The 54,657-nt window shown below is 72.6% G+C and carries 54 protein-coding genes (1 of these 54 only partly in view); 14 read left to right on the forward strand and 40 right to left on the reverse strand.

Translation table 11 applies throughout. The features are described from left to right. The 16 genes from ACZ3ZE_RS10465 to ACZ3ZE_RS10540 all read right to left on the reverse strand — a co-directional run. Positions 1 to 691, reverse strand: the 5' portion of a protein-coding gene (locus ACZ3ZE_RS10465; RefSeq protein WP_363290866.1) for a glutamate ABC transporter substrate-binding protein. The gene continues 230 nt to the left of window position 1, outside the view; 691 of the gene's 921 nt are visible here — the first part of the coding sequence; the start codon lies at positions 689 to 691; its stop codon lies off the left edge, out of view. Positions 692 to 705: 14 nt separating this feature from the next. Then, positions 706 to 1,455 carry an amino acid ABC transporter ATP-binding protein gene (locus ACZ3ZE_RS10470; RefSeq protein ID WP_361174807.1) on the reverse strand — a complete coding sequence of 250 codons (750 nt, stop codon included), beginning with the start codon at positions 1,453 to 1,455 and terminating at the stop codon, positions 706 to 708. A gap of 143 nt (positions 1,456 to 1,598) precedes the next feature. After that, positions 1,599 to 2,036 (reverse strand): DUF6278 family protein, encoded by a 438-nt coding sequence (locus ACZ3ZE_RS10475; protein ID WP_361174810.1) that lies wholly within the window; start codon positions 2,034 to 2,036, stop codon positions 1,599 to 1,601. Positions 2,037 to 2,143: 107 nt separating this feature from the next. Then, positions 2,144 to 2,923, reverse strand: coding sequence for an exodeoxyribonuclease III (locus tag ACZ3ZE_RS10480; protein WP_361174813.1), 780 nt, complete (start codon positions 2,921 to 2,923; stop codon positions 2,144 to 2,146). A gap of 45 nt (positions 2,924 to 2,968) precedes the next feature. Continuing rightward, a complete protein-coding gene (locus ACZ3ZE_RS10485) occupies positions 2,969 to 3,601 on the reverse strand; it encodes an MBL fold metallo-hydrolase (RefSeq protein ID WP_361622841.1) in 633 nt (210 codons plus the stop codon). 19 nt (positions 3,602 to 3,620) lie between these two features. Next, positions 3,621 to 4,883, reverse strand: coding sequence for a bifunctional 3-oxoadipate enol-lactonase/4-carboxymuconolactone decarboxylase PcaDC (pcaDC, locus tag ACZ3ZE_RS10490; RefSeq protein WP_467258387.1), 1,263 nt, complete (start codon positions 4,881 to 4,883; stop codon positions 3,621 to 3,623). A gap of 87 nt (positions 4,884 to 4,970) precedes the next feature. Next, entirely contained in the window at positions 4,971 to 5,504 is a 534-nt protein-coding gene (locus tag ACZ3ZE_RS10495; RefSeq protein WP_467258391.1) for a GNAT family N-acetyltransferase, read from the reverse strand. Positions 5,505 to 5,548: 44 nt separating this feature from the next. Further along, positions 5,549 to 6,976, reverse strand: a complete 1,428-nt coding sequence (locus ACZ3ZE_RS10500; protein ID WP_361174825.1) for an amidase — start codon at positions 6,974 to 6,976, stop codon at positions 5,549 to 5,551. Positions 6,977 to 7,110: 134 nt separating this feature from the next. Beyond that, positions 7,111 to 8,400, reverse strand: a complete 1,290-nt coding sequence (glsA, locus tag ACZ3ZE_RS10505) for a glutaminase A (RefSeq protein ID WP_467258394.1) — start codon at positions 8,398 to 8,400, stop codon at positions 7,111 to 7,113. Positions 8,401 to 8,455: 55 nt separating this feature from the next. After that, positions 8,456 to 8,851, reverse strand: a complete 396-nt coding sequence (locus ACZ3ZE_RS10510; protein ID WP_467258397.1) for a nuclear transport factor 2 family protein — start codon at positions 8,849 to 8,851, stop codon at positions 8,456 to 8,458. 116 nt (positions 8,852 to 8,967) lie between these two features. Next, the gene (locus ACZ3ZE_RS10515) at positions 8,968 to 9,534 is read right to left on the reverse strand and encodes a hypothetical protein (RefSeq protein ID WP_361174834.1); all 567 of its coding nucleotides are present in this window, start codon (positions 9,532 to 9,534) and stop codon (positions 8,968 to 8,970) included. Next, on the reverse strand, positions 9,531 to 10,709 hold the full coding sequence (locus ACZ3ZE_RS10520; RefSeq protein ID WP_361174837.1) for an ROK family glucokinase: 1,179 nt from the start codon (positions 10,707 to 10,709) through the stop codon (positions 9,531 to 9,533). The genes ACZ3ZE_RS10515 and ACZ3ZE_RS10520 overlap by 4 nt, the downstream gene beginning before the upstream one ends. A 36-nt stretch (positions 10,710 to 10,745) precedes the next feature. Next, positions 10,746 to 11,573, reverse strand: a complete 828-nt coding sequence (locus tag ACZ3ZE_RS10525; protein WP_361174840.1) for an ATP-binding cassette domain-containing protein — start codon at positions 11,571 to 11,573, stop codon at positions 10,746 to 10,748. After that, positions 11,570 to 12,634 (reverse strand): ABC transporter permease, encoded by a 1,065-nt coding sequence (locus ACZ3ZE_RS10530; protein ID WP_361174843.1) that lies wholly within the window; start codon positions 12,632 to 12,634, stop codon positions 11,570 to 11,572. Before ACZ3ZE_RS10530 ends, ACZ3ZE_RS10525 begins: the two co-directional genes overlap by 4 nt. Further along, positions 12,631 to 13,650 (reverse strand): sugar ABC transporter substrate-binding protein, encoded by a 1,020-nt coding sequence (locus tag ACZ3ZE_RS10535; RefSeq protein ID WP_467258400.1) that lies wholly within the window; start codon positions 13,648 to 13,650, stop codon positions 12,631 to 12,633. The genes ACZ3ZE_RS10530 and ACZ3ZE_RS10535 overlap by 4 nt, the downstream gene beginning before the upstream one ends. Before the next feature lie 77 nt (positions 13,651 to 13,727). Continuing rightward, complete coding sequence (locus ACZ3ZE_RS10540) at positions 13,728 to 14,447, reverse strand: GntR family transcriptional regulator (protein ID WP_361174846.1); 720 nt, start codon at positions 14,445 to 14,447, stop codon at positions 13,728 to 13,730. A 239-nt stretch (positions 14,448 to 14,686) separates the two neighbouring features. On the opposite strand from ACZ3ZE_RS10540, the gene ACZ3ZE_RS10545 reads away from it, so the two are divergent. Beyond that, the gene (locus ACZ3ZE_RS10545; protein ID WP_361174849.1) at positions 14,687 to 15,685 is read left to right on the forward strand and encodes a Gfo/Idh/MocA family protein; all 999 of its coding nucleotides are present in this window, start codon (positions 14,687 to 14,689) and stop codon (positions 15,683 to 15,685) included. A gap of 172 nt (positions 15,686 to 15,857) precedes the next feature. Here the strand turns inward: ACZ3ZE_RS10545 and ACZ3ZE_RS10550 are convergent, their stop codons facing one another. From ACZ3ZE_RS10550 to ACZ3ZE_RS10565, 4 genes are read right to left on the reverse strand one after another with little or no spacing between them, the layout of a single operon-like run. Beyond that, positions 15,858 to 16,325, reverse strand: coding sequence for a PaaI family thioesterase (locus ACZ3ZE_RS10550; RefSeq protein WP_442305159.1), 468 nt, complete (start codon positions 16,323 to 16,325; stop codon positions 15,858 to 15,860). Further along, positions 16,319 to 17,497, reverse strand: a complete 1,179-nt coding sequence (locus ACZ3ZE_RS10555) for a cytochrome P450 family protein (protein WP_467258403.1) — start codon at positions 17,495 to 17,497, stop codon at positions 16,319 to 16,321. Before ACZ3ZE_RS10555 ends, ACZ3ZE_RS10550 begins: the two co-directional genes overlap by 7 nt. A gap of 9 nt (positions 17,498 to 17,506) precedes the next feature. Next, positions 17,507 to 18,190: a response regulator transcription factor gene (locus tag ACZ3ZE_RS10560; RefSeq protein ID WP_361174858.1), complete on the reverse strand. Its 684-nt coding sequence runs from the start codon at positions 18,188 to 18,190 to the stop codon at positions 17,507 to 17,509. Next, positions 18,187 to 19,416 (reverse strand): sensor histidine kinase, encoded by a 1,230-nt coding sequence (locus tag ACZ3ZE_RS10565; protein WP_361174861.1) that lies wholly within the window; start codon positions 19,414 to 19,416, stop codon positions 18,187 to 18,189. The genes ACZ3ZE_RS10560 and ACZ3ZE_RS10565 overlap by 4 nt, the downstream gene beginning before the upstream one ends. Before the next feature lie 157 nt (positions 19,417 to 19,573). Between ACZ3ZE_RS10565 and ACZ3ZE_RS10570 the strand changes: the two genes are divergently transcribed. Then, positions 19,574 to 19,795, forward strand: coding sequence for a hypothetical protein (locus ACZ3ZE_RS10570; RefSeq protein ID WP_467258406.1), 222 nt, complete (start codon positions 19,574 to 19,576; stop codon positions 19,793 to 19,795). 15 nt (positions 19,796 to 19,810) lie between these two features. Here ACZ3ZE_RS10570 and ACZ3ZE_RS10575 read toward each other — a convergent pair whose 3' ends face one another. After that, positions 19,811 to 20,749, reverse strand: coding sequence for a DMT family transporter (locus ACZ3ZE_RS10575; RefSeq protein WP_467258409.1), 939 nt, complete (start codon positions 20,747 to 20,749; stop codon positions 19,811 to 19,813). A gap of 119 nt (positions 20,750 to 20,868) precedes the next feature. Next, complete coding sequence (locus ACZ3ZE_RS10580) at positions 20,869 to 21,477, reverse strand: dihydrofolate reductase family protein (protein ID WP_363290874.1); 609 nt, start codon at positions 21,475 to 21,477, stop codon at positions 20,869 to 20,871. 169 nt (positions 21,478 to 21,646) lie between these two features. On the opposite strand from ACZ3ZE_RS10580, the gene ACZ3ZE_RS10585 reads away from it, so the two are divergent. Further along, entirely contained in the window at positions 21,647 to 22,387 is a 741-nt protein-coding gene (locus tag ACZ3ZE_RS10585; RefSeq protein WP_442305154.1) for an SDR family NAD(P)-dependent oxidoreductase, read from the forward strand. A gap of 277 nt (positions 22,388 to 22,664) precedes the next feature. Here ACZ3ZE_RS10585 and alc read toward each other — a convergent pair whose 3' ends face one another. Together alc and allB are read right to left on the reverse strand one after the other, a co-directional pair. Then, positions 22,665 to 23,780: an allantoicase gene (alc, locus tag ACZ3ZE_RS10590; protein WP_361174876.1), complete on the reverse strand. Its 1,116-nt coding sequence runs from the start codon at positions 23,778 to 23,780 to the stop codon at positions 22,665 to 22,667. A gap of 1 nt (position 23,781) precedes the next feature. Beyond that, complete coding sequence (gene allB, locus ACZ3ZE_RS10595) at positions 23,782 to 25,125, reverse strand: allantoinase AllB (protein ID WP_363290875.1); 1,344 nt, start codon at positions 25,123 to 25,125, stop codon at positions 23,782 to 23,784. 314 nt (positions 25,126 to 25,439) lie between these two features. Between allB and ACZ3ZE_RS10600 the strand changes: the two genes are divergently transcribed. Continuing rightward, positions 25,440 to 26,249 carry an IclR family transcriptional regulator gene (locus ACZ3ZE_RS10600; protein WP_361174882.1) on the forward strand — a complete coding sequence of 270 codons (810 nt, stop codon included), beginning with the start codon at positions 25,440 to 25,442 and terminating at the stop codon, positions 26,247 to 26,249. 71 nt (positions 26,250 to 26,320) lie between these two features. Here ACZ3ZE_RS10600 and ACZ3ZE_RS10605 read toward each other — a convergent pair whose 3' ends face one another. Beyond that, complete coding sequence (locus tag ACZ3ZE_RS10605; RefSeq protein WP_467258411.1) at positions 26,321 to 27,049, reverse strand: ABC transporter ATP-binding protein; 729 nt, start codon at positions 27,047 to 27,049, stop codon at positions 26,321 to 26,323. Beyond that, on the reverse strand, positions 27,046 to 28,128 hold the full coding sequence (locus tag ACZ3ZE_RS10610; RefSeq protein ID WP_361622868.1) for an ABC transporter permease: 1,083 nt from the start codon (positions 28,126 to 28,128) through the stop codon (positions 27,046 to 27,048). The genes ACZ3ZE_RS10605 and ACZ3ZE_RS10610 overlap by 4 nt, the downstream gene beginning before the upstream one ends. 124 nt (positions 28,129 to 28,252) lie before the next feature. Here ACZ3ZE_RS10610 and ACZ3ZE_RS10615 point away from each other — a divergent pair, with 124 nt between their 5' ends. Further along, positions 28,253 to 29,434 (forward strand): sensor histidine kinase, encoded by a 1,182-nt coding sequence (locus ACZ3ZE_RS10615; RefSeq protein WP_467258414.1) that lies wholly within the window; start codon positions 28,253 to 28,255, stop codon positions 29,432 to 29,434. Beyond that, positions 29,431 to 30,057 carry a response regulator transcription factor gene (locus ACZ3ZE_RS10620; RefSeq protein WP_361174894.1) on the forward strand — a complete coding sequence of 209 codons (627 nt, stop codon included), beginning with the start codon at positions 29,431 to 29,433 and terminating at the stop codon, positions 30,055 to 30,057. Before ACZ3ZE_RS10615 ends, ACZ3ZE_RS10620 begins: the two co-directional genes overlap by 4 nt. A gap of 35 nt (positions 30,058 to 30,092) precedes the next feature. Here the strand turns inward: ACZ3ZE_RS10620 and ACZ3ZE_RS10625 are convergent, their stop codons facing one another. Continuing rightward, positions 30,093 to 30,437 (reverse strand): DUF5955 family protein, encoded by a 345-nt coding sequence (locus ACZ3ZE_RS10625; RefSeq protein WP_467258416.1) that lies wholly within the window; start codon positions 30,435 to 30,437, stop codon positions 30,093 to 30,095. A 179-nt stretch (positions 30,438 to 30,616) separates the two neighbouring features. Here ACZ3ZE_RS10625 and ACZ3ZE_RS10630 point away from each other — a divergent pair, with 179 nt between their 5' ends. The 3 genes from ACZ3ZE_RS10630 to ACZ3ZE_RS10640 all read left to right on the forward strand — a co-directional run bounded on the left by ACZ3ZE_RS10630 (position 30,617) and on the right by ACZ3ZE_RS10640 (position 34,511). Then, on the forward strand, positions 30,617 to 31,228 hold the full coding sequence (locus ACZ3ZE_RS10630; protein ID WP_361174900.1) for a nucleotidyltransferase family protein: 612 nt from the start codon (positions 30,617 to 30,619) through the stop codon (positions 31,226 to 31,228). A gap of 225 nt (positions 31,229 to 31,453) precedes the next feature. Then, positions 31,454 to 33,076 (forward strand): malate synthase A, encoded by a 1,623-nt coding sequence (gene aceB, locus ACZ3ZE_RS10635; RefSeq protein WP_467258419.1) that lies wholly within the window; start codon positions 31,454 to 31,456, stop codon positions 33,074 to 33,076. A 286-nt stretch (positions 33,077 to 33,362) separates the two neighbouring features. Beyond that, positions 33,363 to 34,511 (forward strand): GDSL-type esterase/lipase family protein, encoded by a 1,149-nt coding sequence (locus ACZ3ZE_RS10640; protein ID WP_361622877.1) that lies wholly within the window; start codon positions 33,363 to 33,365, stop codon positions 34,509 to 34,511. A gap of 15 nt (positions 34,512 to 34,526) precedes the next feature. On the opposite strand, the gene ACZ3ZE_RS10645 is transcribed toward ACZ3ZE_RS10640, so the two are convergent. Together ACZ3ZE_RS10645 and ACZ3ZE_RS10650 are read right to left on the reverse strand one after the other, a co-directional pair. Continuing rightward, the gene (locus ACZ3ZE_RS10645) at positions 34,527 to 36,326 is read right to left on the reverse strand and encodes a hypothetical protein (RefSeq protein WP_361174909.1); all 1,800 of its coding nucleotides are present in this window, start codon (positions 36,324 to 36,326) and stop codon (positions 34,527 to 34,529) included. Positions 36,327 to 36,380: 54 nt separating this feature from the next. Beyond that, positions 36,381 to 37,373 (reverse strand): fibronectin type III domain-containing protein, encoded by a 993-nt coding sequence (locus tag ACZ3ZE_RS10650; RefSeq protein ID WP_361174912.1) that lies wholly within the window; start codon positions 37,371 to 37,373, stop codon positions 36,381 to 36,383. Between the two features lie 155 nt (positions 37,374 to 37,528). Between ACZ3ZE_RS10650 and ACZ3ZE_RS10655 the strand changes: the two genes are divergently transcribed. After that, positions 37,529 to 38,107 (forward strand): hypothetical protein, encoded by a 579-nt coding sequence (locus tag ACZ3ZE_RS10655; protein ID WP_361174915.1) that lies wholly within the window; start codon positions 37,529 to 37,531, stop codon positions 38,105 to 38,107. Between the two features lie 64 nt (positions 38,108 to 38,171). On the opposite strand, the gene ACZ3ZE_RS10660 is transcribed toward ACZ3ZE_RS10655, so the two are convergent. The 9 genes from ACZ3ZE_RS10660 to ACZ3ZE_RS10700 form a co-directional block, all read right to left on the reverse strand. Continuing rightward, on the reverse strand, positions 38,172 to 38,834 hold the full coding sequence (locus ACZ3ZE_RS10660; protein WP_361174918.1) for an aspartate/glutamate racemase family protein: 663 nt from the start codon (positions 38,832 to 38,834) through the stop codon (positions 38,172 to 38,174). A 62-nt stretch (positions 38,835 to 38,896) separates the two neighbouring features. Beyond that, positions 38,897 to 40,246, reverse strand: a complete 1,350-nt coding sequence (locus ACZ3ZE_RS10665) for a nucleobase:cation symporter-2 family protein (protein ID WP_467258421.1) — start codon at positions 40,244 to 40,246, stop codon at positions 38,897 to 38,899. 391 nt (positions 40,247 to 40,637) lie between these two features. After that, positions 40,638 to 42,026 carry an 8-oxoguanine deaminase gene (locus ACZ3ZE_RS10670; RefSeq protein WP_467258424.1) on the reverse strand — a complete coding sequence of 463 codons (1,389 nt, stop codon included), beginning with the start codon at positions 42,024 to 42,026 and terminating at the stop codon, positions 40,638 to 40,640. Positions 42,027 to 42,074: 48 nt separating this feature from the next. After that, on the reverse strand, positions 42,075 to 43,481 hold the full coding sequence (locus ACZ3ZE_RS10675; RefSeq protein WP_361174927.1) for a nucleobase:cation symporter-2 family protein: 1,407 nt from the start codon (positions 43,479 to 43,481) through the stop codon (positions 42,075 to 42,077). 69 nt (positions 43,482 to 43,550) lie between these two features. Then, positions 43,551 to 44,498, reverse strand: coding sequence for a factor-independent urate hydroxylase (pucL, locus tag ACZ3ZE_RS10680; RefSeq protein WP_361174930.1), 948 nt, complete (start codon positions 44,496 to 44,498; stop codon positions 43,551 to 43,553). Between the two features lie 5 nt (positions 44,499 to 44,503). Further along, positions 44,504 to 44,923 carry a hydroxyisourate hydrolase gene (gene uraH, locus ACZ3ZE_RS10685; protein WP_361174933.1) on the reverse strand — a complete coding sequence of 140 codons (420 nt, stop codon included), beginning with the start codon at positions 44,921 to 44,923 and terminating at the stop codon, positions 44,504 to 44,506. After that, complete coding sequence (uraD, locus tag ACZ3ZE_RS10690) at positions 44,923 to 45,438, reverse strand: 2-oxo-4-hydroxy-4-carboxy-5-ureidoimidazoline decarboxylase (RefSeq protein ID WP_361174936.1); 516 nt, start codon at positions 45,436 to 45,438, stop codon at positions 44,923 to 44,925. Before uraD ends, uraH begins: the two co-directional genes overlap by 1 nt. Before the next feature lie 155 nt (positions 45,439 to 45,593). Further along, the gene (locus ACZ3ZE_RS10695; RefSeq protein WP_361175023.1) at positions 45,594 to 45,932 is read right to left on the reverse strand and encodes a helix-turn-helix domain-containing protein; all 339 of its coding nucleotides are present in this window, start codon (positions 45,930 to 45,932) and stop codon (positions 45,594 to 45,596) included. A gap of 44 nt (positions 45,933 to 45,976) precedes the next feature. Beyond that, a complete protein-coding gene (locus tag ACZ3ZE_RS10700) occupies positions 45,977 to 46,255 on the reverse strand; it encodes a thiamine-binding protein (RefSeq protein WP_361623093.1) in 279 nt (92 codons plus the stop codon). 140 nt (positions 46,256 to 46,395) lie between these two features. Between ACZ3ZE_RS10700 and ACZ3ZE_RS10705 the strand changes: the two genes are divergently transcribed. The 3 genes from ACZ3ZE_RS10705 (at position 46,396) to ACZ3ZE_RS10715 (ending at position 49,837) form a co-directional block, all read left to right on the forward strand. Next, complete coding sequence (locus ACZ3ZE_RS10705; RefSeq protein WP_442305148.1) at positions 46,396 to 47,229, forward strand: TIM barrel protein; 834 nt, start codon at positions 46,396 to 46,398, stop codon at positions 47,227 to 47,229. A gap of 44 nt (positions 47,230 to 47,273) precedes the next feature. Further along, positions 47,274 to 48,188, forward strand: a complete 915-nt coding sequence (locus ACZ3ZE_RS10710; protein WP_363290883.1) for a 2-hydroxy-3-oxopropionate reductase — start codon at positions 47,274 to 47,276, stop codon at positions 48,186 to 48,188. Positions 48,189 to 48,379: 191 nt separating this feature from the next. Continuing rightward, positions 48,380 to 49,837, forward strand: coding sequence for a catalase (locus tag ACZ3ZE_RS10715; RefSeq protein ID WP_361174944.1), 1,458 nt, complete (start codon positions 48,380 to 48,382; stop codon positions 49,835 to 49,837). 386 nt (positions 49,838 to 50,223) lie between these two features. On the opposite strand, the gene ACZ3ZE_RS10720 is transcribed toward ACZ3ZE_RS10715, so the two are convergent. Beyond that, a complete protein-coding gene (locus ACZ3ZE_RS10720) occupies positions 50,224 to 51,450 on the reverse strand; it encodes an MFS transporter (RefSeq protein WP_361622895.1) in 1,227 nt (408 codons plus the stop codon). A gap of 76 nt (positions 51,451 to 51,526) precedes the next feature. Between ACZ3ZE_RS10720 and ACZ3ZE_RS10725 the strand changes: the two genes are divergently transcribed. Continuing rightward, positions 51,527 to 52,504, forward strand: coding sequence for an ArsR/SmtB family transcription factor (locus ACZ3ZE_RS10725; RefSeq protein WP_361174950.1), 978 nt, complete (start codon positions 51,527 to 51,529; stop codon positions 52,502 to 52,504). A gap of 107 nt (positions 52,505 to 52,611) precedes the next feature. Here ACZ3ZE_RS10725 and gcl read toward each other — a convergent pair whose 3' ends face one another. Further along, complete coding sequence (gene gcl, locus ACZ3ZE_RS10730; protein WP_361174953.1) at positions 52,612 to 54,399, reverse strand: glyoxylate carboligase; 1,788 nt, start codon at positions 54,397 to 54,399, stop codon at positions 52,612 to 52,614. Positions 54,400 to 54,657 lie beyond the last annotated feature (258 nt).

Below are 54,657 nucleotides of genomic sequence, written 5' to 3' on the forward strand. Positions count from 1 at the left end.
ACCCCATGAGGATGGTGTCGTCCGTGGTGACCGCGTCGACCTGGTAGGTGAGCAGGTTGTCGACGCAGACCGAGTAGGTGTCGTACGCGACGAGTTCGGCCTTCGGGTACTCCTTCTGGATGCGCTGGTACGGGGTCGATCCGGCGGCCGAGCAGACCCGTTTGCCGTCGAGGTCCTGCGGCCCATGGATGTCGTTCTCGTCGGTGCGCACGAGGAGCGACTGGCCGGCCAGGTAGTAGGGGCCGGCGAACCCGACCAGCTTCTTGCGGTTGTCGTTGATGGTGTAGGTGCCGACGTAGTAGTCGATCTGGCCGTTCTGCAGGGCGGTCTCGCGGTTGGCCGAGGCGATCGTGCGGAACTGGATGCCGGCCGGGTCGAAGCCGAGCGAGGCGGACATCATGCGGGCGATCTCGATGTCGAAGCCCGAGTAGGTGCCGGTGGCGGGGTCCTTCTCGCCCATGTAGGGCTGGTCCTCCTTGGCGCCGACCACCAGGTGGCCGCGTTTCCTCGCCCGGTTCCAGGTCGGCGAGTCCGGCAGGGTGAAGCCCGACTGGACCTGGTAGACGGGGAGTTCGCCGGGCTTGGGCCCCTTGACCGGGGGGCTGCCCTCCTTGCCGCAGCCCGCGGTGCCGCCGAGCGCGGCGGCGAGCAGCAGGGCGAGCGCGGCGAGGGTTCGTTTCGTACGCTGCATGGCTCCCGGTCCGGTCAGTGCTTGAGGATCTTGGACAGGAAGTCCTTGGCGCGCTCGCTGCGCGGGGCGGTGAAGAAGTCCTCGGGGGCGCGGTCCTCGACGATCCTGCCGTCGGCCATGAAGACCACGCGGTTGGCGGCGGAGCGCGCGAAGCCCATCTCGTGGGTGACGACCACCATCGTCATGCCCTCCTGCGCCAGCTGCTGCATGACCTCCAGGACCTCGTTGATCATCTCCGGGTCGAGGGCGGAGGTCGGCTCGTCGAAGAGCAGCGCCTTGGGGTCCATGGCGAGGGCGCGGGCGATGGCCACGCGCTGCTGCTGGCCGCCGGAGAGCTGGGCGGGGAACTTGTCGGCGTGCGCGGCGAGTCCGACCCGTTCGAGGAGTTCGCGCGAGCGCCGGTCCGCCTCGTCCCGCTTGCGTCTGCGGACCTTGATCTGCGCGAGGGAGACGTTGGCGAGGACGGTCTTGTGGGCGAAGAGGTTGAAGGACTGGAAGACCATGCCGACCTCGGCGCGCAGCCGGGCGAGCGCCCGGCCCTCGTCGGGCAGCGGCTGTCCCTCGATGAGGATCTCGCCCGACTCCACGGCCTCCAGGCGGTTCATGGCACGGCAGAGCGTCGACTTGCCGGAGCCGGAGGGGCCGATGACGACGACCACTTCGCCGCGGCCGACGGTGAGATCGATGTCCTGGAGGACGTGCAGGCTGCCGTAGTGCTTGTTGACGCCACGCAGTTCGATCAACGGTTCATCGCCGACGGCCATACGCTGCCCTGCCCCTGTGTCTCTCGGCTGGTGTCGAGGTCAGCGCAAACTATCCAGCTCGGAAAGGGACTTCACCGCCGACACGCATGAAAGCGGGAGAAGCGCGATAAGCCGTATTTACTGCGGAAGGACCGGCGGCCCGGTCAGTACTCCGCCGATTCCGCGTAGACCTGGGAGAGCTCGGGGGTCCCGGTGGCGGCCCAGTCGAGCCCGGCCTCGACCACGTTGACCTCGCGGCCGGAGGGCAGCAGCACGACCGGCTGCCCGTCGGGGCGGAGCCGCCAGCCGGCTGCGGCGACCGTGCGCACGATGACCGTGCCCAGATAGAGCCCCGCGTCGTTGCCGAGCCAGGGCAGCTCCTCGGGGTCGTCCCGCCAGCGCGGCGGGAGCTGGTCGAGCGCCGCGAGGGAGCGGGGCGTGTCGTCGAGGACCACCCCGGCCTCCTGGGCACGGGCGCGCAGCAGCTCGCACTCGGCGAGCAGTTCGGCGGCCCCCTCCGGGTCACGGTCGAAGGCCGAGACCAGAGGGGAACGCCCCGCATCATGCTTCTTGCGCCAGTTGTCCAGGAAAGGAATGTTCATCCGAACAGCGTCGCACCGCACCCTCCCGGGGCACCACCCGGCGCGCGGAGATCACCGGGAGCGGAAGACCCGGCCGGTACGCGCCGGCCGGGGAGGGGCGGCGTCGGTCACACGTCGAGGTCGACGACGACCGGGGCGTGGTCGGAGGCGCCCTTGCCCTTGCGCTCCTCGCGGTCGACGTAGCTGTCCTTGACGGCGTCCGCGAAGGGCTTGTTGCCGTAGACCAGGTCGATGCGCATGCCCTTGTTCTTCGGGAAGCGCAGCTGGCGGTAGTCCCAGTACGTGTACGGGTGGGCGTACTTCAGCGGGCGGGGCACCACGTCGCCGAGCCCGGTCTCGCGCAGTCCGGCGAGCGCGGCCCGCTCCGGCGCGGTGACATGGGTCGCGCCCTCGAACACGGCGATGTCCCAGACGTCCTCGTCGGTCGGGGCGATGTTGTAGTCACCGAGCACCGCGAAGGGGCGCTCGCCCGCCGCGTCCTCGGCGACGGCGGCCTTCAGCGCCTCCAGCCAGCGCAGCTTGTACGCGTAGTGCTCGTGGTCCACCTCCCGCCCGTTCGGCACGTAGACCGACCAGACGCGGACGCCGCCGCAGGTCGCGGAGATGGCCCGGGGCTCCTGCACGCCCTCGTAGTCGGGGCCGCCGGGCAGCCCGGTGACGACGTCCTCCAGGCCCACCCGGGAGACCAGGGCGACCCCGTTCCACCGGCCGGTGGCGTTGACCACCGACTCGTACCCCAGCGCGCGGAGCTCCTCGGTGGGGAACTGCTCGGCGGTGCACTTGGTCTCCTGGATGCACAGCACGTCGGTGCCGGTGCTCTCCAGCCAGGCCAGGAGCCGGGGCAGTCGGGCCGTGATCGAATTGACGTTCCAGGTGGCGATGCGCATGAGCGCAAGCCTAGCCGCGCCCTGTGACAGTCACCGGGACCCGGCTCACAGCTCGGCGGAGGCCCCCGGCGCGAGCCGCCCGTGGTCGGTGCCGCCGAGGGCGCCGATCTGGCGGTCGTAGATCGGGCGGGCGAGATCGGTGAGCAGGGCGTCGTGGACGTCGTACGCGCGCCGCGGCTTGACCTCGCGTACGTAGTCGATGACCTCGGAGATCTTGCTCCACGGGGCCATCACGGGGAGCAGCAGGGTCTCCACCGGGTGGTCGGGGACGGTGAGGGCGTCGCCGGGGTGGAAGACGGACCCGTCGATCAGATAGCCGACGTTGGTGATCCGGGGGATGTCGGGGTGGATCACGGCGTGCAGCTCGCCGTGGACCTGGACGTCGAAGCCGGCCGCGGTGAAGGTGTCGCCGTGCCCGACGGTGCGGACCCGGCCGGGGAACGCCGCCGCCAGCTGCTCGGCGACGCTCCGCAGCGTCCACAGCTCGGCGGCCGGGTTCGCCTCCAGGGCGGCCCGCAGCCGCCCCTCGTCGTAGTGGTCGGGGTGCTCGTGGGTGACGAGCAGGACGTCCGCGCCGATCGCGGCGTCCTGCTCGGTGAACGCGCCGGGATCGATGACGAGCGAGCGCCCGTCCTTCTCCAGCCGGACACAGGCATGCGTGTTCTTCGTCAGCTTCACGGCCCCCAGCCTAGGGCGGTCACACGTGCGGTGTGGTGTCCTCCTTGACGACGCGACCGACGACCCGCAGCGCGCTCTCGGCCGCGGGCAGTCCGCAGTAGACGGCGGTCTGCAGCAGGACCTCGCGGATCTCGTCCGGGGTGAGCCCGTTGCGCAGGGCGGCCCGGGTGTGGTCGGCGAGGGCCTCGTGGTGGCCGCCGGCGATCAGCGCGGCGAGGGTCACGGCGCTGCGGGTGCGCCGGTCGAGGCCGTCGCGGCTCCACACCTCGCCCCAGGCGAAGCGGGTGAACAGACCCTGGAAGTCGGTGCCGAACTCGTCGGCCAGGGCCTCGTCGACATGGGCGTCGCCGAGGATCTCCCGCCGCAGCTTGAGCCCGTTCTCGTACGGGTCGGGGCGCGGCGCCTCCTCGTCCTCGGCGGGTGCGGCCGGGGCCGGCTCCCCGGCGGCCACGGCGGGGGCGGGGACCGGCGGCATCGGCGGGGCGGTGAGGGAGCCCGTGTCGGTGGCGAGGCCGGCGAAGTGCCCGACGAGCAGTTCGGTGACGGCGGCGGGCTGCTCGACGGGCGCGAGGTGGGAGGCGCCCGGGACGACGGCCAGGGGCGCGTCGGCGATCCCGGCGACGAGCGTACGGGCCTCGGCCGGGCCGGTGACCTGGTCGTCGGCGCCGACCAGCACCAGGGCGGGGACCCCGATCCGGCCCAGGGCCTCGCGGACGTCGAAGACGGCGAGCGCCTCGCAGGCGGCGATGTAGCAGCTCGGGTCGGTGGTGCGGACCATCTGCACGGCCCAGTCGACGATGGCGGGCTGGGCGGCGGCGAAGGCGGGGGTGAACCACTGTTCGGGCGAGATGCGGGCGATCGGCTCCAGACCGTTGGTGCGCACGATCACCCCGCGCTGGCGGAACTCGTCGGGGGTGCCGAAGCGGGGCGAGGTCGCGACCAGGGCGAGCGAGGCCACCCGGTGCGGCGCCCGCAGCGCCAGATCGAGCCCGATGGCACCGCCGAGCGCACAGCCCGCGTACCCGAACCGCTGGATCCCCAGCTCGTCGAGGGTCGCGAGCACCCGGTCCCCGAGCTCGGCCACCGACCCGGCGGGCCGCACGGGCGCGCCGCCGTGCCCCGGCAGGTCGAAGCGGACGACCCGCCATTCACGGGTGAGCTCCGGTATCTGCCGGTCCCACATGTGCCAGGTGGTGCCCAGGGACGGGCCCAGGACCAGGACAGGGGCGTCTTCGGGGCCGTCGGATCGGTATTGCAGGGTGTTCGTCGCTGTCTCACTCACCCGCAAGACCCTCTCATCTCCCGCCGGACCTCGCGTCGCCGGGTCGGATCCCGCACGGTTTCTCCATGAGGGAGCGCCGGCGCGCGCTCAGCGCACGCCGAGCCACTGCTCCGTCCCGTACGCCTCGAAGCGTTCCACCTCGGTGAAGCCCAGCTTCTCCGCGAGGCGTAGGGCGCGGGTGTTGGCGGCCTGGGTGGTGAGGAGGACGGGCTCGTCGGGGTGGGTGGTGGTGAACCAGTCGAGGGCGGCCGCGCAGGCCTCGACGGCGTAGCCCCTGCCCCAGGCGTGCGGCAGGAAGAGGTAGCCGAGTTCGGTGGCGCCGGGGGCCGGGCGGTCCGTGGTGCGCGGGTCGAGGGTGACCAGGCCGATCATCGTGCCGTCGAGGTCGACGACGAAGCAGCCGGGGCGCTGCCCGGGGACCTCGGGCATCGCGCGTTCGAGCTCCTCGCGCGGGCGGGCGCCGCCGGTGTGGGTGCCGACGTCCGGCGAGGAGAACAGGTCGACGAACGCCGCCCGGTCCCGGGCCTCGGACGCGCGGAGCGCGAGCCGGGCGGTGCGGATCGGGGCGGGCGGCGGCCAGGCGGCGGGGCCGGGTGCGGTCGTTCCGGTCGGTGCGGTCATGGCGGGAAGCTACCGCAACTGCCCGGAACGGCCCCGGGGTTGCGTCAGAGGGTGGGGATGCCGGTCCACGGACGGACGGCCTCGATCGCGGCGGCGGTACGGAACACCGTCGTGTCGTCGTAGGTGCGGCCGACGACCTGCACGCCGGTCGGCACCCCGTTGGAGGCGAAGCCGGACGGCACGCTCAGCACCGGGCAGCGGCTCGCGATGTTGAAGACCGTGGTCAGGGCCGCGTCCATGTAGTGGTCGAGGGTCACGCCGTCGACGACGACCTTGGTCGAGGTGTAGTCGTCGTCGGCGTCGAAGGCCGGGATGGCGAGGGTCGGGCAGAGCAGGACGTCGTGGCGGTCGAGCAGCGCGCCGAGCACGGCCTGCACCTCGCCCTCGACGACCAGGCCCTCAAGGAAGCTGCCGGGCTCGGCGACGTACGCGGCGGAGTCCTCGGCGAAGGCGAGCGCGTACGAGGTGAGCAGCTCGGCGTGTTCGGCGGCGACGGAGGCCACGTACGGGCCGAAGACGGAACCGAAGTGGATCATCGACGCCTTGCGGACCTGGGCCCGGGTGATGGGGACCTCGACCTCCTCGACGATCGCCCCGGCGGCGCGCAGCGCGTCGGCGACGGCCCGGGTGTTGGCCTCGACCTCGGGGTCGACCGGCCAGTCGCCGAGGCCGACGGAGAGCGCGACCCGCAGCCCCGCGACGCCCTCGAACCGCTCGGGCAGCACCAGCTTGGGCCGCAGCGACACCGCGTCGAGCGGGTGCGGTCCTGCGATGACGTTCTGCAGCAGGGCGCAGTCGGCGACGGTGCGGGCCATCGGGCCGTCGTGGCAGTAGGTGTCGAGGTTGAACGGCGCCATGGCCGGCACCCGGCCGTACGGGGGCTTGAAGCCGACGGTGCCGGTGGCCGAAGCGGGGATGCGGATGGAGCCGCCGATGTCGGAGCCGGTGGCGAGGGTGGTCTCGCCCGCCGCGAGGGCCGCGCCCGCGCCGCCGGAGGAGCCGCCCGGCGAGTAGGCCGGGTTCCACGGGTTGCGGGTGACGCCCCACAGCCGCGACTGGGTGAAGGCGGCGCTGCTGAACTCCGGCGTGGTGGTGCGGGCGTGCACGATGCCGCCGGCGGCGAGGATCCGCTCGACGACGGGGTGGGTCTCGTCCGCGATCTCGTCCTTGAAGGCGAGGGAGCCGTCGGTGGCCAGGCGGCCGGCGATCGGCTGTTCCTCCTTGGTGGCGACGGCGAGCCCTTCCAGGGGGCGCGGCGCCTCGCCCTTGCCCGCGTAGCGCGCCTCGGCGGCCCGGGCGGCCTCCATCGCCGCGTCGAAGGTGCGCTCGGCCAGGGCGTTGACGGTCGGCTCCGTGGCCTCGGCGCGGGCGATGACGGCGCCCATCAGCTCGACGGGCGACAGGGTGCGGTCGCGGAACCGGCGCAGGGCCTCGGTGGCGGGGAGGTAGGCGAGCTCGGTGGTGTCGGTCATGTGTCTGTTCCTTGTGACGTACTGCCCGATGGGTACGGCCTGTTGACGCATGCGTGCTCCGGATGGGCGTCATGAAAGCCGCCGCGCTCCTGAAACGTCAATGCTGTTGTCGTAAGGCCGGGCCACCTTTCCGCTCAGGTTCCGTCGCCTCCCGCCCAGGTCAGAGCGGCCTCCCGGGTGCCGAACACCTCCCAGGACGGCGGGCGCTGCCCCTCCCCCGCCTTCTCGAAGGTCAGCTGGGCGGCGACGGCGACGCGGTGGCCCCGGTCGACGAGGTCGGCCAGGACGGCGGACAGGGCGGTCGCCGCGCCGGGGAGGACGCGGGAGACGCCCGTCAGGTCGAGGACCAGTCGGCCGGGCGTGGGCGGGGTGAGGTCGCGGAGGGCGTACAGGAGGGCTTCGGTCTCGGTGAACTCCAGGGTTCCCTGGGCGGTCACGACGCCGATGCTCCGGCCGTCGCGTTCGACGCGTTCGGCGCCGGTCACCGTCGCCGCGTGGAGCCCCGAGTTGTGCATGATGTGCAGCCCGAAGCGCTCCGACATCTCCCCGAGGGCCGCCACGGCCCGGACCGGGTTGCCGGAGGCGTCGAGCGGGGGGCTGTGGACGGCGACGCCGAAGCGGCCCGGGCTGGCGGCGATGAGGCCGCCCGAGACGCCGCTCTTGGCGGGCAGGCCGACGTCCAGGAGCCACTGTCCCGCGCCGTCGTACATGCCGCAGGTGGCCATGACGGCGAGGGTGCGGACCGCGTCCGGTTCGGCGACGACGCGGACGCCGGTGACGGGGTTGCGGCCGCCGTTGGCGAGGGTCGCGGCCATGACGGCGAGGTCGCTCGCGGTGACCCGGACCGCGCACTGCCGGAAGTACGTGTCGGCCGTCTCCGCCGGGTCGGCGCGCAGCGATCCGGCGGAGCGCATCAGGTAGGCGAGGGCGCGGTTGCGGTCCCCCGTGGCGGCCTCGCTGGCGTAGACGTCCTCGTCGACGTCGAGGGGGCGGCCGGCGAACGCGGAGAGGCAGGCGAGGATGCGGGCGAAGCGTTCGGCCGGCCCGTCGGCCCGTACGAGTGCGGTGGTGGCGATGGCGCCGGCGTTGATCATCGGGTTGGCCGGGCGGCCGGTGCCGGGCTCCAGGCTGATGGCGTTGAACGCGTTGCCGCTGGGCTCGACGCCGACGTGGCGCAGGGTCTCGCGCGGGCCGAGGTCGCCCAGCGCGAGGGCGTAGACGAAGGGCTTGGACACCGACTGGACGGTGAACTCGCTGTCCGCCTTCCCGGCCCGGTACACGTGTCCGCCCATGCTGACCAGGGCGAGGCCGAAGTCGTCGGGATCGGCCCCGGCCAGTTCGGGGATGTAGTCGGCGACCCGTCCGTCCCGCAGGCCGTTGAGCCTGCGGTGGATCTCGTTCAGGGATTCGGTCACCGGATCCATGGCACCGGACCTTCGTCGCGCGGGAGTGCTGGCGGGACAGATCCTTCCCCGCGGCTCAGGAAACCTCTGCCGCCTCGCGGGCGATCCGCTCGAACTGGGCCCCCATGGCCTCGGCGAGCGCCTGGGCCGCGGAGAGCGGGCGGACCATGACGGTGAAGTCGTCGATCCTGCCGTCCTCGTCGAAGTGGAGGAAGTCGCAGCCCTGGATCCGCCGGCCGCCGACGGTGGCGGTGAAGACGAGGGCGTGGTCACGGCCGCCGGGGTCGGCGATCTCGCGCACGTACGTGAAGTCCTCGAAGACGCGCAGCACGGCGCGCAGGATCGCGGCGGCGATCGCCTTGCCGGCGTACGGCTTGAAGGCGACCGGGCTGGTGAAGACGACGTCCTCGGCGAGCAGCGCCTCGATGGCGGCCGTGTCGCGGGCTTCGACCGCCGTGCGGAACGGGTGCATGGGAAGCGTACCCCTTGATACTCAACGAGTTGATTAGGTACGTCGGACAGTACTGTCTCGCCGGACGGCCGACAAGGCGCGGGGCCCGCGCGTCAGGGCGAGGTCGCCGAGACGCGTCAGGGCGAGGTAGCCGAGACCACGTACACGCGCGGGAAGGCCGGGTCCGTGAGGTTGACGGTGATGTCGCTCGTGGGGCGGGGCTTCTCGCGGGTGACGGTCGTGCCGCTCCAGGTGTGGGCCGGGGCGAAGTCCCAGCCGACGATGCCGGCGTCGTGGTCGCCGACGGAGGCGCCCGGGGTGAGCGCGGAGCGGCTGGTGCCGCTGTCGTGGAGGTAGCTGTCGAGGCCGTTCGCGGTGGTCGTGAACTGGACGTAGAGACGGCTGGTCTTCCAGTTGCTGGTCTCGTAGTAGCTGACGTCCCAGGCGCCCGAGGGGACGGGGATCTCGAAGACCCGGCGCTTCATCTGGGACGGCCAGTTGTCCTGGAGGCCGGCGGCGGAGGACTCGCGCTCCTTGTCGCGGCCGCTGTCGCGGCTCTGGCCGGCCGAGATGACCAGGTAGCCGGCCGGGATGCCGACGAGGAGCACGATGGTGATGGCGGTGAGCCAGCGGCGGCGCAGCATGTGCCGCCGGTCCTCGGGGAGCTTTCCGTCCTGGGGGGCCTTCGGGTGGGGCACGGTCATGAACGCGGGTCCTGGGGGTTGCGGGGGTCCCGGTCCGTCGCGGGGACACCGCGCAGGACCTGGGCGTAGCGGCCGTAGCGCTCGTAGCGCTCGACACGGCGGCGGTTGGCGCGGCGGAAGCGGCGGGCGACCAGCCGGGCGAGGTCGGCGGCACCGACCATGCCGGCCTCGGGGCCGAGCTGGGCGCGGGCGATCCGGGCCTCGGGGCGGTAGCCGCGGCCGGTGAGGTGGCGGCGGAAGGCGTCCCTGGCGGGGCCGATGAGCAGGTCGTCGGCGGCCGAGACGCCGCCGCCGATGACGAAGCAGGAGGGGTCGAGGGCGGCGGCCAGGTTGGCGATGCCGACACCGAGCCACTGGCCGATGTCCTGGAGCAGCTCGACGCACATGGCGTCGCCCTCGCGGGCCAGCTCGGTGATGAGGGGGCCGGTGATGTCGGGGACGTTGCCCTTGACCCGCTCGATGATGTTGTACGCGACCGGGGAGTCGGCGGCGGCCAGCTCACGCGCCTCGCGGACCAGCGCGTTGCCCGAGCTGTACTGCTCCCAGCAGCCGCGGTTGCCGCAGGGGCAGCGGTGGCCGCCCGGGACGACCTGCATGTGCCCGAACTCGCCGGCCACCCCGTACTTGCCCCGCTTGACCTGGCCGTCCTCCAGGATGGCGCCGCCGATGCCGGTGCCGAGCGTGATCATGACCAGGTGGTCCTCGCCGCGGCCGGCGCCGAAGCGCCATTCGGCCCAGGCGGCGGTGTTGGCGTCGTTGTCCACCATGACGGGGACGGCGAGCCGGTCCTGGAGGGCGTCGCGCAGCGGCTCGTTGCGCCAGGCGAGGTGGGGGGCGAAGAGCACCCTGGCCCGGTCGGCGTCCACCCAGCCGGCCGCGCCGATGCCGACGGCGTGCACGTCGTGCCGGTCGGAGAGGTCGAGGACGAGCTCGGTGATGGTGTCCTCGACGACCTTGGCGCTCTTCGACTTGTCGGGCGTCTCGGTCTTGATCTTCTCCAGGATGTTGCCGTCCGCGTCGACGACGCCGGCCATCACCTTCGTACCGCCGATGTCGATGCCGACGGTCGGCACCCGGGGCGCCGTCAGGTGCGAGCGCCGCTCCCGGGTGCCGACGGTCCGCAGGACCGTGCCGCGAGCCGAGCCGCGGTGCGTGAGGTCACGGTAGGTACTCATCGGCTCGATTCTGCCAGCTGTGGTGTGTGGGGCGCGTTACGAAGCGGAGGACGGTCCGGAGGGGCGTTCCAGCTCGTGGCGCAGGTCCTCCAGCTCGCTGCCGCCGGCCATCTGGCGGGTCAACTCGTCCAGGGTGACGGAGTCCTTGGTGTGGCTGCCCGCCATGAGACCGCGCTTCAGCAGCACGAAACGATCACCCACGAGATACGCGTGATGCGGGTTGTGGGTGATGAGGACCACGCCGAGGCCCTGGTCACGTGCGGCGGCCACATACTTCAGGACCACCCCGGACTGCTTGACGCCCAGCGCGGCCGTCGGCTCGTCGAGGACCAGGACCTTGGCGCCGAAGTGGACCGCGCGGGCGATCGCCACGCACTGCCGCTCGCCGCCCGACAGGGTGCCGATCGGCTGGTCGACGTCGCGCAGGTCGATGCCCATGCGCAGCAGCTCGGTACGGGTGGTGGCGCGCATCAGCTCGACGTCGAGGCGCTTGAAGGGGCCCTTGCCCTTCGTGGGCTCGGAGCCGAGGAAGAAGTTGCGCCAGACCGGCATCAGCGGGACGACGGCGAGGTCCTGGTAGACGGTGGCGATGCCCCGGTCCAGGGCGTCGCGCGGGTTGGCCAGCTCGACGTCCTCGCCCTCGATGCGGAAGGTGCCGCCGTCGTGCCGGTGCAGACCGGCGACGATCTTGATGAGGGTGGACTTGCCCGCGCCGTTGTCGCCGAGGACACAGGAGATCTCGCCCGCGCGGACCTCCAGGGACACCCCTTCGAGGGCGCGGATGTTGCCGTAGTACTTGCTGACGTCGTCGAGCTCCACGAGGGGAGCGGGCGAGGTGCCCGTGGAGGTGGGTTCCGTGGTCACTTCGTGGCCTCCACGCGCTTGCGGATCCAGGCGTTCAGGAGCGTCGCGAGCAGCAGCATGGCGCCCAGGAAGAACTTGAACCAGTCGGGGTTCCACTCCGCGTACACGATGCCCTTGCTCGTCATGCCGAAGATGAGGGCACCGACCGCCGAACCGATCGCGGAGCCGTAGCCGCCGGTGATCAGACAGCCGCCGATGACGGCCGCGATGATGTAGATCAGCTCGTTGCCGACGCCCTCGCCCGACTGGACGACGTCGAAGGAGAAGAGCAGGTGCTGGCCGGAGATCCAGGCGCAGAAGGCCACGCCCATGTAGAGGCCGATCTTGGTCTTGTAGACCGGGACGCCGACCGCGCGGGCCGCGTCGGCCCCGCCGCCGACCGCGAAGATCCAGTTGCCGAAGCGGGTGCGCAGCAGGATCCAGGTGGCGACGGCCACCAGGCCGATCCACCACAGGATGGTGACCTTCAGCTCGACGCCGCCGACGGTCCACGTCGAGGCGAAGAGCTTCTTGGCGGAGGGGAAGCCCTCCATGTCGGCGATCGACTTGGTGGAGACCGTGCCGCTGATCAGCTTGGTGAAGCCGAGGTTCAGACCGGTCAGCATGAGGAAGGTGCCGAGCGTGATGATGAAGCTGGGCAGCTTCGTGCGGGTCAGCATGAAGCCGTTGAACACGCCGATGGCGAGGGTGACGAGCAGCGAGACACCGACGCCGACCCACACGTTCGCGGTCATCTGGTAGCTGAACATCGAGGAGATCAGCGCCGAGCTGGTGACGAGCACACCGGCGGAGAGGTCGAACTCGCCGCCGATCATCAGCAGCGCGACCGGCACGGCCATGATGCCGATGGTGGAGGCCGCGTACAGCACGGTGCCGAGGCTGGCGGCGCGCACGAAGCTGTCGGCGGCCAGCGCGAAGAAGACGAAGACGGCCAGCGCGCCGACCACCGAGCCGAGCTCGGGGCGGGCCAGCAGCTTCTTCATCGGCGAGGTGCGCAGCAGCCGCTCGTCGACGTGGTCCAGGCCGTCGGCGGGCGCCGGTGGCGGGGCGGCGGCGCTCATCGGGTACCCCGCTCCGTGTAGCCCTTGAGCGCGGCGGCGTCGTCCTTGGTGATGATCTGCGGGCCGGTCAGGACCGGCTTGCCGCCGCCGAGGACGTCGGCGTTGTAGCGGTAGAGCCAGAGCAGGTCGACGGCCTCGTACCCCTGGAGGTACGGCTGCTGGTCGACGGCGAAGCCCAGGGTGCCGGCGGTGAGCGCGTCGGCGACCTTGGCGTTGAGGTCGAAGGTGTCGACCTCGGCCTTGCTGCCCGCGCTCTTCTTCGCCTGGACGGCGGCGTCGGCGAACGGCGCGCCGAGGGTGACAACCGCGTCGATGGACGGGTCGGACTGCAGCTTGGCGAGGATGGACGCCTGCACGTCGGGCATGTTGGTGCCGTCGACGTAGAGGTTCTGCAGGTCGCCGCCGAAGGTCTTCTTCGCCCCGGCGCAGCGCTGCTCGTGGCCCACGTTGCCCTGCTCGTGCAGGACGCACAGGGCCTTCTTGCGGCCCCGCTGGTCCAGCTCGTCGCCGACCGCCTCGCCCGCGACGGTCTCGTCCTGGCCGATGTGGGTGAGGGCGCCGAAGGCCTTGGAGACGTCGGCGCCGGAGTTCACCGTGATCACCGGGATGCCGGCCTTCACGGCCTTCTCCACGGCCGTCTTCATCGCGTCCGGCTTGGCGAGCGTGACGATGAGACCGTCGACGCCCTTCGCCACGTACGAGTCGATGAGCTGGGCCTGCTGCTGCGCCTCGTCGCTGTGGGCGTAGAGGAAGTTGATGTTGTCCTTGACGGCCGCCTGCTTGGCGCCGTTCTGGACGATGTCCCAGAAGGTGTCGCCGTCGCCCGAGTGGGTGACCATGGCGAAGGTCCAGCGGGGGGTGTCCACCGCTGCCCGCCCCTGGGCCGCGGCCGCCTTGCGGGCGTCCTCCGCGCGCTTGCCGCCGGTGCTGCTGCATCCCGCGAGCGCGGCGGTCAGCGCCACCGCGAGCACGGCGCCGATGGCCGCGCGTACCCCTCCATTAGGAACCCTGGTCACGAGGCCGTGCCCTCCTTTGTGTCCTTCTGCGTGCATTGCAGTATCGGTCATGGGGGTCGCGCGGATCTTCAGGGGGCCTACCCACGGGCCAGCAACTGGAACTCGAAGGAGTAACGCGAGGCCCGGTAGAGGTGCGAACCGAACTCCACGGCACGGCCCGTCGCGTCGAAAGTGGTGCGTTCCATCGTCAGCAACGGGGCACCCGGACGCTCCCCGAGCTGCTCCGCCTCCCCCCGTCCCGCGGCGCGCGCCCCCACGGTCTGGCGGGCGCTGTGCAGGGTGAGTCCGGCGGCCCGCAGCAGCCGGTAGAGGCCGGTCTCCGCGACCCCCTCGGCGTCCGCGTCGAGCAGGCCGGCCGGGAGGTGGTTGCGCAGCAGCGCGAGGGGCTCGCCGTGCGCGGAGCGCAGCCGCTCCAGGTAGCGCACCTCGGCGCCCTCCGCGACACCGAGGGCGGCGGCGACCCGTGGATCCGCCGCTTCGAGCCGGTCGGCCAGGACGCGGGTGGCGGGCCGCTGCCCGGACGCCTCCAGGTCGTCGTACAGGCTGCTCAGCTCCAGCGGGCGGCGGACGCTGCTGTGCACGACCTGGGTGCCCACGCCCCTGCGGCGCACCAGGAGGCCCTTGTCGACGAGCGACTGGATGGCCTGGCGGACGGTGGGCCGGGACAGGCCCAGGCGCGTGGCGAGGTCGATCTCGTTGCCGAGCAGGGTGCCCGGGGTCAGCGCGCCGCTCTCGATCGCCGCCTGGAGCTGCCGGGCGAGCTGGAAGTAGAGGGGCACCGGGCTGGCGCGGTCCACGGACAGCGGGAGCGAGGACGGGGATGGGGGTGGGGATGGGGGCGACGGCGGGGCCGGTGAGGGGGCTGGGACCGGTGCCGGGGCTGGGGGTGGCGTGGAGGGTGGGGTTGGTGGGGACTGCGGCGGCTGGGGAAGCACGTCCGGGAGCGTAGCCCCGGGGGTCGGCCCCGGGAAGGCATGGCGTCCTGTTGTCCTGACATTTCCTTGACAGGGGGTCCGTTCCGCACCACCTTGGGGCCATGCGTATCGGACTGATCGGCACGGGACGGATCGGGGCCTTCCACGCGGGGGTGCTCGCCCGGCATCCTGAGGTCGAGGCGCTCCTCCTCGCCGACGCCGACGCGGAGCGGGCGGCCCGGGTGGCGGGGGCGCTCGGCGCCGAGGCCGCCCCGACGGTCGACGCCCTGCTCGGGCACCCGCTGGACGCCGTGGTGATCGCGTCGGCCACCGCCGCGCACGCGGAGCTGATCGGGCGCGCCGCGGCGGCGGGGCTGCCGGCCTTCTGCGAGAAGCCGATCGCCCTGGACGTGCCGGGGACGCTGGAGGCGCTGCGGGCGGTCGAGGCGGCCGGCACCGAGCTGCAGCTGGGGTTCATGCGCCGGTTCGACGCCGGGTACCGGGCGGCGCGGGACGCCGTGCTCGACGGACGGCTCGGGCGCCTGCACACCGTCCGCGCGGCCACCTCCGACCCGGCGCCGCCGCCCGCCGCGTACCTGCCCCGGTCGGGCGGGCTGTTCCGGGACTGCCTGGTGCACGACTTCGACATCGTGCGCTGGGTGACCGGCCGGGAGATCGTGGAGGTGTACGCGACCGGGTCGGACGCGGGGCCCGCGATGTTCCGGGAGGCCGGGGACGTGGACACGGCGGCCGCGCTGCTGACCCTGGACGACGGCACGCTGGTGACGGTGACCGGGACCCGGTGCAACGGGGCCGGGTACGACGTGCGGATGGAGCTGGCGGGCGAGCTGGACCAGATCGCGGTGGGCTGGGACGAGCGGACCCCGGTCGAGTCGGTCGAGCCGCTGGGCCCGCGCCCGCCCGCCAAGCCGTGGAGCGGCTTCCTCGACCGGTTCACGCCGGCGTACGAGGCGGAGCTGGACGCGTTCGTACGCCTGGTGCGCGGCGAGCGGGACAACCCCTGCGACGGGACCGAGGCGCTCGCCGCGCTGCGCGTCGCGGAGGCGTGCGAGCGGTCGCGGCGGGAGCGGCGCGTGGTGCGCCTGGCGGAGGTGGGCTAGGGCCTGTCGTCAAACTCCTGTCGTCGCCCGAAGGGCGGCCCCGCGGCGTCGGGTGCGTGCTCTCGGTGTGCCGGGTGGAAGCCCTCGTACTGGACCGTACTCGGGCTTTCGCCCGGTGCGGCGAGAGCGCGTGCCAGGCGTCGCGGGGCAGACGGGAGTGTGACGACAGGCCCTAGGGGACCTCGGGCGCCGGCTGGGCGGCCGTCGACAGGACCGTGCCCTGGGCCACGGCGCACAGGATCTCGGTGGCGTCGGTAGCGGCTCCGTCGGTGTCGGTGTCCACGGTGAGCAGGTCGCAGCGGACGACCGCCTGGCGGCGGCCCGCGTGGACCACCGAGGCGCGGGCGCGCAGCAGTGTGCCGCGCGCCGGGCGGACGTACTGGATGGAGAAGCCCGCGGTCAGGACGGCCGGGCCGAGGGCGGCGCCCGCCGCGAAGGTCAGGGCGTTGTCGGCGGCGTAGGAGAGGACCCCGCCGTGGACGAACCCGTTCTGCTGGTGCAGCTCCTCGCGGATGTCGAGCTCCAGGGTCGCCGCGCCCGCACCGAAGGCGGTGATCCGGGCGCCGAGGAGCCGGCTGAAGGGCTGGGCGTCCAGGACCTTCTGGGCCATGTGCAGGTCGAAGCTCACGGGCGTCACCATACGACCGGCAGGCGGCGGGTGCCGCGGATCAGCATGCCGGGGAGCCACTCCAGCGGACCGGCCTCGGGGGCGAGTTCCAGCCGCGGGAAGCGTTCGAGGAGCGTCCGGATCGCTATCTTGCCTTCCAGGCGGGCGAGCGGGGCGCCCAGGCAGAAGTGGATGCCGTGGCCGAAGGCGAGGTGGCCGCGCGGGTCGCGGTGGATGTCGAAGCGGTCCGGCTCCGGGAAGCGGTCCGGGTCGTGGGCGCCGGCGGCGAGGCCGACCAGGACGATGGCACCGGCGGGGATCTCGGCGCCGCCGAGGGTGAGCGCCTCGGGGGCGAAGCGGAGGGTGGCGTTCTCCACCGGGCCGTCGTAGCGCAGCCCCTCCTCGATCGCGCCGTCCAGGAGGCCGAAGTCGGCGCGCAGGGCCGCCAGTTGCTCGGGGTGCGTGAGCAGGGCGCGGACCGTGTTGGAGATCAGGTTGACGGTGGTCTCGTGGCCCGCGATGAGCAGCAGGTAGGCGAGGGCACGGAGTTCGGGCAGGGAGAGCCGGTCGCCGTCCTCGGCGCGGGTGGCGATGAGGGCGGAGAGCAGGTCGTCGGCGGGGCCCGCGGCCCGCTTGTCCTCGATGAGCTCGTCGAGGTAGCCGCCGAAGCCCTCGACGGCCTCCCGGTCGGTCAAGGCGCCGGTCGGCGCGACCAGTTCGTTGGACCAGGCGCGGAAGGAGTCGCGGTCGGCGGCCGGGACGCCGAGCAGCTCGCAGATGACGGTGATGGGCAGCGGGAAGGCGAAGGAGTCGACGAGGTCGGCGCGGCCGTCCGGCTCCATCGCGTCGAGGAGTTCGTCGGTGAGCCGCTGGACGCGCGGGCGCAGGGCCTCCACCCGGCGGCCGGTGAACTCGCCCGCGACCAGCTTGCGCAGCCGGGTGTGGTCCGGCGGGTCGACGATGAGCAGGTTCGGCCCGACGACCTCTTCCTCGGGCAGCGGCATGCCGAAGGCGGAGAAGGACTTGGAGAGGCGCTGGTCGGCGAGGGCGGCGCGGGCCTCCTCGTAACCGACGACCAGCCAGGCCGGCATGCCGTCCGGTGTCAGGACCTCATGGACGGGCCCCTGTGCGCGGAGCTTGGCGTAATACGGGTACGGGTTCGCGGTGAAGTCCGCGCCGTACTCCCCCAGATCGATGACGGACATCGGTCAAGCCTATAGACCGTTCTCGCCCTCGTGAAGATCAAGAAGTCCGGCGTCGTGGACGAGCAGGGCGATCTGGACACGGTTGTTGAGGCCGAGTTTGGCCAGAATGCGCGAGACGTGCGTCTTGACGGTGGGGACGCTCATGTACAGGGTGGCGGCGATCTCGGCGTTGGACCGGCCCTGTCCGACGGCGACGGCGACCTCGCGCTCGCGGTCGGCGAGCAGGGCCAGGCGCTCGGCGGCGGTGGCGCGGCGGGGCGGTTCGTGCGCCTGCGCGGCGACATGGCTCATCAGCTGGCGGGTGACGGCCGGGGAGAGCACGGGGTCGCCGGCGGCCACCCGGCGGACGGCGGTGACGATCTCGGCGGGCGGGGTGTCCTTGAGGACGAAGCCGGCGGCTCCGGCCCGCAGCGCCCGCAGCACCTGCTCGTCGGCGTGGAAGGTGGTGAGGACGACGACCTCGGGGGCGCCGCTCGTGGCGCGCAGCCGTTCGGTGGCGGTGAGGCCGTCGACGTGCGGCATGCGGATGTCCATGAGGACGACGTCGGGGGCGTGCCGTTCGACGAGCGCGGGCACCTCGGATCCGTCGGCGCCCTCGCCGACGATCTCGATGTCCTCGGCGCCGCCGAGCATCAGGGCGAGTCCGCCGCGGACCAGGGGGTCGTCGTCGACGATGAGCAGACGGATGGTCATGCTGGCCACGGTAGCCAGGCGCGCAGGGCGAACCCTCCGTCGGGGGCGGGTCCGTGCTCCAGCCGGCCGCCGGCGAGGGTGGCGCGTTCGGTGAGTCCGATGAGGCCCTGTCCGGAGCCGGGCACCTCCGGGACGGGCCCGGCGGGGGCGGGGTTGCGGACCTCGACGCTCAGGCCCTCGCCGGGGCGGCCGCGCAGGGTGAGGGTGACCTCGGCGCCCGGGGCGTGCTTGCGGGCGTTGGTGAGGGCCTCCTGGACGATGCGGTAGACGGTGCGCCCGGTGGACGCGGGGACGGACCCGGGGTCGGTGACGGTGGTGTCGAGGACGACCCGCATCCCGGCCTCGCGGACCTCCTCGACCAGGGCGTCGAGGGTGGCGAGGGTGGGCTGGGGCCGGTCGGCGGCCTCCTCCCCGGGGGCGCGCAGGACGCCGATGATCTCGCGCAGGTCCTGGAGGGCCTCGTGGGCGCTGTCGCGGATGACCCCGGCGGCGCGGGCGACCTGCGCGGGCGGGGCGTCGGGCCGGAACTCCAGGGCGCCGGCGTGCACGCTGAGCAGGGTGAGCCGGTGCGCGAGGACGTCGTGCATCTCGCGGGCGATCGCTTCCCGGGCGAGCCGCTGGGCCTGCTCGAAGCGCAGTTCGGCCTCGGCCTCGGCGCGCAGGGCCCGGTCCCGCAGGGCCTCGACGAGCTGGCGGCGGGAGCGGACGAGCATGCCCCAGGCGGTGACGAGGAGGATGAGGACGACGCCGAGGCCGATGGCGACGACGACGTGGACGCTGGGGTCGGGCCGGACGAAGACCTGGACGACGGCGGCGGCCGTGGCGAGGGCGCCGATCCAGGCGACCTCCCGGAAGGGGCGCCGTACGGCGACGCTGAACAGGCTCGCGAGGACGGCGCCGCTCGCGGTGGGCGCGGCGACGCTGACCGCGGAGAGGGTGACGGCGAGCCCGGTGGGCCAGCGGCGGCGCAGCCACAGGGCGCAGCAGGCGAGGCCGCCGACGATCTGGTCGGTGAGGGCGACCGGCTCGCTGCTGTACTTGACGCTGGTCTCGGCCGCGAGCAGCCCGACGAAGGCGGCGAGCAGGAAGATGGTGGTGTCGACGATCCAGTCCCGCACGGTGCGCCGCGGCCGGCCGCGCGGACCGGGCGTCTCGGTCCCGGCGGCCTCGACGAGGTGGGAGGGGAGCAGCCAGGTGTGCCGCCCCGGGCGTGCCGTGCGTGTCATACCGGAAATGTACGCAGGCGGGGACGGGGACCGCGGGGTGGAGCGGCCGGTCGGATACCAAAGTCGTACGGGTGTCGACTTCGGTCGTACGGCGGGGGGCGGGGCGGGATACCGGTGGCCGACGCGGCCCGGAGCGCGTGTGGATCATGCTCGGGGCATGAAGAGGATTCTTGAGGTCACGGGTTTTCTGGTCCTGGTCTTCGGCGTGTGCGGGGTGGTCCGCGAGCTCACCGACGGCTGGTTCAAGCTGATGGGGGTGACCCGGTTCCTGACGGACCACGTGTGGTTCCTGGAGGGCCGCAAGCTGTTCGCGAACATCGTGATCGCGGCTCTCGGCCTGGTGGTCATGGTCGTGTCGGACCGGGTCCCGAAGTCCTGACGCCCGCCGCCGGCACTACCGCGCGTCGGCGGTGTCGGCGCCGTCTGCGGCCCGGCGGCCCCAGGTGGTGCCGGCCAGGACGAGGACCGCGCCCGCGAGGCCGAGGGTGCCGGGGCGGTCGCCGGCGAGGGCGATGCCCGCGGCGGCGGCCCACAGCGGCTCGGTGCCGAGCAGCAGGCTGACCCGGGACGGGGAGGTGCGGCGTACGGCCCACATCTGCACGAAGAAGGCGAAGAGCGTGCAGAAGACGGAGAGGAAGAGCAGTCCGGCCCACTCGCGCGGCCCGAAGCCGAGCGCCACGGACCAGGGCGAGGCACCGGTTCCGGGCAGCGCCGCCAGGACGCCGAAGACGGCGACGGCGGAGCCGAGCTGGACGGTGGTGAGGGAGAGGGAGTCCGCGCTCCGCACCGCCTTGATCCGGGACATCGCGAGGACGTGCACGGTACGGGCGAGGGCCGCGAGCAGCATCAGCAGGTCGCCGAGGGTGGGCGCGGTGAAGCCGCCGCCCTGCGTCAGCAGCACCACGCCCGCGACGGAGAGCGCGGCGGCGGCGAGGAAGGCGCGGGGCGGCCGGGTGCCGGTGACGGCGGCCTCGGCGAGCGGGGTGAGGACCATGGTGAGGCTGATGATCAGGCCCGCGTTGGTGGCGGAGGTGTGGACGACCCCGTACGTCTCCAGGAGGAAGATCCCGGCGAGGATCAGCCCCAGCGTCCCCGCCCCGCGCCACTGGGCGGCGCTCAGGGCCCGCAGCCTGCGCCATCCGGCCGCCACGAGGACGGGCAGAACCACGGCGAAGCGCAGGACCAGCACCGCGATGACGGTGTGGGTGGTGGTGATGCCCTTGGCGGCGAGGTAGCTGGCGCCCCACACGACCGCGACCAGCAGGACGGGCAGGTCCGTGAGCCAGGCGCGGCGCTGGGCGTCGAGGGGTACGGGTACGGCGACGGAGGACATGGCAGCCGGGCTCCAACTCGATGAACGGGGTGGAGACTTCGACGGCTCGCACGCGGACGATCACCGTACCCAAAGCGGCCCGTGGTGGCTACACCTTGTCTGCGTCTGCGGCGAGGCGGTCAGTAGCTCCCGTACGTGGGGCGTCCCGCCCGCTCGTACGTCTGGATGGCGACCCCGGCGGCCGTGGTGCGGGCGGCGGTGAGCCGGAAGGCGGTGGGCGTGGCGCCGTCCGCGAAGAATCGGAGGCCCTTGCCGAGGACCACGGGGAAGACGGCCAGGTGCAGGGTGTCGATGAGGTCGTGCTCCATCAGGGTCTTGGCGAGGCCGGCGCTGCCGTGCATCTGGATCTCGCCGTCGAGCCGTTCCTTGAGCGCGGCGACCTCCTGGGCGACGTCGCCGGAGAGGAGGGTGGTGCCGTTCCAGTCGGCGCGGGTGAGGGTGCGCGAGGCGACGTACTTGGGGAGGCCGTTGAGCTTGCTCGCGACCGGGTCGTCCGGGTCGGTGCGCTTCGGCCAGTAGCCCGCGAAGATGTCGTACGTACGGCGGCCCAGCAGGAAGGCGGTGGGCCGTTCGAAGACCTCGGTGATGAAGCGGCCGAAGTCCTCGTCGCCGTACGGGACGGACCAGCCGCCGAGGTCGAAGTCGTCGCTGGGGTCCTCCTCGGGGCCGCCGGGGGCCTGGTGGACGCCGTCGAGGGAGAGGAACTGGGTGAGGCTCAGGGTGGCCATGACAGGTGCCCTTTCTCTTCCGGACCATCGTGTCTCACCGGTGTCGACCGCGCCGCCCGGCGGAACTCATCGGTGATCGCCTCACCGTCCGATTCCCGCCAGCACCGGAACCGCGCCGCGCGTTTGATTGAAACCACAACGACAGCCTGCGGTTTCGAAGGAGTGCGACATGGCCGGCATGAGCGGCAAGGCGGTTCTGGTCACCGGTGGCAGCCGGGGCGTGGGGGCGGCGACGGCCGTCCGGTTCGCCCGGGAGGGCGCGGACGTGGCCTTCACCTACGTCCAGGGCGAGGAGTCGGCCCGCGAGGTCGCCGCGCGCGTCGAGGCGGCCGGGGGGAAGGCGCTGGCGCTGCGCGCCGACGCGGCGAGCGCCGGCGACGCGGCCGGCGCGGTGGAGTGGGCGGCGGACGCGCTCGGACGGCTCGACGTGCTCGTCAACAACGTCGGCGTCGGGGTGCTCGGCCCGCTGGAGTCGCTGACCCTGGCCGACGTGGACCGGGTCCTCGCGGTGAACGTCCGCGCGGCCTTCCTGGCCTCGCAGGCGGCCGCCGCGCGGATGGAGCGGGGCGGGCGGATCGTCACGGTCGGCACCTGCATGACCCAGCGGGTCCCGGGCCCCGGCGGCACGCTGTACGCGACGAGCAAGGCGGCGCTGGTCGGCCTGACGAAGGCGCTGGCGCGGGAGCTGGGCGACCGCGGCATCACCGCGAACATCGTCCACCCGGGCCCGACGGACACCGACATGAACCCGGCCGACGGCCCGTACGCGGAGTCCCAGTCCCGGCTGACGGCCCTCGGCCGCTTCGGCACCGCCGAGGAGGTCGCGGCGATGGTCACGTTCCTGGCCGGCCCGGACGCGGCGTACGTGACGGGCGCGGAGTTCTCGGTGGACGGCGGGCACGCGGCGTAGGCGAGGCGCACGACGCGGGCCGGGTCTCGGAAAGTACGGCGAGGGCGCACCGATGCTGTCGGTCGGTGCGCCCTCGATTGCCGGGCGGGGTGTCGTGCCCGCCCAGTTCATGGGTCCGGGTGGCGTCAGCCGCCCGGCTCAGGGTCCGGGTGGCGTCAGCCGCCCGGCTCAGGGTCCGGGTGGGCGTCAGCCGCCCGGCTCAAGGTCCGGGTGGGCGTCAGCCGCCCGGCTCAAGGTCCAGGTGGCGTCAGCCGCCCGGCTCAAGGTCCAGGTGGCGTCAGCCGCCCAGTTCCTGGTGGCGGGCGGTCAGGCGGGCCGTGCCCGCTTCGGTGAGCGAGCCGAAGAGGCGGAGGCGGGAGATGCCGCCGTCGGGGAAGATGTCGATCCGCACCCGCGAGCCGACGGCCGGCGTGTCGAGCACGAAGCGGTGGTTGGTGTCGGGCTGGAGGCGGGTCCGGGGCAGGATCTCGGTCCAGTCCTCGGAGCCCTCGGCGGCCACGGAGAGCGCGGCCCAGCCGGCGCTGTTGCCCTTGAGGTACGCGGTGTCGATCTCGACGGCGCGGATCTCGGCCTCGGCGGCGAGGCTGTAGCGGATCCAGTCGTTGCCCTTGTCGCGGCGGCGGCGGGTCTCCCACCCGTCGTCCATCTTGCGCGAGCGGCCGGGCTGGATGGTGTTGGTGGCCGGGGAGTAGAAGCGGTCGGAGGCGTCCTCGACCTGGCCGCCGTTCTCCAGGGCCGCGAGGTCGAAGGTGCCGAGCACGCCGAGCCACCGCGGGTCGGGGGCGACCTCGCCGTACACGCGCAGGCGGGCGATGCCGCCGTCGGGGTGCTGGTTGACGCGCAGGTGGGTGAAGCGCTGTTCGACGTCGACGGCGAAGCCGTTGGCGGCGTGGCCGCCGATGGCGGTGCGCGGGACGAGCGTCGTCCACTTCACGTCGTCGGCGAGCAGTTCCTCGGGCGAGGGCGAGCCGGCGACCGAGGCGGCCTCGACGGAGACGGCCTGCGGGTAGTTGCCGCGGAAGTGGGCGGTGTCGACGACGAGGCCGCGGATGACGCCGGGGGCGCCGAGGCGTACGAGGGCCCAGTCGTGGTCGTCCTCGGTGGGGTGCGGCACGGCGGCGGAGACGCCGCGGCGGCGGCGGGTCTCCCAGCCGTCCATGATCTTGCCCTTGTGGCCGAAGTGCTCGGGGTCGAACTCGGCGGCCTCGGGCTTGAGCAGGTTCTCGCGCTCGGCGAAGAACTCGTCGTTGGCGGCGATCACGCCCGCGCCGAGGCGGCGGTCGGCGAGGTCGGCGTACTGGGTGAAGGGGAAGTCCGCCGTGCGGTAGTCGGCGTACGGGTCGCCGCCGCCGTAGGGGCTCGCGTCACCGGTGAAGCGGGGTATGGACGACACGTCAGTTGTTCCTTTCGAGGAGGCGGCCGGAGGGCTCGGCGAGGGTGCCGCGGTCGGCGATCCGCTCTCCGCGCAGCCAGGTGGAGGTGACGACGCCGTACAGGGTGCGGCCCGCGTAGGCGGTGACCCGGTTGCGGTGCTGGAGCTCCGCCGGGTCGACGGTGAAGGTGGCGTCGGGGTCGACCACGGCGAAGTCGGCGTCGCGGCCGGCCTCGATGGCGCCCTTCCGCGCGAGGCCGGCGAGCCGGGCCGGCGCCTCGGACATCCAGCGGGCCACGTCGGTGAGGTCGTGGCCGCGGCGGCGCGCCTCGGTCCAGATGGCGGGCAGACCGAGCTGGAGGGAGGAGATGCCGCCCCAGGCGGAGGCGAAGTCGGGGGTCTTGAGGTCGGCGGTGGACGGCGAGTGGTCCGAGACGATGCAGTCGATGGTGCCGTCGGCGAGGCCCTGCCAGAGCAGGTCCTGGTTGGCTTCCTCGCGGATCGGCGGGCAGCACTTGAACTCGGTGGCGCCGTCCGGGACTTCCTCGGCCGTGAGGGTGAGGAAGTGCGGGCAGGACTCGACGGTGATGCGGACGCCCTCGGCCTTGGCGGCGGCGATCAGCGGCAGCGCGTCGGAGGAGGAGAGGTGCAGCACGTGGACGCGGGCGCCGAGGCGTCGGGCCTGGTTGATCAGGTTCTCGATCGCGGTGTTCTCGGCGACGCGCGGCCGGGAGGCGAGGAAGGCCGCGTACTCGACGGCCTTCCCGCCCGACATCTGCGGGGCGGCGGCGAGCTCGTGCGGGTCCTCGGCGTGGACGATCATCAGTCCGCCGAAGCCGGCGATCTCGGCGAGCGAGGCGGCCAGCTGGTCCTGGTCGAGCTGCGGGAACTCGTCGACGCCGGACGGCGAGAGGAAGCACTTGAAGCCGAAGACGCCGGCGTCGTGCAGGGGGCGCAGGTCCTTGACGTTGTCGGGGAGCGCGCCGCCCCAGAAGCCGGTGTCGACGTGCGCCTTGGTCCGGGCGACGTCCTGCTTGACGCGCAGGTGGTCGACGGTGGTGGTGGGCGGCAGCGAGTTGAGCGGCATGTCGATGAGGGTGGTGATGCCGCCGGCGGCCGCGGCGCGGGTGGCGGTCCAGAAACCCTCCCACTCGGTGCGGCCGGGGTCGTTCACATGCACGTGGGTGTCGACGAGTCCGGGCAGGACGACGTCGTCGCCGACGTCCTCCAGCCGGGCGCCGGCCGGTACGTCGGCGTCGTACGGCAGCACGGCCGCGATCGTCCCGCCGGCGATGGCGATCGACGCGGCGCGCGTCCCCTCGGGAGTGATGACGCGCGTCGAGCGCAGGACCAGGTTGACGTCCACCCGTACCCCTTCTTCCACGAAATTCAACGAACTGTTGAAGGAGTCTTCACGCGAGACGACATGTCGTCAAGGGCACACTTCCAGCATGGGCCGCCGCTGAACCCGCCTTGGATGTTTCCACAGAGTGGAATGTAAATTTCGTACAGTAGAACGTAGCTCCGTACATGCGGGGCCGACCAGGCCGCCTCCCGGGGGCCTCCGACACCGGACAAACACCCCCCTGACCGGCGCGGACGCCGGAACCGGGCCGTGTGTCCCGGCCACCCGCCCGGTAGGCTGCTGCCTTGCCCGCCTGCCCCGAAAGGACCGTTGCCGTGCCGACGTCCAGCGCCAGCACCACCGACGCCGCCAAGCCCGCCGCCGCGAGCGGTGGCGTCCAGTCCCTCGAGCGTGCCTTCGATCTCCTGGAGCGGATGGCCGACGCCGGCGGCGAGGTCGGGCTGAGCGAGCTCTCCGCCAGCAGCGGGCTCCCGCTGCCCACCATCCACCGCCTCATGCGCACCCTCGTCGCCTGCGGGTACGTACGCCAGCAGCCCAACCGCCGGTACGCGCTCGGCCCCCGCCTGATCCGCCTCGGCGAGTCCGCCTCCCGCCTGCTCGGCACCTGGGCCCGGCCGTACCTGGCCCGGCTCGTCGAGGAGACCGGCGAGACGGCGAACATGGCGCTGCTCGACGGCGACGAGATCGTGTACGTCGCGCAGGTGCCGTCCAAGCACTCCATGCGCATGTTCACCGAGGTCGGCCGCCGGGTGCTGCCGCACTCCACCGGCGTCGGCAAGGCGCTGCTCGCGTACACCCCGGCGGACGAGGTGCGCGCGCTCCTCGCCCGTACCGGCATGCCGGCCGCCACCGAGAAGACCATCACCACGCCCGACGGGTTCCTCGACGCGCTCGCCGCGGTACGGGACGCCGGGTACGCGGTCGACGACAACGAGCAGGAGATAGGAGTCCGCTGCCTCGCGGTCTCCGTCCCCGACTCCCCCACCGCGGCGGCCATCTCCATCTCCGGCCCGGCCGGCCGGGTCACCGAGGCGGCCACGGAGAAGATCGTCCCGATCCTCCAGCAGGTCGCCGAGGAACTCTCCGCGGCCCTCGCGAACACGACGGGCAACGGGCAGGGCTGAGACCCGTACGGCGAAGGGGGCGCCCGGAGTCCGAAGACCCCGGGCGCCCCCTTCGCCGTACCCGCGCCGGATCAGACCGTGGCGTGGTCCTCGGCGTCCTTACTGTCCCCGGCGTCCCCGGCGTCCTCGGTGAGGCGCCCGTCCCGCACCGTCACCACCCGGTCCGCGCGGTTCAGGTGGGTGCGGTCGTGGGTGACCAGGACGGTGGCGGTGCCCCGCTCCCGGGTGAGGCCGGCGAGCAGTTCCATGACCGCCGCCCCCCGCTCGTGGTCCAGCGCGCTGGTCGGCTCGTCGACCAGGAGGACCGAGGGCTCGTTCATCAGGGCCCGCGCGATGTTCACGCGCTGGCGCTGACCGCCGGACAGCTGGTGCGGGCGCTTGTGCGCCTGGTCCGCGAGGCCGACCGCGTCGAGGAGCGCCATGGCCCGCTGCCGCGCCTCCCGGCCCATCCGCCCGGACAGGTGCGCCATCACCTCCAGCTGCTCCACCGCGTTGAGCGAGGGCAGCAGGTTGGGCTGCTGGAAGACGATGCCGATCTTCTCGCGCCGCAGCTCCGCCTTGGCGGCCTGGCTCAGCGGCCCGGTGTCCGTGCCGGCCACCAGGACCCGGCCGCTGTCCGGGGTCACCAGGGTCGCGGCCACCGCGAGCAGGCTGGACTTGCCGGAGCCCGAGGGGCCGACGACGGCGGCGAGGGAGCCCGCGGGGACGTCCAGGGAGACCGCGTCGAGGGCGGTGAGCCGTCCGTCGCCGTCGGGGTAGGTCAGGGTCACGTCGTCGAGGACGAGGTTGTCGGTGTTCACCGCGCGCTCCCAAGGGCGGTCAGAGGGTCGACGGCGGTGATCCGCCGGATGGACAGCGCCGCGCCGAGCACACCGAGCACGATGATCACGGCGGCCGGGCCCAGCACGGTCAGCGGCTGGAGCACGAAGGGCACGTCCCCGCCGCTGATCAGCGCGCCGATGCCGGTGGCGAGACCGGTGCCGATCAGGGTGCCCGCGCCGAGCATGATCACGGCCTGGCCGAGCGCGTCCTTGAGGAGGTACGGGGTGGAGGCCCCGAGCGCCTTGAGGACGGCCACGTCACCGCTGCGCTGGATGGTCCAGACGGTGAAGAAGGCTCCTATGACGAGCGCGGAGATCGCGAACAGGAAGCCGCGCATCATCTGCAGCGAGCCGTTCTCGGCCTGGTAGGACCCTATGGCGGTGAGCGCCTCGTCGGGCGTCTTCGCCGAGGTCTTCCCGGCCGCGTCGCCGGCGGCCCAGTCCACGTCGGAGCCGCTGAGCGCGATCACCGTGGCCTGCTCCTCCGGCGCGGTGCCGCTGTGGCCCAGCTCCTGCCAGTCGTCGAGCGAGGTCCACACGACGGGCGTGTGGCTGTACGAGGCGTCGCCGGAGATCGCGGCGACCGTGGCCTCCACGGGGCCGAGGCGCACGGCGTCGCCCACCCGGACGTCCAGTTCCTCGGCCGCCGACTCCGACAGGACCGCCTTGCCGGGGGCCAGCTTGCCGCTCTCCGGGGCGATCCCGGTGCCCGGGTTCGTACCGAAGGCGGAGAGCGCGGCCGTGCGGTCACCGGCGGTGGCGTTGAGGCTGCGGATGCCGAGCGGCTCGGCGCTCTCGACACCCGGGCGCCCGGCCCAGTCCCGCCACTGGCTCTCGGTGACGGTCGAGTTGGTGAAGGAGACCGACTGGCCCGCGGGCGGGGCCGCGAAGGCCAGCCGGTCCGCCGACAGACCGGTGATCGCGGAGATGTTCTCCCGCGCGAGCCCGGCGGTCAGACCGGACAGCAGTCCTACCAGCAGGGTGATCAGGACGATCACCGTGCCCATCAACGTGAATCGCCCCTTGGCGAATCTCAGGTCTCTCCATGCCACGAACATGAGGTCAAGCCTGCTCGGCGGGGCCGCCCCCGGGCATCGCGCCACGGATTGCTCCGCAATCAAACTTTCGGTTGAGTCCGGATTGTCCGGACCGGCCCTCGCGCGCGCATACGCTGGACGGACCATGGATCCCCGTTCGCTGACCCCCGCCCTGCGCGCCCTGCGCCTCTGCCTCCATCTGCTGATGGCGGGCCTGCTGGTACTCGCCGCCCTGCGCTCCGAGTCGGCCGCCGGAGTGGCGGCGGCCGCGCTGACCGGCGCGGTCTACGCGGCGGGTTCGCTGCTGCCTTCGGTACGGGAGTCGTGGCGGGCCGCGGCGGTGTGGCTGGGCGCGGTGTGCGCGGCCTGGATCCTGCTGCTCTGGATCACGCCCGACGCGCTGTGGGTGGCCTTCCCGCTCTACTTCCTGCAACTGCACCTGCTGCCGGTGCGCTGGTCGCTGCCGGCCGTGGGACTGACGGCGGGCGCCGCGATCCTGTCGTACGTGCGGCACGGCGCCCCGATCACCCCGGGCGTCTTCATCGGGCCGCTGCTCGGCGCGGCGGTGGCCGTGGCGACCGTCCTCGGCTACCAGGCGCTGTACCGGGAGAGCGAACGGCGGCGGCGCCTCATCGAGGAGCTGATCTCCACCCGGGCCGAGCTCGCGGCGGCCGAGCGGAACGCGGGGACGCTGGCCGAGCGCGAGCGGCTCGCCCGGGAGATCCACGACACCCTGGCGCAGGGGCTGTCCTCGATCCAGCTGCTGCTGCGGGCCGCCGAGCGGGCGCTGCCGGAGGGTTCCCCGGCGGCCGGGCACATCGAGGGGGCCCGGCGGGCCGCGCAGGACAACCTGGCGGAGGCCCGGCGCTTCGTCCGCGCCCTCTCCCCGCCCGACCTGGAGCACGGCTCGCTCGCCGGGGCGCTGGAGCGCCTGTGCGAGACGGCCGGGCCGGACGGTCCCCGGGTGCGGTTCTCGGTGAGCGGCGCGCCGGCCGAGCTGCCCACCCCGTACGAGGTGGCGCTGCTGCGGATCGCGCAGTCGGCGCTGGCCAACACGGTCCGGCACGCCTCGGCCTCGCGGGCCGAGATCACGCTGTCGTTCATGGGCGGCTCGGTCGCCCTGGACGTCGTCGACGACGGCGCGGGCTTCGAGCCGGGCGCGGTGCGGCCCTCCTCGGAGGGCGGCTTCGGGCTGCCCGCGATGCGGTCCCGGGCCGAGTCGCTGGGCGGTGCGTTCACCGTCGAGTCGGCGCCCGGCCAGGGCACCGCCGTGGCCGTCACCCTTCCCCTGCCCGCCGCCCCCCTGCCCGCTGGAGCCGACGCATGACCATCCGACTGCTGCTCGCCGACGACCATCCGGTGGTACGGGCCGGGCTGCGGGCCGTCCTCGACACGGAGCCGGACTTCGCCGTGGTCGCGGAGGCCGCGACGGCCGAACGGGCGGTGGAGCTGGCCGCCGCCGGGGGTGTGGACGTGGTCCTGATGGACCTCCAGTTCGGTGCCGGGATGCACGGCTCGGAGGCGACGGCGGCGATCACGGGCGTGCCGGGCGGGCCGCGGGTGCTGGTCCTCACGACGTACGACACGGACGCGGACATCCTGGCGGCGGTGGAGGCCGGGGCCTCGGGCTACCTGCTGAAGGACGCCCCGCCGGAGGAGCTCGCGGCGGCGGTACGGACGGCCGCGGCCGGCCAGTCGGCACTGGCACCGGCGGTGGCGCACCGGCTGATGGACCGGATGCGGACCCCGTCGGAGGCGCTGACCAAGCGGGAGCTGGAGGTGCTCCAGCTGGTCGGCGAGGGCCTGTCGAACCAGCAGATCAGCAAGGCGCTGTTCCTGAGCCAGGCGACGGTGAAGTCCCATCTGGTGCACGTCTTCGCCAAGCTGGGCGTCGACTCGCGCACGGCGGCGGTGGCGACGGCGACGGCCCGGCGGCTGATCAGGCGCTGAGGCGGCCGGGCGGGGGCGGGGCGGGTTCGGGCCGGTCAGGCCTCGGCTGTCGGGCCCCGCTCGCCCTCCGGCGCCGTCGGCGGCCCGAACAGGTCCACCGCTCGGCGCAGCGCCGTGAGGCCGTCGGCGAGGGCGCTGACGGAGCCGACCGAGCCGGCGACGAGCAGCAGCGAGCGGCGCAGCCGCCGTACCTCGGGGGCGCCGCCCGCGGCCATCGCGTCCAGTGCCGCGAGTTCGTCCTCGGCGATGCCCCGGTCGGTGAAGTCGGTGCGCAGCGCTGCCAGTTCGCGCCTGAGCCGGGAGACGGCGGCCCTCAGCCCGTCCACCCTGGGGTCCACGCCCTCGCCGGTCACTCGCCTCTGCCCCACGCTTCGCAACATGGTTCTCCCCCTCGCGCACGTCCTTGTGCCGGCCCGTCGGGCGTGGCCGGGCGCCCGGGGTCGCGGGCCAGTTAACTCCTTCGCGCGCCCGGCGCGCCAGCGGACGGACGTAATTCAGGCGTCCGTGTGACCGGGGCGTGGGGAGGGCGATGCGGTATGCAGTCCTCATGACTGGTGAGATGACTGGTGAGACGGAAGAACCCCTCGTGGCGGGCCTCCTGCTGGCCGCCGGTGGCGGTCGGCGGCTCGGCGGCCGGCCCAAGGCGCTGCTCGCGCACCGCGGGCGCCCGCTCGTCGAGAACGCGGTGCGGGCGCTGCGCGAGGGCGGCTGCGAGGTGGTGCACGTGGTGCTCGGCGCGGCGGCCGACCGGGTGCGGGAGCGGGCCGTGCTGCCGGGCTGCGTGCTGGTGGACAACCCGGACTGGGCCGAGGGCATGGGGTCCTCGCTGCGGGCGGGCCTCGCCTCCCTGAGGGCGGCGGCGCTGCCGGTGGACGCGGCGCTGGTGTCGCTGGTGGACCAGCCGGGGATCGGGGCGGCGGCGGTGGCCCGGGTGCGGGCCGCGTACCGCTCGCGGGACACCCTGGCGGCGGCCTCGTACGAGGGGAAGCGCGGCCATCCGGTGCTGTTCGGCTCGGGGCGCTGGGCGGGGATCGCGGCGGGGGCGGTCGGGGACCAGGGGGCGCGCGACTACCTGCGGGCGCACCGGGATGCGATCACGCTCGTGGACTGTTCGGATGTGGCCGAGCCCTATGACATCGACACGGAGGCGGATCTGGCGCACCTGGAGTGAAGGCGGTGGCACCGAGCGCCACGTTGTGTCGACCCGAAGAATCTCGACATCAACAAACCATTGAACTTCCACCATGAGGAAACTAGTATCCACTGTTCAGAAGCGCCTGCTCTTTGAGACGGCGCTCGCGGCCGTACCTCGGCGCCTGTGGCACTCCGTGCCGTACGCGACGCCCGGCGGCCGTCTGGCACCGCCCGTGAAGCCCGCTGAAGGAAGTGACAGTTCATGTCCGCACCAGCGCCGTCCTCCCTGGTCGTCGTCGAAGCCGAGCCCCTGCCGCGCCAGGAGGAGGTGCTCACCGACGCGGCCCTCGCCTTCGTGGCCGAGCTGCACCGCCGGTTCACCCCGCGCCGCGACGAGCTGCTCGCCCGCCGGGCCGAGCGCCGCGCCGAGATCGCCCGCACCTCCTCGCTGGACTTCCTTCCCGATACCGCGGCGGTCCGCGCCGACGACTCCTGGAAGGTCGCGCCCGCCCCGGCGGCCCTGAACGACCGGCGCGTCGAGATCACCGGCCCGACCGACCGCAAGATGACGATCAACGCGCTGAACTCGGGCGCGAGGGTCTGGCTCGCGGACTTCGAGGACGCCTCGGCGCCGACCTGGGAGAACGTGGTCCTCGGCCAGGTCAACCTGGTCGACGCGTACACCCGGAACATCGACTTCACCGACCCGCGGTCGGGCAAGTCGTACGCGCTGAAGCCGAACGACGAGCTCGCCACGGTCGTCATGCGGCCGCGCGGCTGGCACCTGGAGGAGCGTCACCTGACCGTCGACGGGCGCCCGGTGCCCGGCGCCCTGGTCGACTTCGGCCTCTACTTCTTCCACAACGCCCAGCGCCTCATCGACCTCGGCAAGGGCCCGTACTTCTACCTGCCGAAGACCGAGTCGCACCTGGAGGCCCGCCTCTGGAACGAGATCTTCGTCTTCGCCCAGGACTACGTCGGCATCCCGCAGGGCACCGTCCGCGCCACGGTCCTCATCGAGACCATCACGGCCGCGTACGAGATGGAGGAGATCCTCTACGAACTCCGCGACCACGCCGCCGGGTTGAACGCGGGCCGCTGGGACTACCTGTTCTCCATCGTCAAGAACTTCCGTGACGGCGGCACCAAGTTCGTCCTCCCGGACCGCAACGCGGTCACGATGACGGCCCCGTTCATGCGCGCGTACACCGAACTCCTCGTCCGCACCTGCCACAAGCGCGGCGCGCACGCGATCGGCGGCATGGCGGCCTTCATCCCGTCCCGCCGGGACGCCGAGGTCAACAAGGTCGCCTTCGAGAAGGTCAAGGCCGACAAGGACCGCGAGGCCGGCGACGGCTTCGACGGCTCCTGGGTCGCCCACCCGGACCTGGTCCCGATCGCCATGGCCTCCTTCGACGCGGTGCTCGGCGAGAAGCCGAACCAGAAGGACCGGCTGCGCGAGGACGTGCACGTCGAGGGCCCCGAGCTCATCGACATCGCCTCCCTGGACGCCCGCCCGACCTACGACGGCCTGCGCAACGCGGTCCAGGTCGGCATCCGCTACATCGAGGCCTGGCTGCGCGGCCTGGGCGCCGTCGCGATCTTCAACCTGATGGAGGACGCGGCGACCGCCGAGATCTCCCGCTCGCAGATCTGGCAGTGGATCAACGCCGAGGTCGTCTTCGAGAACGGCAAGCAGGCCACCCCGGAGCTGGCCCGCACGGTGGCCGCCGAGGAGCTGGCCGCGATCCGCGCGGAGATCGGCGACGAGGCGTTCGCGGCCGGGAAGTGGCAGCAGGCGCACGACCTCCTGCTGCATGTCTCCCTGGACGCCGACTACGCCGACTTCCTGACCCTCCCCGCGTACGACCAGCTGGTCGGCTGACCGCACAGCGGCCGAACAGCACCGGCGTTCACGCGCCGAGCACCCGCGCGCGGCTCGCGCGCACCGGCTCCGCCCCCGCTGCCCAGGCACCGGGGGCGGAGCCCTTTCCGTATGCCGTTCGCACGTTTGCCCGCCTTTCGATCCATGGCGTTTCACAAGTCACGTGACGCAACCGAGATACGCGGCTACCTAGCGGTAATAAGTCGCGCCGTGCGAGATTCCGCCATGCCACCGGCCGGCGGCTGTCCCCCACTCACTGCGCACCGCATACCGCAGGAGCACAGCCATGCCTTCGTCCCCCCACCGCGCCCTGCGCGGACTGCTCACCCTGTGCGTCGCCGCCGGACTCGCCTCACTGGCCCCCTCCCCCGCCGTGGCCGCACCCGGCTCCGGGCCCACCGCCGTCGTCACCATGGGCGACAGCTACATCTCCGGCGAGGCCGGCCGCTGGCAGGGCAACAGCCTGACCGGCAGCGGAAACCGCAACGGCACCGACCGCTCCTGGACCGGCAGCGGCTACGACCCGAGCCGCGTGTACGGCAGCTCGCAGACCAATGGCTGCCACCGCTCGGACTCGGCCGAGGTGAAGAGCGCGGGCGCCCTCGCCACCGAGCAGATCAACCTGGCCTGCTCCGGGGCCACCACCCGCAACGTCTTCCGCGCGTCCAACGGCGGGGTCGCCTACAAGGGCGAGGCCCCGCAGGCCGACCAGCTCGCGGCGGTCGCCGCCACCCGTGACGTGAAGCTGATCGCGCTGTCGATCGGCGGCAACGACCTCGGTTTCGCCGATGTCATCACCACCTGCGCCACCGACTACATCGTCTGGTACTCCTACTGCCACGACGACCAGCAGGCCGCCGTCGACGCGAGGATCGACGGGGCGATGGCCGCCGTCGGCACGTCGATCGACGAGATCAGAGCCGTGATGACCGGCGCCGGATACAGCTCCGCGGACTACCGGATCGTCCTCCAGTCGTACCCCTCCCCCATCCCCCGCGCCACGGAGAACCGTTACGGCGAGAGCGGCTGGTCCCGGACGAACACCGGCGGCTGCCCCTTCTGGAACGCCGACTCCGACTGGGCCCGCGACTCCCTCGTCCCGCAGATCGCGAACCGCCTGAAGGCGGTCGCGCGGGCCAAGGGCGCGCAGTTCATGGATCTGCGCGACATGCTCCAGGGCCGTGAGGTGTGCGCGAAGACCAGCAAGCTGGTCAGCTCCACCGTCCCCGCCTCGGCGACGACGAGCGAGTGGGCGCGCTGGATCGACCAGAACGAGACCCAGGGGCCGCTCCAGGAGGACATGCACCCCAACTACTACGGGCAGTTGGCACTGGGCCGCTGCCTGGCGCTGGTCAACGCCCGGACCACCGGTGACTACAGCTGCCGCAACACGGCGGGCGCGGGCGCCTCGGGGATGTACCTCACGGCGGGGTGACACCGCCCGGCCGGGTCACGGCGGGGCGATGCCCAAGGGCCCGAGGACCCGCGCGGTCTCGTGCGGGTCGGCCGCGGCCATCGCGGCCACCAGCGCGGCCGAACCGCCGGGCCAGCGCCCGGCCGCCGTGTCGAAGGCCGTACGGCGGGACTCCAGCGGCCCCCTCTTGCCGGGCAGCCCGTCGAGGACGTCCAGGGCCCGGGCGGACGCCGGCACCGCCTTCGGGTCGACGTCCTCGCCCCGGGCCCGCAGGGCCGCCTCCGCGCGGGCGCCGGCCACCGGGTCGGCGAGCGCGCGGCGCAGGGCGCCGACCGGGGCGGCGGACAGGTCGAGGACACCGAGCAGCGCCCGGGTGGCGGCCGCGTCGGAGGTGCCGGCGTTGACCCGGCCGACGGCGCCGAGCAGCTCCGCCCAGGCCTGCTCGTCGACATCGCCGGGGGCCGCTTCGAGGGCCCGCAGCCACTCCCCGAGCACCCGCTCGGCGACGGCCGGGGGCCAGCCCGCGGCGGCGGCCACCAGCGTGGGCGCGTCCCAGGCGGTGGTGTCGGCGGCGTCGGGCACGACGACCCCGCGGACGGCGAGCAGATAGCGGACGGCGGCGGCGCCGTCCGGCGTGAGGCCGAAGGCGTCGCCCCGGCGGAAGACCAGCCCGGTCGCGGCCAGCCGGTCGACGACGGCCGCCAGCTCGTGGGCGGGCCCGTCGAGCCGGGCCCGGTCGGTGTCGTTGACGCCCGGCAGGCCGAGCAGGCGGGCGAGCTCGCCGGCCGTCGGTGTCGTGTACGCGGGTGAGGCCGGCGGCGGTACGCGGACGGGGGCGTCCTCCAGGGCCGGGTCGACCGGCCAGTCCTCGAACTCGGCGGCGCGGCGGGCGACCGACTCGGCGGAGCAGCCGCGCTGGTAGAGCGTGTAGAGCAGGTGGGCGGCCTCGCTGCCGTACGTGCCCTCGTCGGCGAGGGCGTCGACGGCGGCGGCGAGCAGGTCGGCGTCGCCCTCCGGATCCGGCGGGTCGGCGGCCTCCTCGGGCGGGGGCAGGGGCTCGGCGGGGTCGCCGTAGTAGTCGAGGTGTTCGTCGAGCAGGGCGTCGGCGAGGACGAGGTGCGGGAAGGCGTCCGGTCCGGGCGCCAGGTGCGCGTAGGCACCCGTGAGGCCTTCGGCGAGGCCGGCCGCGGTCCACCGGTCGAGCAGCGCGGCGGCGACCGTCCCGATCCCCTGGGCCACGTCGTGGTCGGTCAGCACCGGACCGGCGGGCGGCGCTTGCTCCGCGTCGCGCACATAGGCCCGGGTCAGCGCCTCGGCGAGCAGGACGTCGGCGACGGCCGTGCGCCCCATGAGGTCGGCCCGCCGCACCCCGTCGGGGACCGGCGGCCCGTCGAGCCGCGCGAGCCAGGCCCGTACGGCCGCGGGGTCGTCGGGGTCGGTGCCGTCGGCCCGCAGGAGCTGGGCGTACCAGCGGGGCCAGGTGAGGTTGCCGGGGTCGCCCATGGCGCGTTCGAAGTCGTCGGCGGCCTCCCCGATCACCCCCTCGACCCCCGCCCGGCCGGCGCCGTCGAAGCGGCGGGCGAGCGCCCGGAGCACGGCCGGGTACGCGGCCAGCTCCTCGGGCGCCGCGCACACGAACGCGGGCAGGTCCTCCACGAGCAGCCGCCGCACCAGAGCGGGCGTCGGCTCGGGCAGCCCCGTGGCCCGGTCCGCCCCGCGCAGCGCGAGCAGACCCAGCACGGCATCGGCGGCCCTGCGCGATCCAGGGCCCCGGAACTCGGGGCTCGCCTCCAGGAACGCGGCGAGCCCGGTGTTGGTGAGAACGATCTCGGCCACGCTCCCAGCGTAGTTCCGACGCGGTGTGCGTGCGTGCCTTCAAGGGGTCACCCCTCAGGGGGACACCGCCGTGCGCGGCGCCGAGAAGTCGCCCCAGGTGCCGTCGGGGAGCCGGGCGCGGAGGGTGACGGTGTAGCGGGTGCCGGGGGTGGGGGGCACGGTGAGGGTGTACGTGACGGGGCCGGGCGGGGGCTGGGCGCCCCAGACGATGGTGGTGGCGAATCGGCCGTTCAGGTAGAGCTGGTGCTCCTTGACGGGAGCGCTGGTGCGGGGCGGGGTCCAGGTGAGGGTGACGGCGCCCTTCGTGGCCCTCGCGGTGACGGCGGTGGGGGCGGTGTTGGGCGGGGCGCCGGGGGCGGGGGCCGTGGTGAGGTCGGCGGGGTCGCTGTCCGGGGAGGAGTTCTCGGCGGCGTCGCGGGCCCGGACGGTGAACGAGTAGGCGGTGCCGGGGCGCAGGCCGGTGAGCCGGGCGGTGGTCTCGGTGCCGGGGACGGTGTGGACGCGGGCGTCGCCCTGGTAGACGTCGTAGGCGGTGACCCGGGTGTCGTCGCGGGCGGGGCGCCAGGCCAGGGCGGCGCCGTCCGGTCCGGCGGCGGCGACGCGCAGGGCGGTCGGGCGGGTGGGGGGCGTGCGGTCCTCGGCGGTGGCGGGGAGGGTCGTGGCGGAGACGGGGGCACTGTCCGGGGAGAGGTTCCCCGCGGCGTCGCGGGCGCGGACGGTGAAGGTCTGCGGGGTGGCGGGGGCGAGGCCGGTGACGTCGGTCATGAGGGTGTCGGCCGGAAGCTCCTTGACCTTGCGGCCCTGGCGGTAGACGGCGTAGCCGGTGACGGCGCGGTCGTCGGTGGCGGCGCTCCACATGACATGGACGGTGCTGGCGCTGCCCGCGGCGGCGGTGACGCCGGTGGGGGCGGCAGGGGCGCGGGTGTCCTGGGCGGGCGGCGCGGAACAGGCGGCGAGCCCGAGGAGGGCGGCGGTGAGGGCGGCGAGGGCGCCGGTGACGGCGCCGGCCCTTGGGGGCAACAGGCTGGCTGCGAGCGGGCGTTGCACGGGACGCCTCCGTCCGGCCGGGCGATCCGGGAAAGGTCTGGACCTGTATGACACAGGGGCGGGCGGATCGACAAGGGGTGGACGGGGAGGGGCGTTGTCAGTGGGGTGCGCTTCACTGATTCCATCACTCTCCGTAGTCGAAATCAGGGGGATCCGTGACGGACCGTACGACCTATGTGACCGTGACCGGGCTGCGCCTGCGCGGCTGGAGCGACGCGATGATCGGCGAGCTGCTGGGCCAGCCGGACGTACAGGGCCGGGACCCGAGGCGCTGGTCCCTCGCCCCGGTGCGGCTCTATCTGCTCGCCCGGATCGAGGCGGTCGAACGCACCCCGGAGTTCCTCCACGCCGCCGCCGTCGCCGGGCGGGGCTCGGCGGCGGCCGGGGCCGGAGCCGAGCGGCGGCGCAGGGCGGTGCTGGCGGCGATCCGGGCCGAGCCCATCGAGGTCCCCCGGCTGCCCGCCGCCGAACTGGAGCGCCGCGCGGTCCGCCACCGGCACCTGCTCGGGGCCCGCGGTCCGGGCGGGATCACCGCGGGCGCCATGGTCCGCTGGCAGGTCGGCTACCTGCGCCAGGCGCTCGCCCGGTACGAGACCCTCCTCGACGGCCTGTACGGCGACACCGGCCGCGCCGAGGCGGAACGACTCCTGCGCCGCCGCCTGTACGAGGCGATCGCGGCGGCGTATCCGGCGCTGGCCCACGAGTGCGGGCGGCGGATGGAGCTGGAGCGGTGAGGGCGGAAGCCGTGAGTGCGGGGTGCGGTGGTCGGGAACCGGCCGTGCCGCCGTGGGCGGGCCGTCAGGTGTCGGAGGCGCCCAGCAGCCGGGCCACCCGGGCGCAGGCCGCCGGGATCGGGGCGATCACGGGTACGGGCAGGCGGGTGCGCAGGGTGGCGGCCGCGTCGCCCAGTGGGCCGCCGCCGATGACGACGGCCTCGGCGCCGTCCCGTAGGACGCAGGTGCGGACGGCGTCCTCCAGGGCAGTGAGCAGCGCTTCGGGGTGGGCGGTGAGGCCTCGGGGGTCGCCCGCGGTGAAGCGGGGGCCGGTGTACGCCGGGCCCAGGCCGAGTCGCTCGACGTGGCCGGCGATCGCGTCGGCGAGGAGCGGGGTGGTCGTGGCGATGCCGAAGCGGCGCCCGTCGGCCGCGGCTTCGGTGAGAGCGGCCTCGCCGATGCCTACGACGGGCAGGGCGTCCCCGAGTGCCGCCCGCAGCTCGGCCACGCCCGGGTCTCCGAACGCGCCCACGATCAGGGCCCCGCCGTCGCCCCCGGCGAGGGCGGCGCGCGCGGCGGCGACGGTGTGCGGGGCGGCGGCGCGCAGGGCGGCCGGGTCGGTCAGCATCGCCGGGCCGTGCGCGGCGGTCACGCCGCGGACGCGCAGGACCGTGCCCGCGAGGGCGCGGCGGGCGAGCGAGGTCATCATCCGGGTGGTCGCCGTGGAGGTGTTGGGGTTGACCAGCACCACCGCCCCGGGCCCCGCGGCGTGCGCGGGGACCGGGGCGGGCGGGGGCGGCGTACGGCGGCTCAGTGGACGTGCGCCGCCTTGGCCGCTCTGGTCTCGGAGATCTCCTCGCCGGGCTCCATCGGCGCGGTCACGGTGTCGTCGTCATGGCGCTTGCCCAGGTGGTTGAAGACCAGGTTGAGCAGGACGGCCGCGACACAGCCGGTGGAGATGCCGGAGTCCAGGATGATCTTCGCGGTCTCCGGGAAGGCGTGGTAGAACTCCGGCTTCGTGATGGGGATGATGCCGACCGCCAGCGAGACGGCGACGATCAGCACGTTGTTGTCCTTCTCCAGGCCGGCCTTGGCCAGGGTCTGGATGCCGCTCGCGGCGACCGAGCCGAAGAGGACGATGCCCGCGCCGCCGAGGACCGGCCGGGGCACGACCGAGATCAGCGAGGCGGCCACCGGCGACAGGCCCATGAGGACCAGGAAGCCGCCGCCGCAGGCGACCACGAAGCGGCTGCGGATCCGGGTCATGGCGACCAGGCCGATGTTCTGCGCGAAGGCGCTGCACATGAAGCCGTTGAAGAGCGGGCTGAGCGCGGAGCCGAGGGTGTCGGCCCGCAGTCCGGCCGCGATCGTCTTCTCGTCGGCCGGCCGTTCGACGATCTCGCCGAGCGCCAGCATGTCGGCGGTCGACTCGGTCATGGAGACCAGCATGACCACGCACATGGAGATGATCGCGGCGACGGCGAACTGCGGGGCGCCGAAGTGGAACGGGCTCGGGAAGCCGACGATGTCCGCCTCGGTCACCGGAGTGAAGTCGGTGACGCCGAACGGTATCGCGAGGAGCGTGCCCACGACGAGGCCGACGAGGACGGCGACCTGCTTGAGGAAGCCGCGGGTGAAGCGGCGCAGCAGCAGCACGATGACGAGGGTGATGCCCGCGAGGGACAGGAAGGTGGTCGAACCGTAGTCGTCCGCCTTGGGGTTGGGCCCCTGGGCCCAGCCGAAGGCGACCGGGAGGAGGGAGACTCCGATGAGGGTGATCACGGAGCCGGTGACGACCGGCGGGAAGAACCGCACGAGCCGGGAGAAGAAGGGGGCGGCGAGGAAGCCGAGGAGTCCGGCGACGATGATCGCGCCGAAGATCACCGGCAGGGCGTCGGCCTTGTCCTTCGTGGTGTCGACGATGGCGAGCATCGGGGCGACGCCGGCGAAGGTGACGCCGTTGACGAACGGCAGCCGGGCGCCGATCTTCCAGACGCCGAGGGTCTGGAGGAAGGTGGCGAGTCCGGCGGTGAAGAGACTCGCCCCGGTGAGGAAGGTGAGTTCGGTTCCGGAGAGGCCCACGGCCGCTCCGACGATCAGCGGCGGGGCGACGACTCCCGCGTACATGGCGGCCACGTGCTGGAGGCCGCTGGTTGCCATCTTCAGTGGGGGCAGGACCTCGTCTACCGGGTGTGTGTCCCGGGCCTCAAGGGCGGACCCTGCGTCTTGTGCATTGCGAACCTGGGGCTTGGCGGCCACGGCGGTTCCTCCGGTCGGGTACACGTCGGCGGAGACGTGGGTGTCAGGGAGGTGGTGCGATGCGGTGCGAGGTGCAGGAGGTGCGGCTCGATGCGGCGCCGGCGGAGGGGGTGCGGCGCTGGCGGGGTGTCCGATGGGGAAAGCCCGGGTGGGGCGCGGAAACCGTTCACCGTCCCAGGGGGTGCGTACGACTGGGCGCACGTCACCCCCCGGTCCGGCTGCCGCGGACCCCGCTCGGGCCCGCGGCGACCGGTCGAGGGCCGTCCCCCTCGACCGGACTCCTTGGGGAGGGTCAGGCCTGGGCCGCGATACGGGCCAGGCGCTGCGCCTCCGTGCGCGCGTCGCGCGCGATCCGGTCCTCGTCGGCGGTCAGCAGACGGTTGTTCTCCACGATCTGCCTGCCGTTGACGAAGGACGCGGTGACCGGGGCGGCCGCGCCGAAGACGATGGCGGTGACCGGGTCGGCGATGGACGAGTGGCCGAGGCCGTCGATCTTCCAGAGCACGAAGTCGGCCAGCTTGCCGGCCTCCAGCGAGCCGATGCTGTCGGCGCGGCCGAGGACCTGCGCACCGCCGTAGGTGCCGAGGCGCAGGGCCTGGCGGGCGTTGAGCGCGGCCTCGCGGTGGGCGCCGAGCCGGTTGATCAGGAGGGCGTTGCGCAGCTCGGTGTGGAGTTCGCCCGACTCGTTGGAGGCGGTGCCGTCGACGCCGAGGCCGACCGGCACGCCCGCCTTGAGCATGTCGGGTACGCGGGCGATGCCGGCGGCGAGGCGCGCGTTGGAGGACGGGCAGTGCGCCACACCGGTCTTGGTGCGGGCGAAGGCCGCGATGTCGGAGTCGTTCATGTGGACGCAGTGCGCCATCCACACGTCCTCGCCGAGGAAGCCGGTGGACTCGAAGTAGTCCGTGGGGCCCATGCCGAAGAGCTCGTGGCAGAACTTCTCCTCCTCCACGGTCTCCGAGCCGTGGGTGTGCATGCGCACGCCCAGGCGGCGGCCGAGCGCCGCGCCCTCCCGGAGCAGTTCGGTGGAGATGGAGAAGGGCGAACAGGGGGCGACGGCGACCTGGGTCATCGAGTCGAAGGAGGCGTCGTGGAACTTCCTGACGGTCTCCTCGGTCGCGGCGAGCGCGCCCTCGGTGGTCTCGACGGCGAAGTCCGGCGGCAGGCCGCCGTCCTTCTGGCTGCGGTCCATGGAGCCGCGGGCGAGGGTGAAGCGGACGCCCATGTCACTGGCGGCACCGATGATGGCGCCGGACAGGTCGCCGGAGCCCTGCGGGTAGACGTAGTGGTGGTCCATGGCGGTGGTGACACCGCCGCGGGCCATCATCGCCAGCGATCCCTGGGCGGCGACGCGCACCATCTGCTCGTCGATGCGGGCCCAGGTCGGGTAGAGCGCGACCAGCCAGTTGAAGAGGTTGTGGTCGGTCGCGAGACCCCGGGTGATCCACTGGTAGAAGTGGTGGTGGGTGTTGACGAGACCCGGCGTGATCAGATGGCCGGTGGCGTCGATCCGCCGGACCACGTTCTCCAGGCCCTCGGGGGCCTTCCCGGCACCGATGGACTCGATCTTGTTGTCGGCGACGACGAGGTAACCGGTGGCGTACTCGGTGTCGTTCGCGTCGACGGTCGCGATCGCCGCGTTCTCGATGACGATGCGCTGGGCTGCCGAAGGTGCTGCCATGACGGTGCTTCCTTCATTCCTGGGGGGATGGTTGGGCACGGCAGGACCCTAGGAGGATTTGAGTGCCGGAGCCGCGTGACGGCTCCGGGTGCCGAGATGGTGGAAGAAGAGGTTCAGCAGGACGGCGACGAGCGCCCCCGCGCTGATGCCGGACCCGAGCACGGTCTGCGCCCAGGCGGGGAATCCGGCGTAGAAGGTGGGTGCGGCGAGCGGGATGATGCCCGCTCCGAGCGCGACGGCCACCAGGATGATGTTGGAGCTGTCGTCGAGTCCGGCCTCGGACAGGGTCCGGATGCCGCTCACGGCGATCGAGCCGAAGAGCACGATGCCCGCGCCGCCGAGGACCGGCATGGGCACCAGGGAGACCACCGCGCCGAGCACCGGGAAGGCGCCGAGGACGAGGAGGGCGCCGCCGGCGACGGCGACGACGTACCGGCTGCGCACCCGGGTCAGCGAGACGACGCCGACGTTCTGGGCGAAGGCCGAGGTGGGGAAGCCGCCGAAGACGGGGCCGAGCAGGGTGGCGATGCCGTCGGTGCGCAGTCCGCGGGTGATGGTCCGGCCGTCGCTGCGCCGTTCGCAGATCTCGCCGAGGGCGAGCATGCCGGCGCTGGACTCGGTCATCAGGACCAGCATCACGAGGCACAGGGAGAGGATCGCGGCGGGCTGGAACTCGGGGGCGCCGAAGGCGAAGGGCGCGGGCAGCGCGGCGACCGGGGCCTCCCGCAGGGCGGTGAAGTCGGCCATGCCGAAGGGGACCGCGGCGAGCGTGCCGATGAACAGGCCGAGCAGCAGGGCGATCTGCTTGACGAAGCCCTTGCCGAAGCGCTGGAAGAGCAGGACGACGACGAGGGTGAAGCCGGCCAGCGCCAGGTACTTCATGGCACCGAAGTCGGCGGCGTTCTTGTCGCCGCCCTGGGCCCAGCCGACCGGCACGGGCATCAGGGTGACCCCGATGAGGGTGATGACGACGCCGGTGACGAGCGGCGGGAAGAAGCGCAGGAGCCGGCCGAAGAAGGGGCCGACGGCGAGGCAGAAGACTCCGGCGACCATCACCGCGCCGTAGATGGCGGGGAGTTGGTGTCCCGGGGCGGTGTTCTCGGCGATGGCGAGCATCGGGGTGATGCCGGCCGAGGAGGCCGCGTTCACGAACGGGAGCCGGTTGCCGGCGAAGCGGCCGAGGCCGAGGGTCTGCAGGATGGTCGCGCAGCCGGCGATCAGCAGGCTGGCTGCGATGAGCCGGGTCATGCCGGCGGTGTCCAGGCCGACCGCCTGGCCGACGATGAGCGGAGGGGTGACGACGCCCGCGTACATGGCGGCGATGTGCTGGAGTGCCGCGGGGACGAGCCGCGAGGCGGGGAGTTTCTCGTCCACCGGGTGGCAGGCGGCCTCGGTGGTGGACGGGGTGGAACACGGGCCTTCGGCGGTTGCCGGCCCCTTTGCAGGCTGTGCCATGGAAGTTCCCTCCGGTGCGCACGCCCCCGCCCGACTGCGGGGCGGGCGGGGGCGAGCACTCAGTGCCGCTTAGAGGTTGGTCATGTCGACCGGGATCTGCGCCGAGGCGCCGTCGCGCAGGACCGTGGCCTCGATGAGGCCGTACATGCGGTCGGCGGCGTAGTAGACCTCGTTGTCGTTCTTCAGACCGAAGGGCTCGAGGTCGACCAGGAAGTGGTGCTTGTTCGGGAGCGAGAAACGGACCTCGTCGATCTCCGAACGGTGGTTGATGATCCGCGTGGCCATCTGGTAAAGCGTCTGCTGGAGGGAGTACGAGTACGTCTCCGCGAAGGCCTCGAGCATGTGCTTCCGGGTCTGCTCGTAGGACCGCTCCCAGTTGGGCATCCGCTGCTCGTCGTCGGTCCAGTTGAACCGCCAGCGGCCGGACACCTGCGTGGCCAGGATGCGGTCGTAAGCCTCCTGGAGGGTCGTGTACTTGTCCTTGATGTAGCCCCAGAACTCCGAGTTGGTGGAGTTCATGACGACGAGGTCCTTGAGGCCGGAGATGACCTCCCAGTTCTTGCCGTCATAGGTGATCTGGGTGACGCGGGTCTCCTGGCCCTTGCGGACGAAGGAGTGGTTGACCTCGTCCGAGCCGATGAACTTGGAGTTGGCGTCCGAGCCGGCGATCCGCTCCCAGGAGTACTCCTCGATCTGGATGCGGGCCCGGTGGATCGGCTCCTGGCTGGTCACGAAGTGACGGGCCAGGTGGATGCCGAACTGCTCGGCGGACTCGATGCCGTACTCCTTGGCGAACGCGAAGACGGTGTTCTTCGTCGTGTCGGTGGGGAGGCAGTGGGCGTTCGAGCCGGTGAGGTGGACGTCGTCGAGGTCACCGGAGAGGGCGACGGAGACGTTCAGGTCCTTGATGTGGTGGGTCGCGCCGTCCCGCGTGATCCTGACGACGCGGTTCTCTGCTTTGCCGTACTGGTTCTGGCCGAGGATCACAGGGTGGGCAGGGCGGGAAAGGGGTGTCATGTCTGCTAGCTCCCTCGGTAAACGGAGTAGCCGAACGGGTTGAGCAGCAGCGGCACGTGGTAGTGCTCGCCCGGGACGACGGCGAACGTGATCGCCACCTCCGGGAAGAACGCTCCGGTCGTGCCGCTGTCCCGATTCGCGGGGGCGTCCTGCTGCGCCTCGGCTTGCTTGTTCTGCTTGCTCAGGAAGTACGCCTCGGTCTGGAAGTCGAGCCGTACGTGGGTCGTGCCCTCCGGCAGGGCCGGGAGGTCCTTGCATCGCCCGTCCGCGTCGGTGGCGGAGCCGCCCAGGGCGGTCCACTCCGCGTCGGAGCCGGCGCGGGCCGCGAGCGTGATCGCCACGCCCTCGGCCGGACGGCCGACGCTGGTGTCCAGGATGTGGGTGGACACGGAGCTGCTCGGCGAAGCCGAGGTGTCGGTGCTCATCAGTTCTCTTCCTCGGTCTCGACGAGACGGGTCAGACGGATGCGGTTGATCTTGCCCAGTTCGGTGCGGACGATCTCCCGCTCCTGCTCGGGCGAGTTCTCGATCCGCTCGCGGACCGCGTCGCGCATCTGCTCGCCGGTCCTGCCGGTGGCGCAGATGAGGAAGACATGCCCGAACTTGTCCTGGTAGGCCAGGTTGAGTGCGAGCATCTCGGCCTTGAGCTCCGCGGAGGCGCCGGCCATCCCGCTCTGCTCGCGGGAGGAGGTCGGGTCCCCTGCCTTCGGACGACCGATCGGCGGGTGGCCCGCCATCGCGTCGGCCAGGTCCTCGGTGGTCAGTTCCGCCGTGGCGGCGTCACTGGCGAGGAAGAGGGCTTCCGCGGTGGCGTACGGGCGCTGGGCGAGCAGCTTGCTCCCCCACGCCGAACTGGAGCACACCTCGTGGAGTGCGGCGACGGCGTCGCCGTCCGCCGAGGTGTTGAACCGGGTGAGACCCGGTGTCGTACCTGAAGTCACGGGAAGCCTCCGTGGCTGTTTTTCGCTGTGCGTCGGACGGGCTGCGGATAGCTAACGCCCTCCGCAACACGACGTCAACACTTTGTTGAAAACTCGGCCACACAAAAGCCGTCGTCCCGACATCTGGACGACGGCTTGTGGTCACTCATGATCAACTACCCGCCCTTGGGGGCCTTTTCCCTGTTCAGGGCGGTCTCCCTGTTCAGGTAGTTGTACACGGTGAAGCGACTGACGCCCAGCGCCCCCGCCACCGTCTCCACTCCATGACGCACGGAGAAGGCACCCCGTGCCTCCAGGATCCGCACGACCTCCTGCTTGCTCTTGCGGTCGAGCTCGGCGAGCGGCATCCCGTGCCGCCGTTCCATCGCGGCCAGAATGTGATCCAGCGATTCGGACAGCTGCGGCAGCCGCACCGCGAGCACGTCCTCGCCCTCCCAGGCGAGCACCACGTCGTCCACTCCGGCCTGCTCCGGCACCAGCAGCTCGGCGCCCATCGCGTCGACGAGCGGCTTCACCGCCGCCACCAGGGGGTGTTCGTTCACTTCTCCCCCTCCTTGGAGCCCTGGGAGTCCCGCGACTCACCGATCACGTTCACCTGGAGCGAGACCCGGGTCGCCCCGGCCTCCAGGGACTTGCGCAGCAGCGCGTCCACCGCGGTGAGCACCGCGTCGGCACCGCCTTCCGCCGTGTTGCCGAAGGGCCCCACATCGACCGCGTCCAGTTCGGCCGACTGGATGACCTCACGTGCCACGACCGCGTGCGCCGGCGCCTCTTCCAGGTCGAACGGCTCGGTCGTGAACTCCACTCTCAAACGCACCATGCCCCCACGCTACGGCCCGGCCACGAGCCACGGGAGCCCCGGACCTGCGGGGAGCCCTTGACAAGTCGGCCGGTCCACTTGCAACATTCCGTCAGACAGAAACTTACTTCCGCAATACGGAAGGAGCGCCGCCCCTCATGGGATACACGGACCAGCGCTTCGATGTGAACCTGTCGATCCTCTTCACGGAACTCCCGCTCCTGGAGCGCCCCGCGGCCGCCGCCGCGGCGGGCTTCACCGCGGTCGAGCTGTGGTGGCCCTGGATCGACACCGCCACCCCCGAGCAGAGCGAGCTCGACGCCCTCAAGAAGGCTCTTGAGGACGCCGGCACCCAGCTGGTGGGCCTGAACTTCTACGCCGGACAACTCCCCGGCCCGGACCGCGGCGCGGTCTCGGTGCCCGGTGAGGAGTCCGACCGCTTCCGGGCCAACATCGACATCGCCGCGGACTTCGCGGCCTCGGTCGGCTGCAAGGCGCTCAACGCGCTCTACGGCAACCGCGTCGAGGGTGTGGACCCGGCCGTCCAGGACGAGCTCGCCCTGGAGAACCTGGTGCTGGCCGCCCGCGCGGCCGACCGGGTGGGCGCGATCCTGCTGATCGAGACCCTCAACAAGCCGGAGTCGCCGCTCTACCCGCTGGTGAGCGCCCCCGCCGGCGTCGAGATCGTCGACAAGGTGAACACGGCCACCGGCCTCGGCAACGCCAAGTTCCTCCTCGACATCTACCACCTGGCCATGAACGGCGAGGACGTCAGCCGGGTCATCGCGGAGTACGCGGACAGGACCGGCCACGTCCAGATCGCCGACAAGCCGGGCCGTGGCGCACCGGGCACCGGCGAGCTGCCGCTGGAGCAGCTCCTCGACGAGCTGAGGAAGGCCGGTTACGACGGCTGGGTGGGCCTGGAGTACAAGGCCGCCGACGCCGCCACGTCCTTCGCATGGCTCGCCCCCGAGGCCCGCCCCGCCCGCTGACGCAGGCCCCCTCCCCGTACCACCTTGTTTTGAGAGGCACCCTCATGAGCACCCTTGCTGACTCCTCCCAGCCCACCCGCCCCGCGATCGCGTGGATCGGTCTCGGCATCATGGGCTCCCCCATGTCCGAGAACCTGATCAAGGCCGGCTACTCGGTCACCGGCTTCACCCTGGAGCAGGACAAGCTGGACCGCCTCGCCGCGGCGGGCGGCACCGTCGCCGGCTCGATCGCCGAGGCCGTCAAGGACGCCGACGTGGTCATCACGATGGTGCCCGCCTCCCCGCAGGTCGAGGCCATCTCGTACGGCCCCGCCGGCATCCTGGAGAACGCGAAGCCGGGCGCGCTGGTCATCGACATGTCGTCGATCACCCCGCAGACCTCGGTCGACCTGGCGAAGAACGCCAAGGAGAAGGGCATCCGCGTCATCGACGCCCCCGTCTCCGGCGGCGAGGCCGGCGCCATCGAGGCCGTCCTGTCGATCATGGTGGGTGGCGAGCAGGCCGACTTCGACGAGGCCCTCCCGATCCTGGAGGCCCTCGGCAAGGTCATCGTCCTGTGCGGCCCGCACGGTTCCGGCCAGACGGTGAAGGCGGCCAACCAGCTGATCGTCGCCGTGAACATCCAGGCGTGCGCCGAGGCCGTGGTCTTCCTCGAGAAGTCCGGCGTGAACCTCCAGGCCGCCCTGGACGTCCTCAACGGCGGTCTGGCCGGCTCCACGGTCCTGACCCGCAAGAAGGACAACTTCCTGAACCGGGACTTCAAGCCCGGCTTCCGGATCGACCTGCACCACAAGGACATGGGCATCGTCACCGACGCCGCCCGCAACGTCGGTGCGGCCCTCCCGGTCGGCGCCGTGGTCGCCCAGCTGGTCGCGTCGCTGCGCGCCCAGGGCGACGGCGGCCTGGACCACTCGGCCCTGCTGCGCGCCGTCGAGCGTCTCTCCGGCCAGCAGGTCTGACCCCGCCCCCCGTCCTGACGGGGCCCTGATTTCCGGGCGGCGGCGGCGCTGACACCTGTCCTGTCGCGCCCAGGCGTCGCCGCCGTCCGGAACACCACACTTCAATTTCAACAAACTGTTGACGCTGCTCGGCGGGCCTACATACGCTCCAGAGCACTCCCAGCAGTGCAGCTCCCGTACGGAAGGTCACGATGTCGAAGCGCGTGCTTACGACCGAGTCCGGCGCCCCTGTCGCCGACAACCAGAACTCCGCCACCGCCGGCGTCGGTGGCCCCCTCCTGCTCCAGGACCAGCACCTGCTCGAGAAGCTCGCGCGCTTCAACCGTGAGCGCATCCCGGAGCGCGTGGTGCACGCCCGCGGCTCCGGCGCGTACGGCTACTTCGAGGTGACCGACGACGTCACGGCCTACACCAAGGCGGACTTCCTCTCCCAGGTCGGCAAGAAGACCGAGACCTTCCTGCGCTTCTCCACCGTGGCCGACTCGCTGGGTGGCGCGGACGCGGTCCGCGACCCGCGCGGCTTCGCGCTGAAGTTCTACACCGAAGAGGGCAACTACGACCTCGTCGGCAACAACACCCCGGTGTTCTTCATCAAGGACCCGATCAAGTTCCCCGACTTCATCCACTCCCAGAAGCGCGACCCCTTCACGGGCAAGCAGGAGCCGGACAACGTCTGGGACTTCTGGGCGCACGCCCCCGAGGCGACCCACCAGGTGACCTGGCTCATGGGCGACCGCGGCATCCCCGCCTCGTACCGCCACATGAACGGCTACGGCTCCCACACCTACCAGTGGACCAACGAGGCGGGCGAGGCCTTCTTCGTCAAGTACCACTTCAAGACGAACCAGGGCATCCGCTCCCTCTCCGCCGAGCAGGCCGCCGAGCTCGTCGGCAAGGACGCCAACTCGCACCAGACCGACCTGCTCCAGTCGATCGAGCGCGGCGTGAGCCCCTCCTGGACCCTCTACGTCCAGGTGATGCCGGCCGCCGAGGCCGCCGACTACCGCTTCAACCCGTTCGACCTCACCAAGGTGTGGCCGCACAGCGACTACCCGCTGCGGCGCGTGGGCCGGCTGGTCCTCGACCGCAACCCGGACAACGTCTTCGCCGAGGTCGAGCAGGCCGCGTTCTCCCCGAACAACTTCGTTCCTGGCATCGGCCCCTCGCCCGACAAGATGCTCCAGGGCCGTCTCTTCGCCTACGCGGACGCCCACCGCTACCGCCTCGGCGTCAACCACACCCAGCTGCCGGTGAACGCCCCCAAGGCGACCTCCGCGGACAACTACGGCCGCGACGGCTACATGGCCACCCGCAACGGCTCGCGCCACGACAAGAACTACGAGCCCAACTCGTACTCGGGTCCGAAGCAGACCGACGCCGCGCTGTCCGCGCCGCTCGCCATCCACGGCTGGACCGGCACCCACGAGGCGCCGCAGCACGCCAAGGACGACGACTTCTTCCAGGCCGGCGAGCTCTACCGCCTGATGTCCGAGGACGAGAAGGGCCGCCTGATCGCCAACATCGCCGGCGGCCTCTCCCAGGTGTCCCGCGAGGACATCATCGAGAAGAACATCGCCCACTTCGCCGCCGCCGACGCCGAGTACGGCAAGCGCGTCGAGGAGGCCGTCCGCGCCCTGCGCGAGGACTGATCCTCCGAACACCCAGACAGCGTACGGTGCCTGACGGGAGGTCAGCACTGTACGCGGTCCGGGACACCGGCCCGGATGAGGGGTGGCCGGTGAACCGGACAGCGTGAGGACCGCGGCGGCTCCGAGCCAGTGCGGTGGTAAGGACGCCCGGCCCCCTTCCTGACCTGAAGGGAGGGGAACCGCCGGCGCGCCCGTCGGTACCGCCGCGGTCCCAACGCCCCTCCCCCACGGCGCTCCGGCGCCCGGGGAGGACCACGGACTCCGCCCGGCGGCGCGAACGTCCTGTCGCGCCAGCCTCGCACCGTCGGGCGGGCACCACGTGCGCAGTGCGGTTTACGGTCCCGCACCGCGCGCACCAAGGCCGAGGCCTGACCCACGCACAGGGGTCAGGCCTCGGCCCTTTTCCGCTTCCCGGCCACGGTCACCGGCCGCCCGGCGAGACCGAGGACGAGGGTGACCGCCAGCGAGGCCACGGCCAGCAGGCTCATCGCCGTGGCGGGCGAGGTGAGTTGGGCGAGGCCGCCGGCGAGGGCCGCGCTCAGCCCCTGGAAGGCGAGCATCCCGGAGGTGTGCAGCCCCAGCGCGTGCCCGCTCAGCTCCTCGGGGACCAGCGCCATCAGCCGCTCCTGATAGAGCAGGCTCGCGCCGTAGCCGACGGCCGACACCGTGATCGCGGCGACCGCGTACGGCAGCGCCGGGTCGAGCGCGAAGAGCAGGTACGGGGCCGCCAGCAGCGCCTGGAGCGGCGCGGCGGCCCGGCCCCGGAGCCCCGCCGGCAGGAACCGTCCCACCGCGATGTCCCCGGCCAGCATCCCGAGCGCGGCACAGGCGAACAGCAGCCCCGCGCGCTCGGGGGCGTACGGCACGAAGAGCGACTCGCAGCCGACGATCAGGCCGTTGGGCACCCAGAGGGCCAGATAGACCCGCCGCCGGGGCCCCGAGGCCCAGAGCCGCGCGTTCGTCCGCCAGGTCTCCGCGACCGAGACCCGGCCGCTCGCCCGCGGGGCCCGCCGGGACAGGCCACGCCCGGCGACCAGGGCCGCCAGGAGGTAGAGGGCCGCGCCGGTCGCCAGGGTGCCGCGCGGCGAGAGCAGCGCCAGCAGCAGCCCGCCCGTCGCGAACCCGGCGATCTGGCAGACGCCGGTCGACATGTTGAAGACGGAACGTCCCAGCAGGAAGGCCTCGGCGGGCAGCACCTCGCGCAGCAGCCCGTACCGCACGCCCCCGCCCAGGGAGCCGACGAGCCCCTGGACGAAGAGGATCGCGAAGACCGCCCCGACGGGCAGCCCGGGGACCGTCTGGGCGGCGGTGCCGGCCGCGAAGGCGAGCGAGACTCCGGTGAGGGCCGCGCGGGGCGGCAGCCGGTCCGCGGCCGACAGGAGCGTGGTGGCGCCGACCAGCTGGGCGAGCGCGGGCCCGAACATGGCGAGCGCGGAGAGCAGCGGGGAGCCCGTCGCCCGGAACACGAGGGTGGCGAGGCCGAGGCCCGACACGGTCTGGGCGGCGATCTGGGCGGCGCCGCTGAGGAAGAGCGGGGTGAATTCGGGGGTACGGAACAGATCGCGGTACCGGGGGGCCGGGAGTGACGAGGGGGCGGGCGGGTACGGGGGCATGCCGGAGAGTCTCGGGGACGGGCCGGGAGGCCCGATAGTGTTTCGCGCGGGGGCGAAACGAGAGCGGGGTGGACCCATGGGCTGGTGGCAGATCGGCACCGATTCCCTGGCCGGAGGACGGTTCGTCATCTCCCCGCTCGCCGAGACCGTCGCCGCGCTGAAGACCCTGCACGCCGAGGCCGCCGGCCACCCGGGCGAGCGCGCCTGGCTGGCCGGTCACCTCCCGGCGTACCGGGCCCGCCTCGCGGCCGATCCGGTCGACGCCCTGCTCGTACGGGCCGCCCTCGGGCGCACGTGGAACGCCGACTTCCTGACGCCGACGCCGCTGGGCGAGGGCGAGCAGACCTTCGAGGAGGAGGTCGAGGCGGTCCGGGAGGTCGAACCGGCGGACGCCGTGCCCCAGTTGGAGGTGTCCGTGGGCGGCCCCGTACCGGATCCGCTGCGCTCGGCGCGCGACCTGCCGCACCGGATGGCAGGGGTCCTGGAGTGGGTGTGGCGGGAGACGGTACTGCCCGACTGGACGCGCCGCCACCGGGTCCTGGAGGCCGATGTGGTGGCCAGAACCGCGCGGTTGGGCCAGGGCGGCTGGGCGGCGGCGCTCGACGAACTGTGCCCCGGCAAGATGCGCTGGCTGGGCGACGGCCGCCTCCAGGTCAACCCCCGCGCGTATCCGCCGCGTTGGGTCGACGGCGGCCGGCTGCTGTTCGTGCCGGTGACACCGGCCACGGGCTGGGTGTCCTGGGAGGGCACGGAGCGGTCCGCGATCGTGTACGCGTGCTCCGGCACCCTGGCCGACACGGCGGGACCCACCGTCCCCGAGGGCCTGGGCGCCCTGCTCGGCGGCGCCCGGGCCGGCGTCCTCGTACGACTCGAAACCCCCAAGTCGACCAGCCAGTTGGTGGCGCTGACAGGGCAGGGCCTCGGGTCGGTGGGGCGGCACCTGAAGGTGCTACTGGACGCCGGGCTCGTACGGCGCAGGAGGGCGGGGCGGTCGGTGCTGTACGACTGGACCGAGGCGGGGTCGGTGCTGGTCCGGGCACAGGCCGGACCCTAGGGCCTGAGCCGATCCGGGCACGGGGAGGCCCCCGCCCCGGTGCTCGTCGGGGCGGGGGCCGTCTCACGACTCCCTGATCGGACCTGGCGTGGTCGGACCCGGTCCGGTCAGACCTTGAGGGCCTTGATCGCGGTGGGCGCGTGGCCGGGCTCGGTGGCCAGGTCCTCGAACTCGGTGACGTCGCTCATGTCGACCGTCTTGCTCATCGCGATGTTGGTGATGCGCTCCAGGATCGCCTCGACGACGACCGGGACCTGGAACTCGACGGCCAGCTTCTTGGCCTGCTCCAGCGCCTCGCCCAGCTTGTCCGGGTCGGTGACGCGGATCGCCTTGACGCCCAGGCCCTCGGCGACCTTGACGTGGTCGACGCCGTAGACGCCGATCTCCGGGGTGTTGATGTTCTCGAACTCGAGGTTGACCTCGAAGTTGATGCCGAGGCCGCCCTGTGCCTGGCGGATCAGGCCCAGGTAGGCGTTGTTCACGAGGACGTGGACGTAGGGGACCTTGTGCTGGGCGGCGACCGCCAGCTCCTCGATCATGAACTGGAAGTCGTAGTCGCCGGAGAGGGCGACGACCGGGGTCTCCGGGTCCGCGGTGGCGGCACCGATGGCGGCCGGGATGGTCCAGCCGAGCGGGCCGGCCTGGCCGCAGTTGATCCAGTGGCGCGGCTTGTAGACGTGCAGGAACTGCGCGGCCGCGATCTGGGAGAGGCCGATGGTGGTGACGTAGCGCGTGTCCTGGCCGAAGGCCTTGTTCATCTCCTCGTAGACGCGCTGCGGCTTCATCGGGATGTTGTCGAAGTGCGTACGGCGCTGCAGGGTGGCCTTGCGCTCCTGCGCGGAGGCGGCCCAGGCGGAGAAGTCCGGCAGCTTGCCCTCGGCCTTGAGCTCCTTGGCGAGCTCGATGAAGAGCTCCAGGGCGGCCTTGGCGTCGGAGGCGATGCCGTAGTCCGGCGCGAAGATCTTGCCGAGCTGGGTGGGCTCGATGTCGACGTGGACGAACTTCCGGCCCTTGGTGTACGCCTCCAGGTTGTACCCGGTGTGGCGGTTGGCCCAGCGGTTGCCGATGCCGATGACGACGTCGGACTCCAGGAAGGTCGCGTTGCCGTAGCGGTGCGCGGTCTGGACGCCGACCATGCCGGCCGCCAGCTCGTGGTCGTCCGGGATGGTGCCCCAGCCCATGAGGGTGGAGATGACCGGGATGTTCGTCAGCTCGGCGAACTCGACCAGCAGGTCGGTGGCGTCGGCGTTGATGATGCCGCCGCCGGCGACGATCAGCGGGCGCTCGGACTCCAGGAGGAAGCTCAGGGCCTTCGCGGCCTGGGCGCGGGTCGCGGTCGGCTTGTAGACCGGCAGCGGCTCGTACGTCTCGGGGTCGAACTCGATCTCGGTCAGCTGGACGTCGATCGGCAGGTCGATGAGGACCGGGCCGGGGCGGCCGGAGCGCATCAGGTGGAAGGCCTGCTGGAAGACACCGGGGACCTGCGCGGCCTCCAGGACGGTCGTCGCGGCCTTGGTGACCGGCTTGGCGATGCTGGCGATGTCGACGGCCTGGAAGTCCTCCTTGTGGAGCTTCGAGACCGGCGCCTGGCCGGTGATGCAGAGGATCGGGATCGAGTCGGCGATCGCCGAGTACAGGCCGGTGATCATGTCCGTGCCGGCCGGGCCGGACGTACCGATGCAGACGCCGATGTTGCCGGCCTTGGCGCGGGTGTAGCCCTCGGCCATGTGGGACGCGCCCTCGACGTGACGGGCGAGGGTGTGGGCGATCCCGCCCACGTTCTTGAGCTCCCGGTAGAAGGGGTTGATGGCCGCGCCGGGCACACCGAACGCGTTGGTGACGCCTTCGCGCTTGAGGATCTCAACGGCCGCTGCGGCGGCGGTCATACGAGGCATGGGAGTGCTCCTGCTTCGGCCAGGAGGAGACAAGCGCGCCGGGCTCCGGCGGGGGGCTTCAGCGCCTTGTTTCCATAATGCGGAAATACTGTTCTACTATACGGAAGCAATGTAGGTGGGTCGAAGGAGAGGCGTCAAGAGACGATCTGCGGGGAGACCGTCCGAGGTGGCCGAAGTGGCTCCCCCGGGCGGCCGGAAGGGTGGACGATGGGTGCGGGAGCAGAGGGGGTTCGGTGTGGGTGAATCGGTACAGGTGCG

The sequence above is a fragment of the Streptomyces sp. NPDC023157 genome (genome assembly GCF_055560575.1).

What these genes read in the sequence shown, in the direction of transcription:
- ACZ3ZE_RS10625 (WP_467258416.1), bottom strand. Translation starts at nt 30,437, where the DNA reads ATGTTGCGAAGCGTGGGGCAGAGGCGAGTGACCGGCGAGGGCGTGGAC.
- pucL (WP_361174930.1), bottom strand. Translation starts at nt 44,498, where the DNA reads ATGACACCCCTTTCCCGCCCTGCCCACCCTGTGATCCTCGGCCAGAAC.
- ACZ3ZE_RS10545 (WP_361174849.1), top strand. Translation starts at nt 14,687, where the DNA reads ATGCGTATCGGACTGATCGGCACGGGACGGATCGGGGCCTTCCACGCG.
- ACZ3ZE_RS10610 (WP_361622868.1), bottom strand. Translation starts at nt 28,128, where the DNA reads ATGTTCGTGGCATGGAGAGACCTGAGATTCGCCAAGGGGCGATTCACG.
- ACZ3ZE_RS10470 (WP_361174807.1), bottom strand. Translation starts at nt 1,455, where the DNA reads ATGGCCGTCGGCGATGAACCGTTGATCGAACTGCGTGGCGTCAACAAG.
- ACZ3ZE_RS10670 (WP_467258424.1), bottom strand. Translation starts at nt 42,026, where the DNA reads ATGGCAGCACCTTCGGCAGCCCAGCGCATCGTCATCGAGAACGCGGCG.
- ACZ3ZE_RS10570 (WP_467258406.1), top strand. Translation starts at nt 19,574, where the DNA reads ATGAAGAGGATTCTTGAGGTCACGGGTTTTCTGGTCCTGGTCTTCGGC.
- ACZ3ZE_RS10715 (WP_361174944.1), top strand. Translation starts at nt 48,380, where the DNA reads ATGTCGAAGCGCGTGCTTACGACCGAGTCCGGCGCCCCTGTCGCCGAC.
- ACZ3ZE_RS10500 (WP_361174825.1), bottom strand. Translation starts at nt 6,976, where the DNA reads ATGACCGACACCACCGAGCTCGCCTACCTCCCCGCCACCGAGGCCCTG.
- ACZ3ZE_RS10555 (WP_467258403.1), bottom strand. Translation starts at nt 17,497, where the DNA reads ATGTCCGTCATCGATCTGGGGGAGTACGGCGCGGACTTCACCGCGAAC.
- ACZ3ZE_RS10640 (WP_361622877.1), top strand. Translation starts at nt 33,363, where the DNA reads ATGCCTTCGTCCCCCCACCGCGCCCTGCGCGGACTGCTCACCCTGTGC.
- ACZ3ZE_RS10520 (WP_361174837.1), bottom strand. Translation starts at nt 10,709, where the DNA reads ATGAGTACCTACCGTGACCTCACGCACCGCGGCTCGGCTCGCGGCACG.
- ACZ3ZE_RS10550 (WP_442305159.1), bottom strand. Translation starts at nt 16,325, where the DNA reads ATGGTGACGCCCGTGAGCTTCGACCTGCACATGGCCCAGAAGGTCCTG.
- ACZ3ZE_RS10475 (WP_361174810.1), bottom strand. Translation starts at nt 2,036, where the DNA reads ATGAACATTCCTTTCCTGGACAACTGGCGCAAGAAGCATGATGCGGGG.
- ACZ3ZE_RS10580 (WP_363290874.1), bottom strand. Translation starts at nt 21,477, where the DNA reads ATGGCCACCCTGAGCCTCACCCAGTTCCTCTCCCTCGACGGCGTCCAC.
- ACZ3ZE_RS10675 (WP_361174927.1), bottom strand. Translation starts at nt 43,481, where the DNA reads ATGGCACAGCCTGCAAAGGGGCCGGCAACCGCCGAAGGCCCGTGTTCC.
- ACZ3ZE_RS10565 (WP_361174861.1), bottom strand. Translation starts at nt 19,416, where the DNA reads ATGACACGCACGGCACGCCCGGGGCGGCACACCTGGCTGCTCCCCTCC.
- aceB (WP_467258419.1), top strand. Translation starts at nt 31,454, where the DNA reads ATGTCCGCACCAGCGCCGTCCTCCCTGGTCGTCGTCGAAGCCGAGCCC.
- ACZ3ZE_RS10705 (WP_442305148.1), top strand. Translation starts at nt 46,396, where the DNA reads ATGGGATACACGGACCAGCGCTTCGATGTGAACCTGTCGATCCTCTTC.
- ACZ3ZE_RS10615 (WP_467258414.1), top strand. Translation starts at nt 28,253, where the DNA reads ATGGATCCCCGTTCGCTGACCCCCGCCCTGCGCGCCCTGCGCCTCTGC.
- ACZ3ZE_RS10575 (WP_467258409.1), bottom strand. Translation starts at nt 20,749, where the DNA reads ATGTCCTCCGTCGCCGTACCCGTACCCCTCGACGCCCAGCGCCGCGCC.
- ACZ3ZE_RS10510 (WP_467258397.1), bottom strand. Translation starts at nt 8,851, where the DNA reads ATGCACCCGTTCCGCACGGCGGTCGAAGCCCGCGACACGGCCGCCATC.
- glsA (WP_467258394.1), bottom strand. Translation starts at nt 8,400, where the DNA reads ATGGATCCGGTGACCGAATCCCTGAACGAGATCCACCGCAGGCTCAAC.
- ACZ3ZE_RS10720 (WP_361622895.1), bottom strand. Translation starts at nt 51,450, where the DNA reads ATGCCCCCGTACCCGCCCGCCCCCTCGTCACTCCCGGCCCCCCGGTAC.
- ACZ3ZE_RS10620 (WP_361174894.1), top strand. Translation starts at nt 29,431, where the DNA reads ATGACCATCCGACTGCTGCTCGCCGACGACCATCCGGTGGTACGGGCC.
- ACZ3ZE_RS10495 (WP_467258391.1), bottom strand. Translation starts at nt 5,504, where the DNA reads ATGACCGCACCGACCGGAACGACCGCACCCGGCCCCGCCGCCTGGCCG.
- uraH (WP_361174933.1), bottom strand. Translation starts at nt 44,923, where the DNA reads ATGAGCACCGACACCTCGGCTTCGCCGAGCAGCTCCGTGTCCACCCAC.
- ACZ3ZE_RS10695 (WP_361175023.1), bottom strand. Translation starts at nt 45,932, where the DNA reads ATGGGCGCCGAGCTGCTGGTGCCGGAGCAGGCCGGAGTGGACGACGTG.
- ACZ3ZE_RS10515 (WP_361174834.1), bottom strand. Translation starts at nt 9,534, where the DNA reads ATGACCGTGCCCCACCCGAAGGCCCCCCAGGACGGAAAGCTCCCCGAG.
- ACZ3ZE_RS10480 (WP_361174813.1), bottom strand. Translation starts at nt 2,923, where the DNA reads ATGCGCATCGCCACCTGGAACGTCAATTCGATCACGGCCCGACTGCCC.
- ACZ3ZE_RS10725 (WP_361174950.1), top strand. Translation starts at nt 51,527, where the DNA reads ATGGGCTGGTGGCAGATCGGCACCGATTCCCTGGCCGGAGGACGGTTC.
- ACZ3ZE_RS10630 (WP_361174900.1), top strand. Translation starts at nt 30,617, where the DNA reads ATGACTGGTGAGACGGAAGAACCCCTCGTGGCGGGCCTCCTGCTGGCC.
- ACZ3ZE_RS10560 (WP_361174858.1), bottom strand. Translation starts at nt 18,190, where the DNA reads ATGACCATCCGTCTGCTCATCGTCGACGACGACCCCCTGGTCCGCGGC.
- ACZ3ZE_RS10585 (WP_442305154.1), top strand. Translation starts at nt 21,647, where the DNA reads ATGGCCGGCATGAGCGGCAAGGCGGTTCTGGTCACCGGTGGCAGCCGG.
- ACZ3ZE_RS10710 (WP_363290883.1), top strand. Translation starts at nt 47,274, where the DNA reads ATGAGCACCCTTGCTGACTCCTCCCAGCCCACCCGCCCCGCGATCGCG.
- ACZ3ZE_RS10530 (WP_361174843.1), bottom strand. Translation starts at nt 12,634, where the DNA reads ATGAGCGCCGCCGCCCCGCCACCGGCGCCCGCCGACGGCCTGGACCAC.
- ACZ3ZE_RS10665 (WP_467258421.1), bottom strand. Translation starts at nt 40,246, where the DNA reads ATGGCAACCAGCGGCCTCCAGCACGTGGCCGCCATGTACGCGGGAGTC.
- gcl (WP_361174953.1), bottom strand. Translation starts at nt 54,399, where the DNA reads ATGCCTCGTATGACCGCCGCCGCAGCGGCCGTTGAGATCCTCAAGCGC.